Source organism: Cohnella phaseoli, from assembly GCF_003386235.1.
GTDB lineage: Bacteria > Bacillota > Bacilli > Paenibacillales > Paenibacillaceae > Cohnella > Cohnella phaseoli.
Genome location: NZ_QRDZ01000001.1, coordinates 461,374 through 511,148 on the forward strand (window position 1 = coordinate 461,374; position 49,775 = coordinate 511,148).

Annotated in this window: 46 protein-coding genes and 2 pseudogenes (1 of these 48 running past the window's edge); 40 read left to right on the top strand and 8 right to left on the bottom strand. The window is 53.3% G+C overall.

The window, feature by feature from the left end:
• From spoIIIAD to spo0A, 22 genes are all read left to right on the top strand, one after another.
• Window positions 1-26, top strand: the end of a protein-coding gene (gene spoIIIAD, locus DFP98_RS02005) for a stage III sporulation protein AD (protein WP_094050917.1). It extends 364 nt beyond the left edge of the window; only the last 26 of its 390 coding nucleotides appear in the window; the start codon falls outside the window, past its left edge; its stop codon occupies window positions 24-26.
• A gap of 67 nt (window positions 27-93) precedes the next feature.
• Window positions 94-1,278 (top strand): stage III sporulation protein AE, encoded by a 1,185-nt coding sequence (gene spoIIIAE, locus DFP98_RS02010; RefSeq protein ID WP_425455505.1) that lies wholly within the window; start codon window positions 94-96, stop codon window positions 1,276-1,278.
• Between the two features lie 27 nt (window positions 1,279-1,305).
• Window positions 1,306-2,037 carry a stage III sporulation protein AF gene (locus DFP98_RS02015; RefSeq protein ID WP_246016380.1) on the top strand — a complete coding sequence of 244 codons (732 nt, stop codon included), beginning with the start codon at window positions 1,306-1,308 and terminating at the stop codon, window positions 2,035-2,037.
• Between the two features lie 13 nt (window positions 2,038-2,050).
• Window positions 2,051-2,701, top strand: coding sequence for a stage III sporulation protein AG (gene spoIIIAG, locus DFP98_RS02020; RefSeq protein ID WP_116058872.1), 651 nt, complete (start codon window positions 2,051-2,053; stop codon window positions 2,699-2,701).
• Window positions 2,702-2,749: 48 nt separating this feature from the next.
• A complete protein-coding gene (locus DFP98_RS02025; RefSeq protein ID WP_116058873.1) occupies window positions 2,750-3,394 on the top strand; it encodes a SpoIIIAH-like family protein in 645 nt (214 codons plus the stop codon).
• 253 nt (window positions 3,395-3,647) lie between these two features.
• Entirely contained in the window at window positions 3,648-4,142 is a 495-nt protein-coding gene (gene accB / locus DFP98_RS02030) for an acetyl-CoA carboxylase biotin carboxyl carrier protein (RefSeq protein WP_116058874.1), read from the top strand.
• Between the two features lie 19 nt (window positions 4,143-4,161).
• Window positions 4,162-5,517 carry an acetyl-CoA carboxylase biotin carboxylase subunit gene (accC, locus tag DFP98_RS02035; RefSeq protein WP_116058875.1) on the top strand — a complete coding sequence of 452 codons (1,356 nt, stop codon included), beginning with the start codon at window positions 4,162-4,164 and terminating at the stop codon, window positions 5,515-5,517.
• Window positions 5,518-5,663: 146 nt separating this feature from the next.
• Complete coding sequence (locus DFP98_RS02040; RefSeq protein ID WP_116058876.1) at window positions 5,664-6,071, top strand: Asp23/Gls24 family envelope stress response protein; 408 nt, start codon at window positions 5,664-5,666, stop codon at window positions 6,069-6,071.
• Window positions 6,072-6,232: 161 nt separating this feature from the next.
• The gene (amaP, locus tag DFP98_RS02045) at window positions 6,233-6,796 is read left to right on the top strand and encodes an alkaline shock response membrane anchor protein AmaP (RefSeq protein ID WP_116058877.1); all 564 of its coding nucleotides are present in this window, start codon (window positions 6,233-6,235) and stop codon (window positions 6,794-6,796) included.
• A gap of 15 nt (window positions 6,797-6,811) precedes the next feature.
• The gene (locus DFP98_RS02050; RefSeq protein WP_116058878.1) at window positions 6,812-7,042 is read left to right on the top strand and encodes a DUF2273 domain-containing protein; all 231 of its coding nucleotides are present in this window, start codon (window positions 6,812-6,814) and stop codon (window positions 7,040-7,042) included.
• Between the two features lie 88 nt (window positions 7,043-7,130).
• Window positions 7,131-7,592 (top strand): transcription antitermination factor NusB, encoded by a 462-nt coding sequence (gene nusB, locus DFP98_RS02055; protein WP_116058879.1) that lies wholly within the window; start codon window positions 7,131-7,133, stop codon window positions 7,590-7,592.
• A complete protein-coding gene (gene folD, locus DFP98_RS02060) occupies window positions 7,589-8,440 on the top strand; it encodes a bifunctional methylenetetrahydrofolate dehydrogenase/methenyltetrahydrofolate cyclohydrolase FolD (protein WP_116058880.1) in 852 nt (283 codons plus the stop codon). Before nusB ends, folD begins: the two co-directional genes overlap by 4 nt.
• A 10-nt stretch (window positions 8,441-8,450) precedes the next feature.
• On the top strand, window positions 8,451-9,818 hold the full coding sequence (gene xseA / locus DFP98_RS02065) for an exodeoxyribonuclease VII large subunit (protein ID WP_116058881.1): 1,368 nt from the start codon (window positions 8,451-8,453) through the stop codon (window positions 9,816-9,818).
• Complete coding sequence (gene xseB / locus DFP98_RS02070) at window positions 9,811-10,095, top strand: exodeoxyribonuclease VII small subunit (RefSeq protein WP_116058882.1); 285 nt, start codon at window positions 9,811-9,813, stop codon at window positions 10,093-10,095. Before xseA ends, xseB begins: the two co-directional genes overlap by 8 nt.
• 53 nt (window positions 10,096-10,148) lie before the next feature.
• Entirely contained in the window at window positions 10,149-11,060 is a 912-nt protein-coding gene (locus DFP98_RS02075) for a polyprenyl synthetase family protein (RefSeq protein WP_116058883.1), read from the top strand.
• A 153-nt stretch (window positions 11,061-11,213) separates the two neighbouring features.
• Entirely contained in the window at window positions 11,214-13,109 is a 1,896-nt protein-coding gene (dxs, locus tag DFP98_RS02080) for a 1-deoxy-D-xylulose-5-phosphate synthase (protein WP_116058884.1), read from the top strand.
• Window positions 13,109-13,993, top strand: a complete 885-nt coding sequence (locus tag DFP98_RS02085; RefSeq protein ID WP_116058885.1) for a TlyA family RNA methyltransferase — start codon at window positions 13,109-13,111, stop codon at window positions 13,991-13,993. The genes dxs and DFP98_RS02085 overlap by 1 nt, the downstream gene beginning before the upstream one ends.
• A 191-nt stretch (window positions 13,994-14,184) precedes the next feature.
• Entirely contained in the window at window positions 14,185-14,652 is a 468-nt protein-coding gene (locus tag DFP98_RS02090) for a hypothetical protein (RefSeq protein WP_116058886.1), read from the top strand.
• Window positions 14,649-15,098: a transcriptional regulator AhrC/ArgR gene (gene ahrC, locus DFP98_RS02095; protein WP_116058887.1), complete on the top strand. Its 450-nt coding sequence runs from the start codon at window positions 14,649-14,651 to the stop codon at window positions 15,096-15,098. Before DFP98_RS02090 ends, ahrC begins: the two co-directional genes overlap by 4 nt.
• Window positions 15,099-15,311: 213 nt before the next feature.
• Window positions 15,312-16,997: a DNA repair protein RecN gene (recN, locus tag DFP98_RS02100; protein ID WP_116058888.1), complete on the top strand. Its 1,686-nt coding sequence runs from the start codon at window positions 15,312-15,314 to the stop codon at window positions 16,995-16,997.
• Window positions 16,998-17,126: 129 nt separating this feature from the next.
• Window positions 17,127-18,458: a SpoIVB peptidase gene (gene spoIVB / locus DFP98_RS02105; RefSeq protein ID WP_371822843.1), complete on the top strand. Its 1,332-nt coding sequence runs from the start codon at window positions 17,127-17,129 to the stop codon at window positions 18,456-18,458.
• 241 nt (window positions 18,459-18,699) lie between these two features.
• Entirely contained in the window at window positions 18,700-19,515 is an 816-nt protein-coding gene (spo0A, locus tag DFP98_RS02110) for a sporulation transcription factor Spo0A (protein WP_116058889.1), read from the top strand.
• 137 nt (window positions 19,516-19,652) lie between these two features.
• Here the strand turns inward: spo0A and yicI are convergent, their stop codons facing one another.
• Window positions 19,653-21,980, bottom strand: a complete 2,328-nt coding sequence (yicI, locus tag DFP98_RS02115) for an alpha-xylosidase (RefSeq protein ID WP_116058890.1) — start codon at window positions 21,978-21,980, stop codon at window positions 19,653-19,655.
• A gap of 212 nt (window positions 21,981-22,192) precedes the next feature.
• Between yicI and DFP98_RS02120 the strand changes: the two genes are divergently transcribed.
• Window positions 22,193-22,978, top strand: coding sequence for an AraC family transcriptional regulator (locus tag DFP98_RS02120; RefSeq protein ID WP_181917430.1), 786 nt, complete (start codon window positions 22,193-22,195; stop codon window positions 22,976-22,978).
• 68 nt (window positions 22,979-23,046) lie between these two features.
• Entirely contained in the window at window positions 23,047-24,207 is a 1,161-nt protein-coding gene (locus DFP98_RS02125; protein ID WP_116058892.1) for a peptidylprolyl isomerase, read from the top strand.
• A 71-nt stretch (window positions 24,208-24,278) separates the two neighbouring features.
• Here the strand turns inward: DFP98_RS02125 and DFP98_RS02130 are convergent, their stop codons facing one another.
• Together DFP98_RS02130 and DFP98_RS02135 are read right to left on the bottom strand one after the other, a co-directional pair.
• On the bottom strand, window positions 24,279-24,629 hold the full coding sequence (locus DFP98_RS02130; protein WP_116058893.1) for a DUF2627 domain-containing protein: 351 nt from the start codon (window positions 24,627-24,629) through the stop codon (window positions 24,279-24,281).
• A 397-nt stretch (window positions 24,630-25,026) separates the two neighbouring features.
• Entirely contained in the window at window positions 25,027-25,956 is a 930-nt protein-coding gene (locus DFP98_RS02135) for a transposase (protein WP_116058894.1), read from the bottom strand.
• A gap of 455 nt (window positions 25,957-26,411) precedes the next feature.
• On the opposite strand from DFP98_RS02135, the gene lpdA reads away from it, so the two are divergent.
• The 5 genes from lpdA (at window position 26,412) to lipB (ending at window position 32,416) form a co-directional block, all read left to right on the top strand.
• Complete coding sequence (gene lpdA, locus DFP98_RS02140) at window positions 26,412-27,845, top strand: dihydrolipoyl dehydrogenase (RefSeq protein WP_116058895.1); 1,434 nt, start codon at window positions 26,412-26,414, stop codon at window positions 27,843-27,845.
• 191 nt (window positions 27,846-28,036) lie between these two features.
• Window positions 28,037-29,062 (top strand): thiamine pyrophosphate-dependent dehydrogenase E1 component subunit alpha, encoded by a 1,026-nt coding sequence (locus tag DFP98_RS02145; protein ID WP_116058896.1) that lies wholly within the window; start codon window positions 28,037-28,039, stop codon window positions 29,060-29,062.
• 2 nt (window positions 29,063-29,064) lie between these two features.
• Window positions 29,065-30,051, top strand: coding sequence for an alpha-ketoacid dehydrogenase subunit beta (locus DFP98_RS02150; RefSeq protein ID WP_116058897.1), 987 nt, complete (start codon window positions 29,065-29,067; stop codon window positions 30,049-30,051).
• 36 nt (window positions 30,052-30,087) lie between these two features.
• A complete protein-coding gene (locus DFP98_RS02155) occupies window positions 30,088-31,551 on the top strand; it encodes a dihydrolipoamide acetyltransferase family protein (protein ID WP_116058898.1) in 1,464 nt (487 codons plus the stop codon).
• A gap of 163 nt (window positions 31,552-31,714) precedes the next feature.
• Window positions 31,715-32,416: a lipoyl(octanoyl) transferase LipB gene (lipB, locus tag DFP98_RS02160; RefSeq protein ID WP_116058899.1), complete on the top strand. Its 702-nt coding sequence runs from the start codon at window positions 31,715-31,717 to the stop codon at window positions 32,414-32,416.
• Here the strand turns inward: lipB and prli42 are convergent.
• A complete protein-coding gene (prli42, locus tag DFP98_RS40170) occupies window positions 32,379-32,471 on the bottom strand; it encodes a stressosome-associated protein Prli42 (RefSeq protein ID WP_116058900.1) in 93 nt (30 codons plus the stop codon). The two genes, lipB and prli42, sit on opposite strands and share 38 nt — an antisense overlap.
• 77 nt (window positions 32,472-32,548) lie before the next feature.
• Here prli42 and DFP98_RS02170 point away from each other — a divergent pair, with 77 nt between their 5' ends.
• A complete protein-coding gene (locus DFP98_RS02170) occupies window positions 32,549-33,679 on the top strand; it encodes a M20/M25/M40 family metallo-hydrolase (RefSeq protein WP_116058901.1) in 1,131 nt (376 codons plus the stop codon).
• Window positions 33,680-33,816: 137 nt separating this feature from the next.
• Here DFP98_RS02170 and mciZ read toward each other — a convergent pair.
• Window positions 33,817-33,900 (bottom strand): annotated as a pseudogene (gene mciZ, locus DFP98_RS40175) (Z-ring formation inhibitor MciZ); the annotation flags it as partial.
• A 117-nt stretch (window positions 33,901-34,017) separates the two neighbouring features.
• On the opposite strand from mciZ, the gene DFP98_RS02180 reads away from it, so the two are divergent.
• From DFP98_RS02180 to fur, 4 genes are all read left to right on the top strand, one after another.
• Window positions 34,018-34,587: an NUDIX domain-containing protein gene (locus tag DFP98_RS02180; RefSeq protein WP_116058902.1), complete on the top strand. Its 570-nt coding sequence runs from the start codon at window positions 34,018-34,020 to the stop codon at window positions 34,585-34,587.
• Between the two features lie 3 nt (window positions 34,588-34,590).
• On the top strand, window positions 34,591-35,799 hold the full coding sequence (locus tag DFP98_RS02185) for an endonuclease Q family protein (RefSeq protein ID WP_181917431.1): 1,209 nt from the start codon (window positions 34,591-34,593) through the stop codon (window positions 35,797-35,799).
• A gap of 69 nt (window positions 35,800-35,868) precedes the next feature.
• Window positions 35,869-36,489 carry a stage II sporulation protein M gene (gene spoIIM / locus DFP98_RS02190; RefSeq protein ID WP_116058903.1) on the top strand — a complete coding sequence of 207 codons (621 nt, stop codon included), beginning with the start codon at window positions 35,869-35,871 and terminating at the stop codon, window positions 36,487-36,489.
• 73 nt (window positions 36,490-36,562) lie between these two features.
• Window positions 36,563-37,018, top strand: a complete 456-nt coding sequence (fur, locus tag DFP98_RS02195; protein ID WP_116058904.1) for a ferric iron uptake transcriptional regulator — start codon at window positions 36,563-36,565, stop codon at window positions 37,016-37,018.
• A gap of 67 nt (window positions 37,019-37,085) precedes the next feature.
• Here the strand turns inward: fur and DFP98_RS02200 are convergent, their stop codons facing one another.
• From DFP98_RS02200 to DFP98_RS02210, 3 genes are all read right to left on the bottom strand, one after another.
• Entirely contained in the window at window positions 37,086-37,562 is a 477-nt protein-coding gene (locus tag DFP98_RS02200) for a glutathione peroxidase (protein WP_116058905.1), read from the bottom strand.
• 29 nt (window positions 37,563-37,591) lie between these two features.
• Entirely contained in the window at window positions 37,592-38,701 is a 1,110-nt protein-coding gene (locus DFP98_RS02205; RefSeq protein WP_181917432.1) for a response regulator, read from the bottom strand.
• 80 nt (window positions 38,702-38,781) lie between these two features.
• The gene (locus DFP98_RS02210) at window positions 38,782-39,900 is read right to left on the bottom strand and encodes a S8 family peptidase (protein WP_116058907.1); all 1,119 of its coding nucleotides are present in this window, start codon (window positions 39,898-39,900) and stop codon (window positions 38,782-38,784) included.
• Window positions 39,901-40,067: 167 nt separating this feature from the next.
• On the opposite strand from DFP98_RS02210, the gene ald reads away from it, so the two are divergent.
• From ald to DFP98_RS02235, 6 genes and pseudogenes are all read left to right on the top strand, one after another.
• A complete protein-coding gene (ald, locus tag DFP98_RS02215; protein ID WP_116058908.1) occupies window positions 40,068-41,183 on the top strand; it encodes an alanine dehydrogenase in 1,116 nt (371 codons plus the stop codon).
• A 65-nt stretch (window positions 41,184-41,248) separates the two neighbouring features.
• Complete coding sequence (locus tag DFP98_RS02220) at window positions 41,249-41,482, top strand: DUF4227 family protein (RefSeq protein WP_116058909.1); 234 nt, start codon at window positions 41,249-41,251, stop codon at window positions 41,480-41,482.
• A 107-nt stretch (window positions 41,483-41,589) separates the two neighbouring features.
• Window positions 41,590-42,420 (top strand): annotated as a pseudogene (locus DFP98_RS39625) (tyrosine-type recombinase/integrase); the annotation flags it as partial.
• Between the two features lie 114 nt (window positions 42,421-42,534).
• Window positions 42,535-43,710: a phosphopentomutase gene (locus DFP98_RS39630; RefSeq protein ID WP_246016382.1), complete on the top strand. Its 1,176-nt coding sequence runs from the start codon at window positions 42,535-42,537 to the stop codon at window positions 43,708-43,710.
• A 29-nt stretch (window positions 43,711-43,739) separates the two neighbouring features.
• Window positions 43,740-44,564 (top strand): purine-nucleoside phosphorylase, encoded by an 825-nt coding sequence (locus DFP98_RS02230; protein WP_116058911.1) that lies wholly within the window; start codon window positions 43,740-43,742, stop codon window positions 44,562-44,564.
• Window positions 44,565-45,135: 571 nt separating this feature from the next.
• Entirely contained in the window at window positions 45,136-49,638 is a 4,503-nt protein-coding gene (locus DFP98_RS02235; RefSeq protein WP_220377041.1) for a SpaA isopeptide-forming pilin-related protein, read from the top strand.
• Window positions 49,639-49,775: the final 137 nt, after the last annotated feature.

Below are 49,775 nucleotides of genomic sequence, written 5' to 3' on the forward strand. Positions count from 1 at the left end.
CGGTGCTGAATCTGCTGCCGGCTTGACGGACGCGAAGACGGGAGGAACGGGATGAGGCGAACGGGGAACGCATTCGGGCTGTTGCTGCTGGCATTGTTCGCCTTCCTGTTCGCGGATGCTTCGGTCGCGCTGGCCAATCCGGTCGGGGAAGGGGCGCGGTCGTCGATTGAAGGGCAGGAACGCCTGTCCGATGATCTGGCCCGCAAGCAGAGCGAGGAGCTTGAGCTGGGGCGCATCCAGCAATACTGGAGCAACCTGAAGTCGGAATACGGCGGGTACTTTCCCGAGGGCAAGCTGCCCGAGCTGCGCCAGTTGATGTTTCCCGACGGGGAGAGCTGGAACATCGGTCAGGTGCTGTCTGGTATGGCGAAGTTTTTCCTGCATGAGGTGCTGTACAGCGGCAAGCTGCTCGTCACGATCGTGTTGCTGACCATCTTCACGATGCTGCTGGAAACGATGCAGAGCGCGTTCGAGCGGGGCTCGGTCAGTAAAGTCGCTTACGGCATCGCTTATCTCGTCGTCATCATCCTGGCGGTGAACAGCTTTCGCACGGCGACCGCTTACGCGGCGGACGCAATCGGCAGCATGGTGCAGTTTATGCTGGCGATGGTGCCGCTCCTGCTGACGCTGCTGGCTGGAACGGGAGGAGTGACGTCGGTTGCGGTCCTTCATCCGCTCATCGTGTTCATGATCCATACGATCGGAACGCTCGTCCATTTGGTCGTGTTTCCGCTGCTGTTCTTTTCCGCGGTGCTGCATCTGGTCAGCGCTATGACCGAAAGGTACAAAGCGACGCAACTGGCCAACCTGCTACGCAACGTCGGCATCGGCTTGCTGGGCATTATGTTGACCGTTTTCCTCGGCGTGCTGTCCGTGCAAGGGGCGACGGGAGCGGTGACGGACGGGGTGGCGCTGCGGACGGCGAAGTTCGTTACCGGCAATTTCGTGCCGGTCGTCGGTAAAATGTTCTCAGACGCGACGGATACGGTCCTATCCGCCAGTCTGCTCGTCAAAAACGCGGTCGGTTTGGCCGGGGTTATCGTCCTGATCTTCTTGTGCGCCTTTCCGGCCTTGAAAATATTGACGCTCGCGCTGATCTACAACGTGGCGGGGGCGGTCATGCAGCCGCTGGGAGATACGCCGATCGTGCACTGCCTGCAGACGATCGGCAAGACGCTGATCTACGTCTTCGCCGCCCTTGCCTCGGTCGGGCTAATGTTTTTCTTGGCGGTGACAATCATTCTGACGGCGGGCAATGCCGCCCTTATGATTCGATGAAGGGGAGGCGATCGCCGGTTGGACATCATGAACGGATTGTCGGTCTGGCTAAGACAGGTGATCGCGGTTCTTCTGCTCGCCTCGCTCATCGATCTGCTGCTGCCGAACAAGACGATGCAGCGTTATGTACGACTGGTTGCCGGGCTGTTTATTTTACTCACGGTGGCGTCGCCGATTATTCAGTGGGTCAAGGGGGATTTCGGAAGTCAGTTGGCTCAGGGGCTACAGTCGGTCGAGCAGTCTCCCGAAGGGGCGGGCAGGCAGCTGGCGATGATTAAGGCCGATGGCGCGAAGCTGCGCGACCGCAAAGCGGCGCAGGCGGCCGAACTGACGGCGGCGAGGCTGGAATCCGAAATCGGAAAAGAAGTAGAGCAGGCCGAAGGCCGCTCGGTTCGACGCGTGAGCGTCGGTCTGGAAAAGGTGTCGGACGGCTCGCTGGCGGTGGTGCAAGTGATGATCGAACTTGAGCCGGAAGCCGCCGGTCGGCCGAGCGGCAGAAGCGGCGGCGCGCATGCGGAGGAGATCCGGGAAGTGGAAGCGGTGGCCGATGTCGAAATCGAGGTCGGGGTTGGGGGCGAGAAGGCCTCTACAGAAGAAGGCGATCGGGCGGTTATCGCCAATGAAGCCGGTGCGGAGCAGGAACTCGACAAGGGCGTCCGGACAAAAGTAATCGCGCTCGTAGCGAACCGCTTCGGTATCGCTCCGGGGATCGTCGAAGTCAAGCTGCCGGACGAAGAGCGAGCCGTTAGGCGAGATTAGGGAGAGATGTGTCATGGCGAATTGGCTGGAGCGGCTCGAATCTTACATCGGCGGGGGGGCAGGGGGACAGCGCAGGGTAAAAGCGTTTCGCTGGCTCGTGCTAATCGGCTTGCTCGGCGCGGCGCTGCTGCTCGCGGCTTCTCTGTTCAACGTCAAGACGATCGATCCTTCCAAGTCTCCGGACTTCTCGCCGCCCCGAGATCAGGATCCGCAGCAAGAGGTGTTTCTTGGAGGCGGTGAAGACAAAGGCGTCTCGACATTCGCCGATATCGAATCGGAATTCGAAAGCCGGCTTAAGGGGATGTTGGAGAAAATCGTCGGAGTCGGAACCGTCGACGTTCTCGTTACCGTCGACTCTACGGAAGAGACGGTCGTGCAGTTGAACGAGAAGCAGATGCAGACCATTACGGACGAGACGGATCGCAATGGAGCCAAGCGGCACATCACCGACATTTCCAAGGACGGTCAGGTCGTGCTGTACGAAGTTTCTTCGGGCACGCAGTCTCCGATCGTCGTCAAAAAGATCAAGCCGAGAATTCGCGGGGTGATGATCGTCGCCAAAGGCGCGGAGAGCGCCGCCGTCAAGAAGCTGATCGCGGAAGCCGTATCGGGAGGGCTCGACGTACCGATTCATCGCATCTCCGTCGTGCCCCGCAAGACGTAGGGAGTCCATAAAAGATTTAACATCTAACATACCGGGAGGAATAGAACAATGAACAACAAACGCCAAACGATCTGGCTCGTATCCATGCTTAGTTTAATGGTCATCTTATCCGCTTATTATTTGTTCAGCGAGGACGCTCCGTCGACGAACAAAGCCGCCGGAGGGGCGAATCAGGCGATCGAGGAGGCCGGCAAGGTGTCGGCGACCAATCCCGACGGCGTTACCGTTCAGCAGGTCGATCGAATGACCGACGAGCTGCCGGACGCCGAGACGGGGGCGACGGGAACGGGCGAGCAGATGTCGCCGGAGGATCAGGAAGTGCTTAAAGGAATCGCCAATGCGGCGGGCAACGATCGTCTGGAGCAGATTGCCTACGACAGAATGAACAAAGTGAGCAAGCGGTCGGAAGAGCTGAGCGCGACGATTGGCAATGCGAAAGCGACCCAGGAGGAAGCGACGGCCGCGGCCGAAGAGCTGGATCGTCTGGAAGATCTCGACTTACGGATTACAAGCTTGCAGGAGAAGCTGCTCCAGGAGTTCGACAACGCGGTCGTGGACGAGGTCGATTCGAAGTTTAAGGTTATTGTGCTTAGCGACAAGCTCGAAAAGAAACAGGCGATCGGCATCATCGACCTGGCGACCAAAGAGCTTAACGTTGGCCCCGAACGGGTCAGCGTCCAGTACGTGGATTGATCGGGAATCGGAGCGGCTAGTGCAATAAACGGAGGCGAGGCTGCCTCGGAAGCGGATCTCGCGATCCGTCTCCGGGCAGCCTTCTTTGCGCTTGCAGGTTAGAGCTAATCTTCGGGAGAATACCGAACGAGCCTTATAACCCTTTCCATTTCGAGCGTTTATGGTATAATAATCCCGTTGTGGGTTCGAACAAGCCTTCTCTTCGAACATGCTTTCTTCAGACGGGTGAATCCCGAATCAAGGAGTGACCGAGATGTTTAAGTTGAGCGAAATTAAAGAATTGATCAAATTGGTGGACCAGACGAGCGTGCACGAATTGGAAATCGAAAACGAGGGCGCGCGGCTGTCGATCCGCAAGCCGGGCCGCACCGAGGTTGTCAATGTGCAAGCGCCTTCCTTCCCTACTACATATCTTCCCGCGGCTCCGGTCGCGCACGCTTCGCCCGTAGGGGCTCACGCTGTGCCGGCAGAAGAGGCGAAAGCCGCTCCTGCAGCCGATACTTCCCATCTGAACCGGATCGTCTCGCCGATGGTCGGAACGTTTTATCGTTCGCCGTCTCCGGACGCAGCGCCGTTCGTCAACATCGGCGATCGTGTAACGGATAAGACGGTTGTGTGCATCCTGGAAGCGATGAAGCTGATGAATCCTCTGGAGGCGGAAGTTAAAGGAGAAATCGTGGACATTCTCGTGGAGAACGGACAGCTCGTCGAGTTCGGCCAACCGCTATTCCTAGTCAAGCCGGAATAATCCCGAGGAGGACTTCGCTTTGAAATTCAATAAAATATTGATCGCCAACCGAGGCGAGATCGCGGTCCGGATTATTCGCGCATGCCGCGAGCTGGGCATTACGGCTGTTGCGGTGTACTCCGAAGCCGACAGGGAATCGCTGCACGTGCGCCTGGCCGACGAAGCTTATTGCATCGGGCCGACCGCATCGAAGGACAGTTACCTGAATTTGACCAATATTATGAGCGTCGCCACTCTGACCGATTGCGATGCGATTCACCCCGGCTACGGCTTTCTTTCGGAAAACGCCGATTTCGCGGAAATCTGCGAATCGTGCAATATAACGTTTATCGGACCTTCGTCCGAAGCGATCAGCCGGATGGGCGACAAATCCGTCGCCAAGCAGACGATGAAAGAGGCGGACGTTCCCGTTATCCCGGGTTCCGACGGCCTGCTTGAAGATCTCGACGACGCAGTGCGCGTCGCTCGCGAGATCGGCTATCCGGTCATCATCAAGGCGACGGCCGGTGGCGGCGGACGCGGTATTCGCATCGCGGAAAACGAGGAGATGCTGATCCGGGAAATTACGACCGCTCAGCAGGAAGCGGAGAAGGCGTTCGGCAATGCCGGCGTTTATCTGGAGAAATTTTTGACTGGAATGAAGCATGTCGAGATTCAGATCATCGCCGACAAGCATGGCAATGTGGCGCATCTCGGCGAGCGGGACTGCTCAGTGCAGCGCCGTCGCCAGAAGCTGGTCGAGGAAGCGCCTTGCCCGATTATGACGCCGGAGCTCCGCGAGCGCATGGGCCAAGCGTCGGTTCGCGCCGCCCGCGCCGTGAACTATTCCGGCGCCGGCACGATCGAATATTTACTTGGACCGGACGGCAGCTTCTACTTTATGGAGATGAATACCCGCATTCAGGTCGAGCACCCGGTAACCGAGATGATTACCGGAATTGATCTGATCAAGGAAATGGTCTTCATCGCTCAGGGCGAACCGCTTTCCTTCAAGCAAGAGGACGTCAAGTTTGATGGATGGGCGATCGAATGCCGCATTAACGCGGAGGATCCGGAGCGCAACTTCATGCCTTCCGCCGGACGCGTCGGCTTCTATTTGCCTCCAGGAGGTCCGGGGGTGCGGGTGGACAGCGCGGCTTATCCGCAGTATGTCATTTCGCCGCATTACGATTCCATGGTGGCCAAGCTGATTGTCTGGGCGCCGACTCGCGAGGAAGCGATTGCCAGAGCCCGTCGGGCGCTTAGCGAATTTATCGTGGAAGGCGTCAAGACGACGATTCCGTTCCACATGAAGCTGATGAACCATCCGATTTTCAATAAAGGCACGTTCGATATCAAGTTTCTCGAGGAGCACGACGTCGGTCTCGAAGGCTGACGCCGGCGTCGTTTGCCGGTTTGGGGAACAAAAAAAATCGGCCAAGCGTTTGTCATAATAATCCGGGAATGCTATATTTATAAGTAGTGAAGGCGGACGCTCGGACTTACGCGAATAGGTCCGGGATATGGAGGTGGAACTGCGAAATGGAAATGTTAGCACCGGATTTCGAGAGAACGGATCTCGGTACGATCGAGATCGCCCCGGAGGTCATCGAGGTGATCGCCGGCCTGGCAACCGTCGAGGTGGACGGGGTCGCCGGGATGAGCGGGGGCCTGTCGTCCGGCATCGCCGAATTGCTCGGACGCAAGAACCTGTCCAAGGGAGTCAAGGTAGAGGTAGGCCAGAGAGAAGCAGCCGTTGATGTTTCGATTATCGTGCATTACGGTCGCAAAATTCCGGAAATTTCAACCGAGATTCAACGCAACGTCAAGCGCTCGATCGAATCGATGACGGGATTAAACGTCGTGGAAGTCAACGTACATATTCATGACGTTCACTTCAAGACGAGTGAGAAACCCGAAGAAGAAGAATCCCATACACGCGTACGATAATGACGTGCCATACCCGGTTTCCGCAGCGTCGGCAATAGCTTCGGTCTGCGGATGACCGCCCTCTGACGAGAGTTTCCCGTAGGAGACTCTCGTAGAGGCCTTTTTCGCGATCATAAGCGCATCATCGTACCTGGAAACAGGGAACAGGGAGGGCTCATTCGTTGATTAAAGTGTTGGACAGGCTGCTTCTGTTGCTATACAGCTTAGTAATTGCAATTGCCTCGATCGTGGCGATTGTAGCTGCGAGCGGAGGTTTCTCCGTAGAGTGGCTGCAGGAGGTTGTTTCTGATTTTACGGGCGACGTGCGCGTCGTGCAGGCTTCGGTAATCGGAGTATCGATCGTGCTGCTGCTCGTCAGCGTTCGATTCTTGTTCGTCTCCCTGCGTAGAGACGGCAATTCCGCTCCTTCGATTAACCAGCGAACGGAGCACGGAGATATTCGCATCTCGGTTGAGACGGTCGAGAATCTCGCGCTGAAGGCTGCATCCCGCACGCGGGGCATCAAAGATTTGCGCGCTCGAGTCAGAGTATCCGAGGCCGGCCTCGGTATTCTCATCCGGGCGTTCGTAGACGGTGAAAGCTCCATTCCGACATTGTCGGAGGAAATGCAGCGAGCGGTCGCGCAGCAGGTGGAGGAAGCGACGGGCATTCCGGTAGCCGAGGTTTCGGTGTTTATCGCGAATGTGACCCAAGCGCCCGCCACTTTTAAGAGCCGCGTGGAATAGGAGGGCGGACCGCCTATGTGGAAAGCTTGGTTGGAAGCCTACGGCGGCAGAATCGCAGGAGTTGCGGCGGGTCTCTTATTCGGCGTCATCTACTTGATCAGCGGATTTTGGGATATGCTGTTTTGCGCATTGCTCATTGGCATAGGTTATTGGATTGGCAAACAGAAGGACGAACGGCGCGGTCCGATCTTTCCGCTGGAAAGATTGACGGACTGGGTGTCTGACCGTTGGCCCTGGTCGCGATAATCCCTGCGAATGCATGGGATTTTTTGCGTGTTTATGGAAAAAATGCAAAGAAACGGGCAACGACGACACGAAACATTCGGGAGGACTCATGAAGCGCAGACTGGCAAGAGAAATTGTGGTGCAGAGCTTGTACCAGATCGAAATGAACGGGGTTACGGGGCTTGAGGCCGTCAATACGGTAATGGACGAGGCTCGTCAAGATAACGAGGTCGGCGCCGACGTGGCGGAGCTGGCGAGCATCGACGCTTTTACAAGAGAATTGGTGCAGGGCGTGCTGGACAAGCAGCAGGAGATCGATCAGCACCTTGTCGTCTATTTGACGGGATGGCAGGTAGATCGGCTATCGCGGGTTGATCGGCAAGTATTGCGTTTGGCCGTTTATGAGATGTTGTATCGGCAGGACGTGCCCCCCAAAGTTGTCATTAACGAAGCGATCGAGCTGGCCAAGCATTTCGGCCGGGACGAGAACGGCAAGTTCGTGAACGGCGTTTTGGGCCGGATGATGAAAGAGAGAGAAGAGAACCAACCCGAGGAGAGTGACCGGAAGTGAGCGCACAACTGATCGAAGGCAAAAAAATATCCGATTTTATCCGCGAAGAGATTAAGCTTGAAGCGGATCGATTGAAGAGCGAAGGCGTAACTCCGGGCCTTGTCGTCATCTTGGTAGGCGAAGATCCGGCTTCGCAGGTTTACGTTCGCAACAAGGCGAAAGCATGCGAGCAGCTTGGCTATTATTCCGAGGTCGTTCGTCTGCCAGCCGAGACGAGCCAGCAACAACTGCTGAGCCTGATCGACCGATACAATAGCGACGACAAAGTAAATGGCATTCTGGTGCAGCTCCCGCTGCCTAAGCATATCGAAGAGAAGGCGATCATCGACGCGATTGCGGTGGAGAAGGATGTCGACGGCTTTCATCCGGAGAGCGTCGGCAATCTGATGATCGGGGACGACACGTTGCTGCCGTGTACGCCGGCCGGCGTCATCGAACTGCTCAAGCGGACCGGCAACGATCCTGCGGGCAAGCATGCCGTCGTCATCGGACGCAGCAACATCGTCGGCAAGCCGGTCGCGATGCTGCTGCTTCGCGAGCATGCGACGGTGACGATCTGTCACTCGCGCACGCCGAATTTGCCGGAAATCGCCAAGCAAGCCGACATTCTGGTTGCCGCCGTCGGCGTGCCGAAGCTGGTGAAGAAGGAATGGGTCAAACCGGGCGCGGTCGTCATAGATGTAGGCGTTAACCGTCTTCCGGACGGCAAGCTGTGCGGCGATGTCGATTTCGACGACGTCGTGGATACGGCGGGGTGGATTACGCCGGTACCGGGCGGAGTCGGACCGATGACGATTACGATGCTGATGGCCAACACGCTGAAGGCGGCCAAGCGTTCCCGCGGTTAGGGCGCAGACGATGAGAGGAGAACCGGCGCGCGCGTTGACGATTCGCGAGCTTACCCGGCTCATCAAGGGTAAGCTGGAAGGCGACCCGGGCCTTCAGGATATATGGCTGAGGGGCGAGATTTCGAATTTTACGCTGCATTCGAGCGGACATATGTATTTCACGCTGAAGGACGATGCCTCCAGATTAAAATGCATCATGTTCGCTTCCTACAATCAACGTTTGCCTTTTGTCCCGAAGAACGGAACAAAAGTATTGGCGCGGGGAGGCGTCTCGGTATACGAGAGGGACGGCCAATACCAGTTTTACGCGACGGCGATGCAGCCCGACGGAATCGGCAGCCTGTATCTCGCCTTCGAGCAGCTTAAGCGCAAGCTTGAGGAGGAGGGGCTGTTCCGTCCGGAGACGAAGCGGGCGTTGCCGCTTTATCCGCGCACGGTCGGGGTAATTACCTCGCCGACGGGAGCCGCCGTTAGAGATATTCTGATTACGCTTGAACGGCGCAACCCTGGCGTGCATGTCCTGCTCTACCCTGTATCCGTGCAAGGCACAGGCGCAGCTCCCTCTATCGTTAAAGCGATCCGCGAGATGAACGAGCTAGGCGCGATTGACGTGCTGATCGTCGGACGAGGCGGAGGCTCGCTCGAAGAGCTGTGGGCGTTTAACGAGGAGCCGGTCGCTCGGGCGATTCGGGCTTCCGCGATTCCGATCATCTCTGCCGTCGGGCACGAGACGGATTTTACGATTGCGGATTTCGTCTCAGATATGCGCGCCGCTACGCCGACGGCCGCTGCCGAAATCGCCGTCCGGCATATCGGGGAGCTGAGGCAGGAGCTGACGTATCTGGAGCGGAGAATGGCCGGTGCGCTGGGACGCGGCCTGGCCAAGGCGAAGGAGCGGTGGCAGCATGCGGCGCGCTCGCCGTATTTTACGCAGCCTAAGCGCAGCTTATTGGCGCAGGCCGAGCGACTGGACCGGCTTAAGGAGACGCTTCGCTACCGGATCGGCGCCGAGCAAAGCCGAGCGCAGGAGCGGGCGACGAGGCTGGTCGGCAGACTGCAGGCGGTTAACCCGCAGCAGCAGGTTATCCACGCCCGGCAGCGCGCGACGGCGGCCGCCAAAAGGCTGGAGCTGGCAATGGGTGCGATCATGCGCGAACGGACAAGCCGTTTCGGTTCGATCGTTAAACAGCTCGATGCGCTGAGTCCGCTCAAGGTTATGGCTCGCGGCTATAGCTTGGCTTACGACGAGCAGGAGAAGAAGCTGATTCGTTCGATCGACGAAGTTCAGCCGGGAGATCTCCTTCATCTTCGGCTTACGGACGGCAAGCTGGTCTGTCAAATATGGGGGATTCACGGGGAGGAACAAGCGAATGGCTAACAACCGCACTGGAAAAGCCGAGGCGGCTGCCGCAGAGGAGAACGGAGTCACGGAGGTGTCGTTCGAGCTGGCGATGGAGAAGCTCGAGACGATCGTCGCGAAGCTGGAGAGCGGCGACGTGCCGCTGGAGACGGCGATCGAGCTGTTCCAGGAAGGGATGACGCTGTCGCGACTGTGCGGGCAGAAGCTGGAGCAGGTGGAGCGCCGCATCGAGATGCTGGTGGAAGGCGATGGCGGATTGCAGCGCAAACCGTTCTCCGCCGGGAAGGAAGAGTAATTTTCCCGCGTTATTCGGCATACATAGGTTTTGAAGAGCAGAGGGGTAATAACGTGAAGACTTCGGTAGCATTGCACACTTATTTGCAAGAGCAGCGGGCGCGAGTGGAAGCAGCGCTGCAGAACGTTTTTCCGGTGGATTGGGCGATTCCTGAGCGGCTGCGGGAAGCGATGGATTATTCCTTGCTGGCCGGAGGCAAGCGGCTGCGTCCGATTTTGGCGCTCGCTGCAGCCGAGGCGGTAACAGGCAAGGAGGAGACGTCGGACAGGGCGCTCGCTTTCGCCTGCGCGGTCGAGATGATCCATACCTATTCGCTTGTACACGATGATTTGCCTGCCATGGACAATGACGACTATCGCCGAGGCAGACCGACGAATCACAAAGTGTTTGGCGATGCGATGGCGATTCTCGCCGGCGACGGTCTGCTAACGCATGCCTTCCACGTCGCTTCGCGGGCAACCGATGACGGCGTACCGGCGGAACGCGCGCTTGCCGTCATTCGGGAGCTGAGCTGTTACGCAGGCTTGCCTGGCATGGTCGGCGGGCAAGTATCCGATATGCTCGGAGAGCAGGGAATCACTTCGCTGGAGCAACTGGAGCATATTCATCTGCACAAAACGAGCGATTTGATCGCCTTTTCGCTGCGAGCCGGCGGCCATGCGGCGGAGGCGGACGAGCGACAGGTCGAGGCGCTGGGACGTTTCGGGCGCAACATCGGTCTGGCATTCCAAATCCAGGACGATATTCTCGACTTGACGGGCTCGGCGGATAAGCTGGGCAAGCCGGTTAAGAGCGACGAGCGTCAGCACAAGGTGACCTATCCTTATTTGCTAGGGCTCGACGAGAGCCGCAGACGCGTCTCGGAGCTGACGCGCGAAGCGACCGATGCCTTGCTGCAGGTCGGGCTAGCGAAGCCGGAGCGCCTGCTCGAGATCGCGGATTATTTGCTGAATCGGGATCACTAAGCAATTGCGTACTCGGAGGCCCCGCAAGGGAAGGGCGGCGCGTTAGGCGACGGTTGTCCCTTTGCGGGGCTTTTTGGCGCTGAATTTGGGCATTGAATCGGGGATATGGTATAATAGGTCTAATATTGATGTGGGGAAAGCGGGGAACATGACTTGCTGCTCGAGCAAATCGACAGTCCGGATGACCTGAAGAAACTAACGCTGTCCGAGCTTCCTCAACTGGCGGAAGATATTCGACATTTTCTTATTCGGAAACTGAGCGTGACCGGGGGGCATTTGGCGCCTAATCTCGGCGTAGTGGAGCTGACGCTTGCGCTCCATTACCACTACAACAGCCCGAAGGATAAATTTATTTTTGATGTAGGTCACCAGGCGTACGTACACAAAATGCTAACGGGACGGCAGGATCGTTTCGACACTTTGCGTCAGAAGGATGGCCTCTGCGGCTTTGTAAAGCGCAACGAAAGCGAACACGACGTATGGGAAGCCGGCCATAGCAGCACCTCTTTGTCCGCAGCGATGGGGATGGCTTTGGCGCGCGATTTGAAGGGCGAGTCGAACCGTGTGATCGCCATCATTGGCGACGGCGCGCTTACCGGAGGGATGGCGCTTGAAGCGCTCAACCATATCGGGCATGAGAAGCGCAAGCTGATGGTCGTGCTCAACGATAACGAGATGTCTATCGCACCCAATGTCGGAGCGATTCACAACTATTTGGGCAAGGTCAGAACGGAGAAAATTTACCGCAAGACGAAGGACGAGTTGGACTGGTTGCTGCGCAAAGTTCCGGCGATCGGCGGCAAGCTGGCTCGTACGGCAGATCGCGTTAAGGACAGCTTGAAGTATTTGATTGCGCCTGAAGGCGTCCTGTTCGAGGAATTCGGCTTGAAGTATTTTGGCCCAGTAGACGGTCATGACATAAACAAACTGATGGAGACGTTTAAGCAAGCCGATCAAGTCGATGGACCTGTGTTGGTGCACGTCTTGACGACAAAAGGAAAGGGCTACTCCCCGGCCGAAGCCGATTCTCATAAATGGCACGGCGTATCCGGAGCCTACAAGATCGAGTCCGGACAAGTGGTTAAGCCCGTTGGCCCTCCGATGTATACGGAGGTGTTCGGCAACGCCCTGATCGAGCTTGCGGAGCAGGATTCCCGTATCGTCGCCGTTACTCCTGCAATGCCGGGCGGCTCGGGCTTGCTGAAGTTTGCGGAGAGATTTCCGAATCGGATGTACGATGTCGGCATCGCGGAGCAGCATGCTGGGACGATGTCCGCCGCGTTGGCTATGGAAGGCATGAAGCCTGTATTCGCAGTGTATTCGACGTTTTTGCAGCGTGCGTACGATCAGGTCGTTCACGATATTTGCCGGCAAAACCTGAACGTTATTTTCGCGATCGACCGAGCGGGCTTCGTCGGAGCCGACGGCGAGACGCATCAAGGCGTATACGATATCGCCTTCCTGAGACATATACCGAATATGGTCGTCATGATGCCCAAGGATGAGAATGAGCTTAGAAACATGCTTCGTACGGCTGTCGATTACAACGGCGGCCCGATAGCGGTGCGGTATCCCCGTATCGAAGGCGTCGGAGTCGCTTACGACGAGCGGATGACGCCGATCGAGATCGGCACGTGGGAGACGGTTCGCGAAGGCGACTATGCTGCCGTGCTGGCGATTGGGCCGATGGTTCAGGTTGCCGAGGAAGCGGCCGACCTGCTGAAGCGAGAAGGCATCAATGTGCGTGTCGTGAATGCCAGATTCGTCAAGCCGCTGGACAGTCAAATGCTGCTGTCGCTAGCGAAGGAAAGGCTGCCGATCATGGTCGTCGAAGAAGGCTCCGTTCAAGGCGGTCTGGGCAGTGCGATCTTGGAGTTTTACGCTTTGCAAGGCGTGCAGCCCGCATCCGTTCATCTCGCCGGCGTTCCCGACGTGTTCGTGGAACATGCGACGGTGAAGGAACAGCGCGAGGAAGTCGGTCTATCGGCCGAGCACATCGCTCAGCGTCTTGCCTCGCTCTCCGTGCGCAAACGGCAAAGGGCCACCTGATGGAGAAGACGCAGGCGACTAAAGAGCGGCTTGATCTGCTCCTGCTGGAGCAGGGCTATTTCGAAAGCCGCGAGAAGGCAAAAGCCGCCATTATGGCCGGTCTGGTGCTTGTCGGGACAGAGCGCGTCGACAAGGCGGGAACGAAGATTCCTCGCGATGCGGCGATAACGGTCAAAGGCTCCGTACATCCGTACGTAAGCCGCGGGGGCTTGAAGCTGGAAAAGGCGATTAAACATTTCGGCCTTAACCTGCAGGATGCGGTTATGCTGGATATCGGCGCATCCACGGGCGGTTTCACGGACTGCGCCCTACAGAATGGAGCTGCGCGGGTATATGCGGTAGACGTAGGCTATAATCAGCTCGACTGGTCCTTGCGGCAGGACTCGCGGGTACAGGTGTTGGAACGGACGAATTTTCGGCATATGACGGGAGATCAGCTCGACGGTCCGTTGCCGCTGTTTGCGACGATTGACGTTTCGTTTATTTCCCTTAGGCTGATATTGCCGGTGCTGGCCGAACTGCTGCAAAAAAACGGACACACCGTTGCGCTGATCAAGCCGCAGTTCGAAGCGGGGCGGGAGCATGTGGGCAAGTCGGGCGTCATTCGCGACCCGGCCGTTCATACGCAAGTGCTTCGAGACGTTTTGAACGCGGCAGCCGACATCGGTTTTGAGCTGCAGGGACTGACGTATTCCCCGATAACCGGGGGCGAAGGGAACATTGAGTTTCTCGCCTATTGGCGTCTCGGCTCCACGGTTGCCCCGAATTCAGCCGAGTCGGATGCTTCGACCGTTTCGGCTGCGGCGGATGATAAACGGTATGAAGAACTAATTGCGAATACGGTAGAAGAGGCAAATCGGGCGTTTCGCCGCAATCCTTCATAAAACAAGATCCTTCGCCCGGAGCACCCGGAGCTGCCGAACAACGGTCCGAGCATTTTGCCGCGGGCTGGCGCGCATCTCCGGGTTTTTCCTTGATATTGGAGGAAAATGGCTTCCGATCGCGAAAAGATAATGCAACGGATACAACTAGTCCAGGCAGCGCGGCTCTCCGTAACGGAAGTCGGGAGGCGGTTATGGATAGCGTCGGAGATTGGGTGATCATGCTTGTCGCTGCCATCGTTATGGGATGGTGGATCGTTAGAAGATTGGATCGCTGGCTTCACGAGCCTCCGGATGCTCGCTTGCGCAAGCTTGCGACCAAAGGGGGCGTCGAAGAGGATGAATACGTCCTCTTGCTGAAGGAGCACGGTTTTCAAGTGCTGTCCGGCAAGCACCGTATTCCGCTTGGAGTGGCCGTGGACAACGGGTCGGTTATGCCGACCCGCCTATATTTTGATTATTTGGCCGAGAAAGACAACAAGTATTACCTGGTGAAGCTCGACCGGCCAAGGCAGCCGATGGAATGGACGGCCAGCGCGCTGCGTGAAAGACTGCTCGTGTATGCGCTGCTGTTTCCGGATTGCCACGGCATTGTTATCGTGCTTCCGCAGGGGCGTCAAATCAAAACAGTGCGATTTAAAGTGGAGGCTGGCGAGAAATGAAAGGACAACGTCAACGCAAAATCCGTGAGTTGATCGGTTCTAGAGAGATCGAAACCCAAGAGGAACTCGTGGAAGCGCTAAGCTTGGAAGGAATGCAGGTAACCCAAGCGACGGTGTCGCGCGACATTAAGGAAATGCAGCTGATTAAAGTCCCGCTGGAGGACGGCCGATACAAATATTCGATGCCGCAAGACCAACGCTACAATCCGGCGCAGAAGCTGAAGCGAGCGCTGCTCGATCATTATTTGGGAGCGGAGTCCGCCGAAAATCTCGTCGTGCTGAAGTGCTTGCCGGGAACGGCGGGAACGATTTCTGCACTGATTGACGGTATGGATTGGCCGGAAATTATCGGTACGATCGGCGGAGACGACACGACGCTGATTATCACCAAAACGAAAAGCCATGGCGAAGACGTGTTAGAGCGAATTAACGATATGATGAAGTGACCAATAACACGCATTCATCTCCGACTTGATTAATACGGAGATGGATGCGTGTTAGATTATCTTGAATGTTCTTGTTTTGTCTGGTCTTCTTTCCGGATATGTGCTATGATTTGGATGAGTAATGAGAACGTATGATCGCAATGAGGTCGCGAGCCCCCTGTTTCAAACGAGGCAATGGGGGATTGAGACTGTCGAGTCCAAAGGGGGCTTATTATGCTGCGAGAATTAACCATCCACAATTTGGCCGTTATTGAGAATGTATCTGCTTCTTTTCATGACGGCTTTCATGTGCTTACCGGAGAGACCGGAGCAGGGAAATCGATCGTGATCGACGCTTTGACATTGGCGGCGGGAGGCCGAGGCTCTGCAGAAATGATTCGCCATGGCTGCGATAAGGCGGATATCGAAGCGGTATTCGATCTGCCCTCAGATCATCCCGTGTGGGAGACGCTCGGTCGTTTGGGCATCGAGGCCAACCGGGAAGAAACGCTGCTCATTCGCCGTGAGTTGCTGTCTCATGGCAAGTCCACGGCAAGAATCAACGGTCAAAGCGTTACATTGACGATGCTGAAAGAAGCTGGCGAGCACCTCGTCAACATTCACGGTCAGCATGAGCATCAGTCGCTTCTCAAGACAGAGAAGCATCTGGAGTGGCTTGACCTGTTTGCGGGAGAGGAGATCCGCGAGGAGAAGGCGGCTTATCGTCAATTGTATCAACAATATATTGGTGTGTGCAGAGAAAGGCGCGAGCTTGAGGAAAGATCCCGACAAGGCATGCAGATGGTCGATTTATACAGATTTCAGCTGGAGGAAATCTCCGCAGCCAGGTTAAAACCGGGCGAGGATGAATCCCTTGCCGACGAACGGCGCAAACTAGCTCATGCGGAGAAGCTTGCTGAATCGGCAACGGAGGCCTACGATCTGCTTTACGGAACTAAAGGGCTAGTGGCTCTTTCTCGTTCATTGAGCCGGTTGCAGGATATCGTGAAGTTCGATTCCGGAGTGCTCCAACCGTTGCTGGAGCAGCTTCAGAGCGCTTATTACAGCGCGGAGGACGCAGCTTTTCAGCTTCGCGATTATAAGGAAAGCATCGAATTCAATCCTGAGCGCTTAGCGAAGATTGAGCAGAGGCTGGACGTTATTCATGGGTTAAAAAGGAAATATGGCGAGACGATTGAGGATATTTTGAACTATCGGGCGAAAATCCAGGCCGAAGCCGATCAGCTTGACAATAGCGAAGAATTGCTCGAGAAGCTGACCGAGCGGGAAGCACAGCTGGCGGCCGAACTGTATGAGCGCGCGGAGAAGCTGTCGCTGGCGCGCCGAAACGCCGCGAGAGTGCTTGCCAAGCAGATCGAGCAGGAATTGGCGGAGTTGCAGATGGAACGTTCCGTATTCGAAGTGAAGCTTGGCGCAACGGAGCTGTCGGCCACGGGAACGGATACCGCGGAGTTCATCCTGTCGACGAATCCTGGCGAGCCGCCCAAACCGCTAGCTAAGATTGCATCTGGCGGCGAAATGTCGCGCGTGATGCTGGCGCTCAAGGCGATTTTCGCTCGAATCGATGAAATTCCCGTACTCGTTTTTGACGAAGTGGATACTGGAGTCAGCGGAAGAGCTGCGCAAGCCATTGCAGAGAAGCTCAGCTTGCTGTCGAGTCACTGTCAGGTGTTTGCGATCACTCATCTGCCGCAGGTGGCATGTATGGCCGATCGCCAATATGAAATCCGCAAGCAAGTGAACGAACAATCGCGGACGCGAACATCGGTGACGCAGCTGTCGCCGGAGCAAAGGATTGAAGAACTGGCGCGGATGCTTGGCGGAGTGGAAGTTACGGAAAAAACCCGTCATCATGCACAAGAAATGCTTAGTCTGGCTGATATCCGAAAAAACGCGTAACGACGCGAAAAATCAATTGGCAAGGAAGCTTTTTGAGAACATAAAAGAAGCAAGCCACGGTTACCTTATAGGTACGTTATCGGCGACATACCAGAGAAGCCGATTCAGACTGTAAGGGAGCGTGAGATCTTGTACCAGCAGCACTTCAGGAAACGCCGCCGTATCGGTCTTGTCGTCGTTTTCATGTTGATCATTGCTGTCTGCTCGGCGCCGTTTCAGCATTTCGCGGAATTTCCGAGCCGTGTCAGACTTTTTCAAGGACAGTCGGTCTCGCTGCATTATGCCATTCCCGTTCATGCGCAGATCAGCTTGAACCCGAAAGTCGTCGCTGTGAATGGCAGCGAGCATGCATCGGTTCAAGTCGATCTCAGACAGCCTTTATCCATTCAACCGAAGTCCAGCGGCGTCACTCAGTTGCAAATGAAGCTGTTCGGCAAAATTCCTTTTAAGACGGTACGGCTTCAAGTGATTCCCGATTTGCGGGTTATTCCCGGAGGGCAAACGATCGGCGTCAAAGTAAAATCGGCAGGGATTATGGTCGTTGGGCACCATCTGGTCAGTACTAACGATAATTCCCGAGTATCCCCTGGGGAAGCGGCCAAGCTAAGATTGGGCGATCTGATCGTCGAAATCAACGGACAGCCGTGCAACGACATTTCCAAAATTGCGGCATATTCGGAAGAAGCCGGTCGCAGCGGCGAATCATTGAAGCTCCTCGTCCAGAGAGGCAAAGAGCGGTTTAGAACATCGATTACTCCAGCGTACGATGAAGAGGACAAAGCTTGGCGCCTCGGATTGTACATTCGGGATTCGGCTGCGGGCGTCGGGACGTTGACATTCTACGCACCGGATCAAGGAGTATATGGCGCGCTTGGTCATGTCATTACCGATATGGATACGCAAACCCCAATCGTCGTCGGCAGTGGTGAAATTTTGCAGTCAAGCGTCTCATCAATTAACAAAAGCCAAAGCGGCGAACCCGGGGAGAAGAGGGCGCATTTCCTGAAGGAAGGACGCACATTGGGCAGCGTGGAGCGCAATACCCCATTCGGCATTTTCGGCAAAATGAAACAACTGCCAGAGCATTCCTATAATCCAGAACCGATTTCGGTCGCCTTCGCGGAAGAAGTAAAGGAAGGGCCTGCGCAAATCTTAACCGTCGTGGATAAGCAAAAGGTCGAAAAATTCGATATTCAAATCGTTCATGTGTCCAAGCAATCGTCCCCGGCAACGAAGGGAATGGTCATCAAAATAACCGACCCTAAGTTGCTGGAGAGAACTGGCGGTATCGTGCAAGGGATGAGCGGTAGCCCGATTATTCAAAACGGAAAGCTGGTCGGTGCGGTTACTCACGTATTCGTCAACGATCCTTCCTCCGGCTATGGTTGCTTTATCGAATGGATGCTGCAGGATGCGGGAATTATGCTGAATCCCGAACAAACGATGTCTAAGGCGGTTTGACGCCTTAGATTTTGTTTTATGTGCTAAATCCGAACGTTTGTCGAAAATGTACGAAACGAATCATGATTTGACGTGTTGTGGCGCAAATTATTAATTATATTCGATTTCAAATAATAAATAAAGAAAAATTTTTTAATCGAGAAGGAATCTGCCGAGGTCGTGTCGAAAACGGATTATTAGAGAAACGGTGAGCGTTTTTCGACATTCTATATTCTCGCATGGAGAAAGGGAGGACCAGACATTGCCACGTATTGAAGTGTTCTTAGCAGACGACAACCGAGAATTTACGAATTTGTTATCAGAGTACATCCAGGAGCAGGATGATATGACGGTCATCGGTGTGGCGTACAACGGAGAAGAGGTCATCCGTCAGCTGGAAGAAACACGAAGAGTACCGGATGTCATGATCCTTGATATCATTATGCCGCATCTGGACGGACTTGGCGTTCTGGAGAAGCTGCGGGATATGAATTTATCTCCTATGCCCAAGATCATTATGCTCACGGCTTTCGGACAAGAGAACATTACCCAGCGTGCGGTGCAGCTTGGCGCTTCTTACTACATACTTAAACCGTTCGACATGGATGTTCTGGCAAATCGGATTCGCCAACTCGCAGGCAATCCTTCAATTTCATCAATGACGACCTCGTCGCTGCAAAGCAGCGTCATGACGCGCTCCAATGTGGTACAAATGGGCAAGCCGAAGAACCTTGATGCCAACATTACGAGTATCATTCATGAAATCGGCGTTCCCGCGCATATTAAAGGCTATCAATATTTGCGCGAAGCGATCACGATGGTGTACAACAACATTGAAATTCTTGGCGCGATTACGAAAACGCTGTACCCAGCCATCGCCGAGAAATTCAAAACGACGCCGTCCCGCGTCGAACGCGCCATCCGTCATGCGATCGAAGTCGCTTGGACTCGCGGCAACATCGACAGCATCAGCCATCTGTTTGGTTATACGATTAATATCGCGAAATCCAAACCAACGAACTCGGAATTCATCGCGATGGTCGCCGACAAGCTGCGGATCGAGCATAAGGTGAGCTAATAAAGCTGCTGCTAAAAAACACCGCCTCATAAACGGTTTTTCTAACCGTCAAAATGAGAGCGGTGTTTCTTTTGTGATTAATGCAGCAGCATCTCTACGAGCTTGTCCATCTGATCACATTCAGCAGGTTTGGAATTTTACGAAAGCACAATTCGAAGGAACGATACGGACTCACTTGGCATGATTCGAATGCCTTGCTCTATTGACTCCTGAAGTCCTCCTTCAACGGAGTCGACTGCGGAAATTCCTCGTAAGACGAGACTCCAGTTTTTTGCCGTCCCCTTCGTTGTAATCTCAATTTGATTTTTTCGGCGGCTGGCCATGACAGAGAAGCAGGTCTCCCCAAGCAAATTGGGTATGACGGCAGAGGCTGTCTCTCCGTCTTGAAGCGCAAACAGATGTAACGTTACGCTATCCGTATAATCATAGTCCGGATGTGTATCTTCATTTCCAAGCGGAATTAGACTATTTTCGCTCGCATATAGAGGGAGACTAAAATAGTCGTAGATTTCGTTCCTCCAGCTGCCGCCCTGAACCTGTTCCCCACTCAGAAAATGAGTCCACGTTCCTCTCGGGAGATAGTAAACGGCTTCTCCTTCCGGGTTCAAGATCGGTGCGATAAGTAAATTGTTCCCCAACATGTACTGGCGGTCAAGGTAATCGCAGGCCGGATCATCTCCAAAATCGAGCACCATCGCCCTCATAAGAGGAACGCCGCTGGAGGAGGTCGATACCGACTGACCGAACAGGTATGGCATCAGCCGCAGCTTCAGCTTCGTAAAGAAACGAAGTACGTTAACGGCTTCTTCGTCATAAATCCACGGTACGCGATACGAGGTGCTTCCGTGCAGTCGGCTGTGGCTGGACAAAAGCCCGAACTGTACCCAGCGTTTGTACAAATCCGGAGGCGAGCTGTGTTCGAAACCGCCAATATCGTGGCTCCAGTAGCCGAAACCGGACAGCCCAAGCGACAAGCCACCGCGCAGGCTTTCGGCCATCGATTCGTAAGTTGCTTCGCAATCTCCGCCCCAATGCACGGGAAAGCGTTGCCCACCCGCCGTCGCCGACCGAGCAAACAGGACTGCTTCTCCTTTACCGCGTTTTTCTTCGAGCAATTCAAAAACGGTTTGATTATAGATCTGAGTGTAGTAGTTGTGCATTTGGTGTGGATCGGAGCCATCGTAGTAGACGACATCAGTGGGTATACGCTCGCCGAAATCCGTTTTGAAGCTATCAACGCCCATATCGAGCAGTGCCCGGAGCTTCGCTTTGTACCAGTGGGATGCCGCTGGATTCGTAAAGTCAACAATACCCATGCCGTATTGCCATAGATCCCACTGCCATACGCTTCCGTCGGGACGTTTCAACAAGTAGCCGTTGGCCATGCCTTCGTCAAACAATGGGGAGCGCTGCGCGATGTAAGGATTGATCCAGACGCAAATGTGCAGTCCGCGGGCCTTAAGCCGTTGCAGCATTCCGGCCGGATCGGGAAAAACACGCTCGTCCCATTCGAAATTGCACCACTCATATTCCTTCATCCAGAAGCAGTCGAAATGGAAGACGGCAAGCGGCAGATCTCGACTTTCCATGCCTTTGACAAAACTAGTCACTGTGGCTTCATCATAGTTGGTCGTGAACGAAGTCGAAAGCCACAAACCATACGACCAGGCAGGCGGGAGCGCAGGTTTGCCTGTCAGCGAAGTATAGTTGCCAAGTACATCTTTAAGCGTATCCCCGCCGATCAGATAATACTCAAGCTGTTCTCCCGGCACGCTGAATTGGGCTTTAGATACGGTCTCCGAGCCGATCTCGAACGAGACGAGCTCGGGATGATTGACGAATACTCCGTAGCCACGATTCGTTACATAGAAAGGAATATTTTTGTAGGCTTGCTCGGATGAGGTTCCTCCGTCTTCGTTCCAGATGTCAACTGTCTGGCCGTTTTTTACGAATGGCGTAAATCTTTCACCCAGCCCGTATACCGTTTCGCCAACGCCCAAGGAAAGCTGCTCGCGGAAGTAATGAATCCCATCGTCGGCTTTTACATAAGCGGTGGAACGTGCCCCGCTTCCCGTTAGCCTTCTGTTTCGGAAAGTGTACGTGATTTGGACGGGATGACGCTTAGTTACGGTCACAGTCGTATCCCCGCTCGTCAGTCTGATGAAGCTTTCGTTATTTTCAATGTTTACCGTCGCATTGCCTGTGTACTGAAGATCGAAGGTAGAGGGGCTTTGACGGACTTTTCCTTTATGATGGTAAAACTTCACGCGGATGACGTTAGGTATCGGCGAAGAGAACTCCATCGTCATCAGCGGTTCGTTTAACGTATTGCCGCGATGCTCGAGCGGTCTGTGAGTGGCGTAAGCGGTAATCGAGTCTTTTCCGATTTTTACGTCATGAATTTCATAAGGGCTGAACAGGCGATAGCCTTGCTTAGTCATCCAATAGCCGTCCGTAAACTTCATTATTTCATCTCCTTGAATGATTAATGAATTCTCTTGATAACAGTTTAATGATATGATGAACAAAATTCTTGCATTTATATGCTGTAAAATAACAATATTATGATAATTGGAGGTGAGGTATGGATTTGAGGCTGCTCAAAGAGGATCGGAGGCATGGGACCCCTCAATTTCCGTTCGCCGTTTATGCTATGGATTGCCAAGCAGGTGTAGTTTTGGACAATCATTGGCACGATGAGGTCGAGTTTCTGTGCGTGGTTGAGGGGGAAGCGACATTCCAGATTGGCATGGCAGATTATGAGCTTAAAGCGGGTGAGGCTATATTCGTACCGGGCGGAGAGGTTCATGGCGGCTTCTCAAGCGATGGCTCGGCATGCTCGTATAGAGCTATGGTATTTCATCTTGATTGGCTTGGGGATGGTCGGGATAACATCTCCTCCCTGTTTATCGAACCGTTAAAAAACGGAGAAGCGGAAATTCCGCTTTACTATGACGGATCGACAATGTGGGGAAGACGGGTTTTGGTCCGGCTGGCCCGAATGCTTCGTATATACGAGTCGGAAGCTTTGGCGAGAGAACTGCGAATTAAAGCCGAACTTTATTCCTTAATAGGCGATTTGATCGAAAACGGACAGTGGCGGCATGCGGTTTCCAATAGCTCGATGAGTTCGTACACGATAGCTCGCTTGAAGGCTGCCGTTACTTACATGGAAAAGAATTTTTCCCAGCCCTTGACCGTGCCTGATCTAGCTGAAGTTGCGGGCATGAGTGTCGGTCATTTTAGCCGAGTATTTAAGACGGTTATGCGAAAGTCGCCCATGGATTACTTAAATCGCTATCGGATAAAGCAAGCCGCACAATTGCTGCAAAATACGGATTGGTCCATTGCGGATGTGGCGATGGAGACAGGTTTGACGAATTTCAGCTATTTCAGCAAAAAATTTAGCGGAATTCATGCGTGCACCCCTTCGCAATTTCGCAAAAAATTTAGGAGCCTTTAAGGTTTATTTATGAAAATCTGGTATAGTGAATGAATGGCTGTCCATAACAAAGAGGGGGAAATGTTGAAATGAGCGACAACAACGAGAAAAACTTACAAGATAATGAACAACAACCGACGAACGAAGCGATCGAGAAAGAACTAGAGGAAACGGTCGAGCCCAAATCTTCGCTTGATCTCGGCAAAGCGGACCCGGGAATCGTAACAAGTGCAGTGCCTGCGGCGGCAGGCGCTGCAGCACCTGCTCGCAGCTCCTCTGCTGTGATTGTACCTTGGGTAATTGCTGTCATTGCCATAGCTGCGCTTGTATTTGTACTGATTCGGAATACATCGGGAGGAACAAGCAACGAAGCAATCGGTCAACTTGACGGCTATACGATTAATAAGACGGACTTTTACGATGAGATGAAAGACAGAGTGGGAGAAGATCAGATTTCGGCTTTAGTCGACGAAATCGCACAGACCAAAATCATTGAGCTGGAATCCGAGAAAGCCGGAATTAAGATTAATGATGAAGATATGAAGAACGAGATTGAGAACTTTAAGAAGGCATACGGCTTTGAGACCGACGAGGATATGTCCGCTGCGTTGACGCAGGCCGGGTTCACGTTGGAGGATTTCAAGGAGAAGCAAATTATGCCGACTCTGAAAATTAAGCTGTTGTTCGAGAACAAGCACCCGGTAACCGAAGAAGAGCTTAAGACTTATTTCGAAGATAAAAAGGATTCCACGTTTGCGACAACGCCAAAAGAAATTAAGGCGTCGCACATTTTGGTGAACACAAAGGAAGAGGCCGAAGCTGTGCTGGCCGAACTGAAGGGCGGCAAAGATTTTGCCAGTTTGGCGAAGGAAAAGTCGCAAGATCCAGGTTCCAAGGCAGAGGGAGGAGATCTCGGATTTTTCGGTCGCGGCGTTATGAATCAACGATTCGAGACCGCTGCATTTGCTCTTGCTAAAGGTGAGACGAGTGAAGTCGTGGAGGCGGACAACGGGTTCCACATCATCAAGATCACCGATATTAAAGAGGCTGTCGTTCCCGAGTATGATACAGTGAAAGCTGATGTCAAAAAAGCTTATTACGAAGAGAAAATGGGCACGGAAGCAACCACTTGGCTAGAAACGTTGAAGAAAGATCGGAATTATAAAAACCTAGTCGCGAAGGAACCAGAAGCCGCTTCGCCGACCGCTTCGACAACGGCAAGTCCTGAAGCTTCTCCGTCGGCCCAGTAAGCGAAGATGCTGAAAATAATTAAGGCTCTGTCACCTTGATAGGAGACAGAGCCTTATTTGCACGTCATGAGCTATGACTGATCGGAAATATGGTTTTCCTTAGCACTGTTGTCCTCGGTTTGCGGCGGCTTTGGTTGACGGGGCGGGCGAGGCGTTTTCGGACGGAAACGCGATGACAAGTAATTATGTTTGCGGTCCCGAAAGAAAATCCAACCTCCAATAAAGCCTATGCCCAGCAGAAAAAGAATGGCTCCGCCGATGAACATCCCCCAAGCGAAGTCCGGAGAGGTAACGTTTATATCGCCGATTTTCACGAAGTAGTCGTATATCGCATCTTTCATGAGCAAAAAGCCGTAAGCGGCCGCAATACCGGGAATAACAAGCAGTAGTATAGCTATGAGCCGCTGAATAAGCAGTTTCATAGGATGATGAAGTCCTCCTTCCCATCTCCTAATCATACCTACTTTTCAGGCAAATGTCTATGAATGCGCCTCCATTTCTCGATATCCCGTTCAGTCAGTATTAGTATCCCTATTGAATGTGTCGGATTTTCTCTTCTTTTCTCGGTATCCCCTCCGGTCAGTTGTGAAGTCGCCCTCATGAAATGCATTAGATTTTCACATCTTTTGTCGGTATCCCGGTGGCTCAGGTAAGGGATCCTCCGACATTTACTGAAGAGGGTATCCCCTTAAGTCAGTAGTTAGTTCTCCCGTACATATGAAGGCACTTGGTTATCCCCTTCGATCAGTAAAGATTGCTCTGTCTGGGACTCCCTTCTGTAATAATTAAGGGGATGACTGGAATAGAAACATGCCTATGCTATGCAAGTTTGATGGAATGTTGTCGAGGAGTACGAGTTAATCGGTTAGAACGGGAGCGGCTATCTGATTTGGTGAGCTCGTTGTAGGTTATTCTGGAAGAATTAATACAATCTGCGAGAAGCTGAACATAGAGGGTGGAGCGGCTGCGGTTGTAGTAGTAACAAAATTGATCAAGGTACGCTTGTAAATGCTTAGGACCAATTCCGAGAAATGTTCTGCCGATCCACCATGTCACATTGTACCCCATCCAAGCCAACTCTTTGTTCATATTACGGCCGTACCTTCGGGTCACAATTGTATTTTCTGCATCATCAGGGTGGATATGCTCGCGAATAAACGGAGCCGTATCAGGACAATCGTACTTATCCTTTAACGAAGCTTTTGATTGAAGCTTAATCACAATCGGACCAAGAGTGCCGTTACCGTCATCTGAAGCACCGACAAGCAATGGCTGTTCTTGCTTATGCCAATCGAAAGAGGGAGTTAGGCGCTTGCTGTATATAGAATCCGAAACGCGAACAATCCCTGACAATAATCGGGTTGATTCTCTTGAAGTCATCGCATGACGGATTTTGTGGCAAATGAGCCAGGCCGTTTTGTAAGTGACATGGATAGCCTCGGAGAGTTGCCTAGCGTTAATGCAGCGGGGTTGGGCATGCAGAAAAATCGCCTGAAACCAACGATGAATAGGCGTGCGGCTTCCCTCCATAATGGTACCGGCAATCAAGGAAGATTGCGCATGGCAGGAACGGCATTCGTAGAGTGGAATACGCCTAGTGGAAATGAGATAAAAATGAGAATGGCTGCAACGTGGGCAGCGAAAGCCGTCGGGCCACTTGAGCTCGAACAGGATGGGGAAACAATCTGCTTCGTTCTTAAAAACGGAACAAAACTTTTGAAACTTATCTGCCGCCGCTTTAAGACTCATACAAAACTTCCTCCCTCAATGGATGGAACGGACGTTCCCTTTACTTCATTTTACCAAACATACGTTCTTATTTAAAGCTTTTTTCTGTGTTTCAACTAAATTTTCAGAGCTACTTTGATCGACTAACTGACTCAAAGGGATACCGACAAAAGGAGATGAAGGGTTCGATTTCTGAAATGAGCGGAGAAGATCGGGAGGTTATCAGTTTACGGCCAATTTACGGTCAAAAATTTAAAGACTGAGAAACTGACAGAAAGGGATACCGGAAAATGAGCAGAAAATGAGAGAGAGGCGAGACGAGAGAGGAGCGGAGCGGGGAGCAGAGCAGAGGAACTGACGGAAGGGGATACCGGAAAAAGAACAAGGACGATGGAGGACGAAGAAGGATCCCACTTTGTTCAGCTCGCAAAAAAAAGGTACAATGGGAAAGTGAGTTTACATACGGAGGGGAAACTATGCCAATCGAAGTCGATGTCGCTGTATTGGGCGGAGGGCCGGGAGGCTATACGGCAGCGGTGAAGGCGGCGCAAGCCGGGCTTAGCGTCGTTGTAATTGAGAAGGACAAACTGGGCGGGACTTGTCTGCACAGGGGATGCATCCCAAGCAAAGCTTTGCTAAGAAGTGCGGAGGTATACGCAACGATCGGGGATTCAGCTTCATACGGTATTCGATTGCCGGAGGGAGCTGCTTCGGTAGATTGGGGAGCGGTGTTAAAACGAAAGGACAGTATCGTAGAGCAGCTCTACAAAGGGCTTCAGGCACTCATGAAGCAGCATAAAATCGAGGTTATTCAAGGCGGCGGTCGCATTATTGGCCCTTCGATTTTTTCGCCTAGAAGCGGGGCGATTGCGGTAGAACTAGCGGACGGGGAAGCGGAGACAATTGTACCCAAGAACGTCGTAATTGCGACGGGATCGCGTCCGCGCAAGCTGGAAGGCCTGAGCTATGACGGCGAGTTCATCGCGACTAGTGACGAGGCGTTAGGATGGACGAGCCGCCCATCTTCCGTTCTGATCGTCGGAGGCGGGGTGATTGGCGTCGAATGGGCGTCGATGCTCAGCGATTTCGGCACGCAGGTTGCGATTGTCGAAGCCGCGGAACGAATACTGCCCTCGGAGGACAAAGATATTGGCGCAGAAATAGCAAAGGCACTCAGAAAAAGAGGCGTTGTCATTCATACTGGAGCTTCTCTGCAGACTGATAGCTGCATCACGTCGGACAAAGGTGTCGAGATACGTGCAATGACTGGAGGCGGAGACACGCTGACGCTGAGTGCGGATCGGATGCTCGTGTCTGTAGGCAGGATTGGCAACGTGGAAGCGTTAGGACTGGAAAATACAGATGTTAAGACGGAGAAGGGTTTTGTTAAAGTAAATCCCGCGACGCTTCAAACGGGGGAATCTCATATTTACGCGATCGGAGATTGTATAGGCGGCGTTCAGTTGGCGCATGCAGCTATGCACGAAGCGACGATGGCGATCGAGCATTTGACCGGGAGCAAGCCGTCGAGGGCCGCGGATCGGGATATTCCGCGCTGCGTCTACTCGCGGCCGGAGGCGGCGGCCATCGGCTGGACGGAAGAGAACGCCAAGGCGGAAGGCTACCAGGTGCGCACGGCAAAGCTGCCTTTGCGCATACTGGGCAAAGTGCTTGTGCACGGTGAAAGCGATGGCTTCGCCAAAGTGGTCGCGGATGCGGCAACGGGAGATCTGCTCGGCGTTCACTTGGTAGGAGTGCATGCAACGGAGCTGATTGCCGAAGCTGCGCTAGCGAAGCTGGTGGATGCGATTCCTTGGGAAATCGGTCGGACGATTCACCCCCATCCGACGCTCTCGGAAGTAATGCAGGAAACGATGCTGGCGCTGGAAGGCGCAGCGGGACACGCTTGATCCGATCGGCATCAGCAGGCTCAACCCGGAGGATTGCCATCCTTCCAGCGCCGAGGAGCGGTTCCCTAAAGGAATTTGCTTGGCGCGTCGGGTTGGGCGTTTCTTTTTGCTTGCGAGGGGAGTATAATAGGACTTAACCCCAAGTATTAAGACCAGGTTATAAAACTAAACCAAAGCAGGAGGACGCGCCCATGATGCATACAGGTTCCGTCCAGCGAGCGCTTCGTCATACCGAGCTTGGCCTTACGGACGAACGCGCAGTCGACATGTACAAGATGATGATGTTGGCCCGCCGCTTCGATGAACGCGGGCAGTTGCTGCAACGCGCCGGCAAAGTCAATTTTCATATTTCGGGAATTACCCAAGAGCCTTCTCAGGTCGCAATGGGATTTGCGATGGATCGGGAGCGTGATTGGTTTCTTCCGTATTACCGAGATTACGGGTTCGTGCTCTCGATCGGCATGACGGTTAAGGAGTTGATGCTGTCGCTGTATGCCAAAGGAGAAGACCCGAATAGCGCGGGGCGGCAGATGCCCGGGCATTTTGGCAGCAAACGACTGCGCATTGTAACGGGATCCAGCCCGGTAACGACGCAGGTGCCTCATGCGGCAGGATTCGCCCTCGCGGCCAAGATGCGGAAAGAGCCTTCCGCAGCTATCGTCACGTTCGGCGACGGCTCTAGCAACCAGGGCGATTTTCACGAGGGTTGCAATTTTGCCGGAGTTCATCAGCTTCCGGTCATTTTCGTATGCGAGAACAATCAGTATGCGATATCAATGTCGCTTGAAAAGCAAACTCGGGGACGCATATGCGATCGGGCGCTTGGTTACGGATTTCCAGGAGTACGAGTAGACGGCAACGATCCGCTGGAAGTATATCGCGTGTTCAAGGAAGCCCGCGAGCGCGCAGTGTCCGGCGAAGGACCGACTTTAATCGAGATTATGACTTATCGTGTAACGGCGCATTCGACTTCGGACAACGACATGGCCTACCGTACCAAGGAAGAAGTGGACGAGCAAAAGGCCAAGGACGGGATGCCGGTATATAAGCAATATTTAGTGGATGCCGGATTGTGGTCGGAGGAGAAGGAAGCGACTCTGCAAGCAGAAATCCGCGCGACGATCGACGAAGCTAACGAGTATGCGGAGAAGGCTCCGTTCCAACCCGTAGAGGACGCATTCCGCTACGTATACGCCGAGGAGAACGGGGAGGGTTAAATATGCCGGTTATCGAATATATCGAAGCGATCAGACTCGCGATGAAGGAAGAAATGGAACGAGACAACGACGTATTCGTTCTGGGAGAGGACGTTGGCCTTAAAGGCGGGGTGTTCGGAACGACTAAAGGGCTGCAGCAGCAGTTTGGCGAGCTTCGGGCACTGGACGCGCCCCTTGCGGAATCTGCAATCGCCGGCGTCGCGATCGGCGCGGCCATGGCCGGAATGAAACCGATCGCCGAAATGCAGTATTCGGATTTTATGTTCCCCGCGACCAATCAGATTATTAGCGAAGCTGCTAAAATCCGTTACCGCTCCAACAACGATTGGGATTGTCCCGTCGTGATTCGCGCACCGATCGGGGGAGGCGTGTTCGGAGGGCTGTACCATTCGCAGTGCCCGGAGTCGGTCTTCTTCGGAACGCCCGGACTCAAGATCGTCGCTCCGGCCACAGCGTACGATGCGAAAGGGTTGCTGAAGGCGGCGATTCGGGATCCGGACCCGGTTATTTTCTTCGAAAACAAGAAGTGCTATCGATTGATCTCCGACGAAGTGCCGGAGGAAGATTATGTCGTCCCGATCGGTAAATCCAAGGTGATGCGCGAAGGAACCGATCTTACGGTTATTGGCTACAGCATGCCTTTGCATTTTGCGATGCAAGCGGCGGAAGAGCTGTCTAAGGAGCATGGCATCGAAGCTCACATTCTGGATTTACGTACGATTCAGCCGTTGGACCGTGAAGGCATTCTCGAAGCGGCAGCTAAAACAGGCAAGGTGCTGATCGTTCACGAGGACAATAAAACAGGTGGCGTGGGAGCCGAGGTCGGAACGATAATCGCCGAGGAACTGCTCTACGAGCTTGACGCCCCGATTCGTCGATTGTGTGCCCCGGACGTGCCGGCGATGCCGATCAACCCTCCGGGAGAGAAGCACTATCTGCTGAACAAGGAGAAGCTGAAGAAGGCGATGCTGGAGCTAGCGCGCTACTAGGCCTATCGCCGGATTTGGAGAGGGGAACTGTATCATATGGCTAAAAAGATAGTGGAAATTACGATGCCCCAGCTTGCGGAGTCTCTCGTATCTGCGACGGTGGACCATTGGCTCAAGCAGCCGGGAGATATGCTGGATATGTACGAGCCGATTTGCGAACTTATTACCGATAAAGTCAATGCCGAGCTTCCTTCTACGGTTAGGGGCAAGCTTGTTAAGCATCTGATCGGCGCGGGCGAGACGGTGGAAGTCGGCGCGGCGATCTGCCTTGTGGAAGTGGAAGCCGATGCGGAGGCTGATACCGAGCCGTCTGCGGGAGCACAGGAGTCTGTTTCTCCTGCCGCGCCGGCTGGGGGCTTGGGGACAACTGATACGGGTTCAGGAACCCTCGGGTCTTCTGGGACAAGGGGGGGCGAACCGGCCTCGCGCCCAGCTGCGGCCATTGCACCCGCTTCTGGGATTGACGCCAACGCCCCGATGCGCCATCGCTATTCCCCGGCTGTTCAGCGGCTGGCGGCGGAACATGCCATCGATCTGAATCGAGTTAGCGGAACCGGAGAGGGCGGACGTATTACTCGTAAAGACGTTCAGGTGGCCATCGCTTCGGGGAACGCGTCGATCGGGACAGCCTCGGCGGTTAACCCGGCAACTGCAGCGACCGCTCCAATTGCGTCCTCGGCTCCAAGCGACTCGTCGCTAGCTCCGATGGATCCGAAAATTCCGGTGCGCTCCACAGGAATCCATTTGTCCGAATCTCCGCGCATTCCGTCAATCGAAATCGAAGGTCAAGAAGTACCTGGCCGCGGCGAATATTTTATCGATGTAACGCCCGTCCGCAATACGATCGCGACTAGAATGCGCCAGAGCGTTAGCGAAATCCCGCATGGCTGGATGATGATCGAGGTCGACGTGACCAATCTCGTCTTGCTGCGCAACAAGCTCAAGGACGATTTCCGCAATCGCGAGGGCATCAACTTGACCTATATGCCATTTATGATCAAGGCGGTCGTCAACGCGATCAAGGATTACCCGATCATGAATTCGGTGTGGGCGGTCGATAAGATTATCGTGAAACGCGATATCAACATCTCTCTGTCTGTCGGAACGGAGGATTCGGTCGTTACGCCGGTCATTCGCCATGCGGATCAGAAAAACATATCCGGTCTCGCCCACGAAATTGACGATCTCGCAAGACGCACGCGGGAGAAAAAGCTCAAACTGGATGACGTTAACGGCGGCACTTTCACGGTGAACAATACGGGCTCTTTCGGCTCGATTCTGACCCAGCCGATCATCAACTATCCTCAAGCCGCGATCATCACGTTCGAATCGATCGTCAAACGCCCCGTCGTTATTAACGACATGATCGGCGTTCGTTCGATGGTAAATCTGTGTCTGTCGCTCGACCATCGGATTTTGGACGGAGTCATCTGCGGACGGTTCCTGCAGCGGGTGAAGGAAAATTTGGAAGGCTATAATTTGGACACGAAGGTGTATTAGGTTCAGCGAACTAAATTCATTGAACCTGGTACAGCGGACTTGCCCGGCTCAGTCGCGTTTCGAGCGCGACGCGCCGGGTTTTCTTGATCGCATAGATAAGCTACAATAGGGAAGTAACTCGCATAGGGATTCAAGCAGAAGTTCGAGCAGGAGGGTTCAAGGCATGAAGGAACTGAACGTCGAATGGTTGTCCAGGCGGAAATACGGCGAAGCTTGGGAGCTGCAGAAGCAGCTCGTGAAGGAGATCGAGCGCCAGGAACGGAACGATTTCTTGCTGCTCCTTGAGCATTCGCCGACCTATACGATCGGCTCGGATCGCCATCCCGAGCATCTGCTGTACGGAAGCGAGGAGTTGGCTCGTCGCGGCATCGAAGTGTACGAGATCGATCGCGGCGGCGATATTACGTATCACGGTCCGGGTCAGCTTGTTGGTTATCCGTTGCTTTATTTGGATGCCGAAGGGCTTGATCTTCATCAGTACTTAAGAAATCTCGAGGAAGCGATTATCAAGCTGCTAGCTGAATTCGGCATTCAAGGCGGCAGGAAGCCGGAATATACCGGGGTATGGGTAGGCGATCGGAAAATCGCCGCAATCGGGGTCAAGTTCAACAAGGCCCGGACAAGGCGAGGCTTCGTGACGAGCCACGGCTTTGCGCTTAACGTAAAGAAAAACGTGGAAGAAGACGGCTTCCAAGGCATCATTCCGTGCGGCATTACGGAATACGGGGTGACGTCTCTGGAAACGTTAACCGGTATCGAGCTGCAGGTGGACGAAATCGGAAGGCGCATCGTTCCATGCTTCGCAGAAGTGTTCGGTTACGCTTCCGTTACTGCAGAAGAGATACTCCCATCAGTAAAGTCGTAGCGACCAACGCAAACAAAGTAACGTAAATGACGATCTTAAACAAACGCTTGTTCATAAGCGGCTCCACATCCTTTCAGGCTTAGGTTTGCTCATATTTACATTGTAACGAATACGACCTCAGGAGGGAAGATCATGGTTCAGAAAGATAGATTAATCGCCGAGTTTATGGAACTGGTGCAGATCGACAGCGAGACAAAACATGAGACTGAGATTAGCAAAGTCCTTAAGGTCAAATTCGAGGAGTTTGGTCTGGAGGTGACGGAGGACGATGTGGCCGATAAAATCGGTCATGGAGCGGGAAATTTATTCGCTTGGCTCGCACCGTCGGCTGGGCATGAGTCCGTTCCGACCATTCTGTTCACTTCGCATATGGATACCGTCTCGCCCGGAAATGGAATTAAGCCGCGGCTGGATGACGACGGATATATTCGCAGCGACGGCACGACGATTCTTGGAGCGGATGACAAGGCGGGGCTTGCGGCAATGTTTGAAGCGCTGCGCGTAATTCGCGAGCAACAACTGCCGCATGGGGGCGTTCAATTCGTCATCACGACGGGCGAGGAATCCGGCTTGATCGGTTCCCGCGCAATGGACGGCTCCAGGCTGCGGGCCAAGTTCGGCTATGCGCTCGACTCCAATGGCGAGATCGGAGCGATCGCGGTGTCGGCTCCGACCAATTCCCGCCAGTTTATTACGATTAGAGGGAAAGCTGCTCACGCTGGCGTAAATCCGGAGGACGGCATCAGCGCCATTCAGGTGGCCTCCAAAGCGGTATCCCGCATGAAGCTTGGCCGCATCGATAGCGAGACAACGGCCAATATCGGACGCTTCGAGGGCGGAGGCGAGGTAAATATCGTTGTGGATACGATAAAAATTTACGCGGAAGCCCGCAGCCAAGTTCAGGAGAAGATGGAGGCGCAGGTCGAATCGATGCGCGAAGCGGTCGCCAGCGCTGCGCATGAATGCGGAGCCGAGTTTAATTTCGAAACGCTGACGATCTACCCGGCTTATTATCATGATGACAGCACGGAGGTCGTTCAAGTTGCGAAAGCGGCGATCGAGGCGATCGGACTGACTCCCCGCACGTTCTCATCCGGAGGCGGAAGCGACGCGAATATGTTTAATGGGAACGGCGTGCCGACCGTTAATCTGGCTGTCGGTTATGAGCACATCCATACGACGAAGGAGCAAATTAAAGCGGACGATCTCGCGAAAGCGGCCGAACTGGTGCTGTCGATCGTAGGCGAGACGCTGAAGCGGTAAGCGCAGCAAGGCAGTGCTTGGACCGTTTAAGGTCGGGGCGCTGCCTTTGGTTATTTCCTCGCGGGGAGATCGGCGTCAGGCCGCATCGTTTGCTGAGCCTCTAGCAGCGAGACAAGCGGCGTGCGCGCTCCGCGAAGCTTCTGCTCCTGACGCAGCGCATGGCGAATTTCCCAAGCTTTGCCGACGAATTGCAGACGTTGCGGCGTTATATATTTTTTCAGCATGGTACAAGCCTCCTCGTATCGAATGCGTTGCTCGTTCCGTCTACCGTAAGGGGACGAGCCTTCTATACGTTGAGGGTATGCGCGTAAAAACGAGATTAGACTGGGGGATGCGAAATGAGCGCAAATAAAGACATTGCCTCTCACCCGTTCTATGAACGGACTTTGGAAAGCAAGCCGATTTTTGAAGGTAGAATCATATCTTTGCAGGTCGATACAGTAAGTCTTCCAAACGGCGAAACGGCGACGAGGGAGATTGTGCGTCATCCCGGGGCCGTTGCGGTTGTGGCGCTGCTGGATGGCAAAATGCTCGTCGTAGAACAATTCCGCAAGCCGCTGGAAAAGGTGCAGGTCGAAATTCCGGCGGGCAAGCTGGACGCGGGGGAGGAGCCGGAAGCGGCGGCGCTTCGCGAGCTGGAAGAGGAGACGGGGTATCGCGCGCGCAGTATACGTCATCTGCATTCGTTCTCGACATCTCCCGGCTTTGCCGAGGAGGTCGTGCACCTTTATGTAACGGACGATCTTGAGCCGGGACAAGCGCATCTCGACGATGAGGAGTTTTTGACCTGCGAGGCGATTACGCTGGAGCAGGCGCAAGCGTATATTGCAGAAGGACGCATTTGCGATGCCAAAACGCTGCTGGCCGTCTATGCTTGGCGCATGTACGCGCTGACGGGGGCGTTCTAGCCGATGAGCGCTTCGCAAGCGGCTTCGGAGGCTCTGCTGTCCCCTTGCTTCGCCGATCTCCATGTTCATATCGGCCGAACACAGGACGGGCAGCATGTGAAAATTAGCGGTAGCCGGAATCTGACCTTCCGCCAAATCGCCGAGGAAGCGTCCGACCGCAAAGGCATCGAGCTAGTCGGCATTATCGATTGTCATTCGCCGCCTGTACAGAAGGATATTCTGGAATGCTTGCATTCGGGAGAAATGGAGGAAGTTCCCGGCGGAGGGATCCGATATCGGAATACGACGCTGTTGCTGGGCGCAGAGATGGAAGTTAAGGAAGAAGGCGGGGGCCCGTTCCATCTGCTCGGCTTTTTGCCGAATTTGCAGGCGATGCAGGAGTGGACCGAATGGATGACGCCCCGTGTCGCTAACATTCGGCTGAGCACGCAGCGAATCCGCGTTACGGCAGCAGAGCTGCAGGCGGAGCTGGTCGCTCGGGGCGGGCTGCTCATCCCGGCACATATTTTCACGCCGCACAGAGGCCTCCTCGGCTGCTCCGCCGATCGTCTGGCGGACCGGCTCGATCCTGACGGCATTGCAGCCGTCGAGCTTGGCCTCAGCGCGGATTCGGATATGGCCGGACGATTGTCCGAGCTCGATCGCTATCCGTTCCTGACCAACTCCGATGCGCATTCTCCCGGCATGATCGGAAGGGAGTGCAACGAGCTGATGCTGCTAACCCCTTCTTTCGCGGAGTTTGCCAAAGCGCTTAAGGGCGAGGAAGGCCGGCGTATTCTGGCCAACTACGGACTGCATCCCGAATTGGGTAAATATCACGAAACCTCATGCACGGCTTGCAGTCGTACGATCCCCGAGACGGGCGAGGACGTTGAGGATTGCCCTTATTGCGGAAGCAAGCGGCTGACTCGGGGCGTGTCCGGGCGCATTCGCCGATTGGCAGATCGCGAGCAGCCGATCCACCCGGAAGGAAGGCCTCCTTATCGTCCGCAGGTTCCGCTGTCTTTTTTCCCGGGCGTCGGTCCGGCTAAGCGCGAGAGGCTGTTTGCGGAAGTCGGCACGGAAATGGAAGTGCTCCACCGCGTTTCTTCAGATGCGATCGCCGCCGTAACCGGAGAGAGAATCGCCGAGATGATCGTCCGGGCAAGGGGAGGCGGGCTAGCGTTTACATCGGGGAGCGGAGGAAGCTACGGAACGATTCGGCAATCATAATCGGTACTTGTCCATCATACAATGAGGCACGGGATATGCCGCTAAAGATGGACAAGGGGGGTGGCCGCCGTGAACTTCCGCTTATGGAATTTGTCGGCTCGCGACAATTTAAATCTATACGTGTTTTTGGGTGTGCTTGTTCTGGTCGGGACGATCTTCGGGGCGATGCTCGTCTATGCGCTCACCTTGGATCAGCAGCAGGAGCTGGCCGATGCAATCGGCGTGTACTTAGTCAAAATCGACAGCAGCGGCAGCGTTTCGCCCGTATCGACGTTTCGGGAGAGCTTCCTGCTTTACGGAAAATGGATGCTGCTGATTTGGTTTCTCGGGCTGTCTGTCATCGGTCTTCCGCTTGTATTCCTGCTTGATTTCCTGAAAGGCGTCCTGATCGGTTTTGCAGCGGCCGTGCTTGCACAGCAGTTTGCCTGGAATGGCGTGCTGTTTTTCCTGCTCGCGACCGGTCCGCGCAATGCTTTAGTCGTGCCCGCTCTTATGATCGCAAGCCTGTCATCGGCAAGATTCGCGTATTTCGTCGTGCGTGAGCGGCTGTTCCGCCGCAAAGGGCAATTGCTGCCTCCATTTCTGGCGCATACGGCGGTTGCGGCGGCGATGTTGCTCGTATTGTGCGTCGCATCGCTGTACGAGGCGTTCGTGTCTCCCGACTGGCTAGCCCGTATCGTTCCTTTTTGACGCGGAAGTTTGACTAAATGAACAAGCTCATCCTATAATGGAAGGAAGTGCACCAGCGACCGGAGGGGAAACCATGGAAGCCCGCATTGAAAAAATAAAACAACAGTTGCAGTCCCATGGCTACAAACTGACTCCGCAACGGGAAGCGACGGTTCGCGTCCTTCTCGAGAACGAAGAAGATCATCTTAGCGCGGAGGACGTCTTTATGCTCGTCAAGGACAAAGCTCCTGAAATCGGTCTTGCGACCGTCTACAGGACGCTTGAACTTCTGAGCGAGATGCACGTCGTGGAGAAAATGAACTTCGGCGACGGGGTAGCCCGATACGATCTTCGTACAGACAGCAACAAGCACCACCACCACCATCTCATTTGCGTGAAATGCGGGTCCATGTCGGAAATTATGGAAGATTGGCTGGGGCCGCTCGAGGAACGACTGGAGAAGGAATACCGTTTTACCGTGCTGGATCACCGTTTGGATTTTCAAGGCGTCTGCGCCAAGTGCCAAGCGAGCGAAGGCGGCGGAGAGTAAATACTTACAACAAAAAGAGAGGCCTCCGACTTTTGTCGAGAGCGCCTCTTTTGCATTTTTACAGACGTTACAGAAGCTTGCGAATGTGCGCTTCGATTCGTTCAGGCGTAACGGTTGGCGCAAACCGCTTGACGACTTTGCCGCTGCGGTCAATTAGAAACTTGGTGAAATTCCATTTGATGCGTTTGGATCCGAGGAAGCCCGGCGCAGCTTTGGTGAGGTGACTGTACAGCGGATGTATGGAGGCTCCTTTTACATCGATCTTGGCATACAAAGGAAAGGTCACGCCGTGATTGAGCTGGCAGTGCCGGGTGAGCGCATCCCCATCGAGAGGCTCCTGTTCGGCGAATTGGTTGCTGGGAAAGCCTACGACGGACAATCCTTGTTTGGCATAAGTCTCGTGCAGCTTCTGAAGGCCCGCGAATTGCGGCGCGAAGCCGCACTTGCTTGCCGTATTCACGACCAGTATCACTTTGCCCTTGTGCTCGGTTAGCGTGGTTTCTTCTCCTTTGCCTGTTGTGACAGGGATGTCGTATATAGACATTTGGAAGCCTCCTGACGAATTGAACGTTATTAACGGAAGGTCGCGTCCGCCCATTGGCGAACGGCGACCGACGGGGAGATGGCATACTCCTCGTGAAGCATTGAGCAGAGCTGATCGTATTTCAGCTTGGACATATCCAAATCTCCGTTATCTGAGTGAAACTGCATGATCAGAAAATAAAGCTCCTCGGAGAAAGGAAATCTCTGCTCCATCAACTCGTAAATTTCGAGCGTTTCTTTGCGGCAATCCGAAGCCCGCCACATCTCGCTGACCGAGAGGGCATGCTTGTACCAAATATCGCGAAGTCTTTTACGCTCGTTCTCGGCCCACACATAGTCGGTTTCGGACAGGTAGTCGCCCTCGTAGCTCCGAAGCCAAGCAATATGCTGCGCGGCCGTCTCGGGATTGAGCTCGGGAAGAGACAACCGCCCGTTCTCCCATTCTTGAACGTCATACCGATTGTTGCCCAAATCCAGATAATAGTCGCTTCCGCTGTTGGTGAGACGTATCGTAAGGCCGGCGGCTTCAATGGATTTGCGAATCTGGTATACGGTCGTGTACAGCTGCGTGAACGCCTTCTTGTACTCCGTATCCGGCCAGAGCAGGTCCAGCAAAATATCTTTGCGAACCGGCTGATTGCGCTTGTACACCATGTAGGCGAACAGCTCTTGCGCGCGGACGGTGCGCCAGGAGAACGGCTCGGCTTTGCCGTATTCGATCCTAAGTCTTGTGAAGCAGCTGATTGTGGCGACTGGAGGCTCGGTGCTGGCGGGACGAATGGAAGCCCTTAATTTTAAACGATTAATCGTATGCAGGAGCCTGTCGGCATTAATCGGCTTCAAAACGTAGTCCAAAGCGGCAAGCTCGAACGCCTTGATCGCGTATTCATGGTGAGCGGTTACGAATACGATCTCGATGTCATCGTTAATTTTATGAATCTGTTCAGCGGCTTCCAGGCCCGAAATTTCCGGCATGTCAATATCGAGAAAAGCGACATCTGGACGCAGTTCGCCAACTCGCTGCAGGGCCGCCGCCGCGTTCTGGAACTTACCCACGATCTCGATGTCGCCTATTTTCTCCAGCTGTCGTTCCAGATCTTTTAGCGCTAATCCTTCATCGTCTACTAGAATTGCTTTCATAGGGCATGTTTTGTCTCCTTGATTGGAATGCAAAGGCAATAATTCATATATCGGCATTTCCCGGCGCGAAAATAAGACAATTAGCGAGCTGCCGGTTCGATTTGCAAAAGTCCGCTTCCCACCGCGTTTTTGCCTCCCGGAATTCGCAGAGCCGTCGCTTTCAGTCTGCGGGCAATTTCAGTCGCGGTCAACTTAGGACGAACGCCTCTGAGTAGAGCGGCGGCTCCAGTTACGTGAGGCGCCGACATGGAGGTCCCGGATTCCCTCCGGTAGGTGCCGTTCAACCAAGTGGACAAAATGCTGACTCCAGGAGCGGCCAAATCGATTCCTTTCCCCCGACTAGAGAAGCTGGCCACACGATTGGCGCGTGTGGTGGCGGCAACGGCGATCGTTTCCGGATAGCGGGCCGGAGCGTCGATCTGCGGCAGAGCGGTGCCGCTGTTGCCGGCGGAAGCAACGATGACGGCGCCGCGGCGTTTGGCTTGCCGAATCGCGTTTCTGAGCAGAGTACTGTCGCCGGCAAGGCCGAAGCTCATATTCAAAATGCGAATGCCCCTTGCCAAACACCATTCAATTCCTTCAATGATATCGGAAATAAAACCGGAACCGTTCGCGTCAAGTACTTTAACGGCATATAGCTCGACTTTGGGAGCCACTCCGTAAATTTTTCTTCTACCGGTTGCCGCCGCTATTCCAGCGACGTGGGTGCCATGGCCGTTGTCGTCGGCGTAAGATTTACCGGTTATTGTATTCACGCCGCCGGCGATAGCGAGATCGGGATGGCGGGCGATTCCGGTGTCGAGGATCGCGACTTTGATCGAAGCGCCCGAGTGCGATGCAGGCCAAGCCGGCGGAGCCTTGACACGGTTGACGTTCCAGGGGATACGGCTCTTGACGATGGCCGATATGCGCGATAGGTTAGCATTGACCAATCCATGGGCCTTTACTCTGCGATCCCGCTCAATGAGAGAAATGCGGGGATGCTTTTGCAGCGATGCCCAGTCAGCGCTTTTGCTGCCGTGGCAGCAAATCATCCGCATGGAGTCGACTTGCTTGAGCGGTCGAATGCCTGCCGCGGTAAGCTGCTTAAGGCAGGCATGATAGTCCTGTATCCGGCGGAATACGATATTCCTTCGTTCCGTGCGGGACGTAGGCTTGCGTTTTACCGTCAGACTGAGCTGCTTTACCAATGGGTTCATCGGATGTTCTTTCCTCCTGATCGGATCATAACCGAGCTCATGACCGTATTCTGTAGTAGGGTATGGGAGTTCCGAGCATGAGGTGCAAGGAGGCGCGCACACATATTTTCGCAGGCCGGGGAGAAAGAATAAGGGAAGGACGAGTCTGTATACCGGGAGGAACGAGCATGATCGTTGGATTGCCCAAAGAGATCAAGAAGCAGGAGTATCGCGTTGCGCTTACGCCTGCCGGTTGCGAGATGATCGTAAAGCAGGGACACGGTGTCGTTGTGGAGCGGCAAGCAGGCGAAGGAAGCGGCTTTGCCGACGCCGAATACTTGGACGCCGGCGCCGGCCTGGTTGAAAGCGCGCAGGAGGTATGGTCGACTGCGGATTTAATCGTGAAGGTGAAGGAGCCGCTTTCCGAGGAATTTGCTTTTTTTCGCGAAGGACAAATTTTGTTCACTTATTTGCATTTGGCTGCAGCGCCGGACTTGGCCCAAGCGCTTGTGAATCGACGGGTGACGGCTATCGCCTACGAGACGATTCAAGCGCCAAACGGAAGCCTTCCGCTGCTTACGCCGATGAGCGAAGTGGCTGGAAGAATGGCGGTTCAGGAAGGCGCAAAATATTTGGAGGCTTTCCAGGGCGGTAGAGGCGTACTGCTCGGCGGCGTTCCGGGCGTGCCCCCTGCGGAAGTCATCATCATTGGAGGAGGCATCGTGGGGACGAATGCGGCCAAGATGGCGCTCGGTCTTGGAGCCGATGTCGTCGTTCTCGAGAAAAGCGCGGATCGGATGCGTTATCTCGACGATGTGTTCCAAGGGCGACTACGCACGCTCACGAGCAATTCCTACAATATCGCCAATGCGGTGCGCAAAGCGGATCTTCTGATCGGAGCCGTGCTAGTCCCGGGAGCAAGAGCGCCCCGACTAGTGACCGAGGAAATGGTAAAAACGATGAAAAAGGGTGCAGTTATCGTCGATGTCGCCGTCGATCAAGGCGGTTCAATCGCTACAATCGACCGCGCCACCACACACGAAAACCCGACCTACGAGAAACACGGAGTTATTCATTATGCAGTCGCGAATATGCCGGGAGCAGTGCCTCGCACTTCGACGCTTGCGCTGACGAACGTGACGATTGATTATATTTTACAGTTGGCTGATAAAGGCTTTGAGGTTTCGGTGCAAAACAATCCGATGCTCGCGCTTGGCGTGAACGCCTGCCGAGGGGCGATTACTCATCCGCAGGTGGCCGAAGCTGTAAGTTTGCCTTATGCGAAACTGGAAAGCTTATGGTGAATGGAATGAATGCACCCCCTCCTTCATACGGTTGAGTATGGGCAAGGACAAGGAGGGGAAGAAGGATGAAGGGTCCGATGGAGAGATGGTGGGAGCGATTGCAGTTTACGCTCCTTTTTCTTGCGCTTGCGGTTGTCGTTCATGGTTTCTTCGGGTGGTTTCACGACTGGCTTGAACCTAAAGATCCTTATAGGACGCCAGAAGGAAAAGCGTTCAAAGTATTTATGACGGGAGAAGGAAACGATCCGGACGCCTCGCCCGGCGACCGTCTGCGATTGTTTTATTGGATGGGGGAGTAGTTTACGGAAGGAAATCGACCGACTCGCGTTGAATGTATCTATGTACAATTTTATTTTTGAAATCGGGATGTAACGGATAAGGTTTGAAGCAGGGAAAGGAAACCGGTATGGAATTGAGAAATTTGCTGAGTGCTTATCTCTTGTATTTGAGGGAGGAACGAGGCGTTTCCGATGGAACGGCGCAAAGCTATTCGAGCGATCTATCCGACTTTCTGGATAGTCTGGACAAGCGCGGCGTCAACCATGAGACCCAACTAAGACCTTTGCACCTGACCGCCTACACAAATGAGATGCGAGCACAAGGGAAATCGGCGGCGACGATTGCCCGGCGAATTTCCGCGCTTCGCTCATTTTGCAAATATCTCGTGCTCCGACGCGTCGTTGACGTGGATCTGACCATTCAGCTTGAAGCGCCAAGGATGAACAAGAAAGCGCCGAAGCCAATTCGCTCCGAGGAGCTGGACAAGCTGCTGTCTCTGCCCGATACGGAGCAGCCGACAGGGATTCGAGACAGAGCGATGCTGGAGCTGATGTATGCGACCGGGCTGAGGGTATCGGAGCTTGCGTCGTTGAATGCAGATCAGGTTAATCCGGAGATGGGATTTTTGCTATGCATAGGCGCGGACGGCCGGGAAAGAATGGTGCCGATCGGGGCAGGCGGAAGCTACTGGGTGTCGAGGTACGTACAGGAAATGAGTCCGGTTGCGCCGCAAGAGGATAAGTCGGGGGCTGCTTTATTTGTGAATCGGCAGGGGCAGCGGTTAACTCGGCAGGGAATCTGGAAAATATTGAAGAAATACGCTGGGCAATTGGGGATGGACGCGACCCCGCAGGCGCTGCGTCGCTCTTTCGCGTCTCATTTGCTGGCGAACGGAGCCGATCTGAGATCGGTGCAGGAGATGCTGGGAGTTTCCAGCGCCGCTTCGCTGCAAGCTTATTTGCCCGCAGCGAAACCGAGACTCACCGAGGTGTACGAGCGCAATCATCCCCGTGCGGGAGTGAAGCCGAAACCTGAATACGACAATTATGGCTTGCGAAAAGAGGAATCAGGCATGGCTTATAAACGGATTACAGTTATCGTACTGGACAGCGTAGGTATCGGGGAGTTGTCTGATGCCGGACAATACGGAGATTTGGGAGCTCATACGCTAGGCCACATTATCGAAAGATCGCCGGGACTTGAGCTGCCTAATATGCGCAAGCTGGGGCTTGGCAACATTGCGCCGCTGGGAGAGTGGCAGCCGGAGGCTGCGCCTAGCGGATACTATGGCAAGATGGCTGAGGTTTCGGTCGGCAAGGATACGATGACGGGACATTGGGAGCTGGCGGGACTGCGCATTGACAAGCCTTTCCGCACGTTTCCGGACGGCTTTCCCGTCGCTCTGATCCGACAATTCGAGGACGAGACGGGGAGATCGGTCATCGGCAACAAGCCCGCATCGGGAACGGAGATTCTCGATGAACTGGGCGCGGAGCAAATGAGAAGCGGCGCATGGATCGTCTACACATCCGCGGATAGCGTCTTCCAACTGGCTGCGCACGAGGACGTCATTCCGCTTGAAGAGCTGTACAACGCTTGTCGGGTAGCGCGCCGCCTAACGATGAAGGATGAGTTCTCGGTCGGCAGAGTCATTGCCAGACCTTACTTAGGCGAGCCGGGAGCGTTCAAGCGAACCTCCAATCGGCATGACTACGCGGTGAAGCCGCCTTATCCGACGGTGCTGAACGCGCTGAAGGCCGGAGGCGTGGAGGTCGTGTCCGTCGGTAAAATCAACGATATTTTCAGCGGCGAAGGCATTGCCCGAACGACGTCTACGAAGAGCAACGCCCATGGAATCGAGGTCACGATTCGGGAACTGCAGCGGGATTTCGGCGGTTTCCTCTTCACCAATCTGGTCGATTTCGATTCGCTGTACGGTCATCGTCGCGACCCGGAAGGCTACGGACGAGCGCTTGAGGAGTTTGACCGTTCGCTTCCGGACATTATGGCCGCAATGAAGGAAGACGATTTGCTGCTGATTACCGCCGACCACGGCAACGATCCGGTCCATGCGGGAACGGATCATACCCGTGAATACGTGCCTCTGCTGGCCTGGAGTCCGAGCTTCGCCGAAGCGGGACGGCTGGAGGATCGCGCCACGTTCGCCGATGTCGCGGCTACGGTGGCGGATAATTTCGGAATCGACTTCAAAACGCACGGCACCAGCTTTCTCGCGCTGCTGAAATAAACCGATGGAATAGAGGAGAGGTTAATCCTATGCAAGCCATAACACAAACGATGATCGAAGAAGCGGCTGCGTTTATTCGCAGAACGACGGACATTCAACCGGAAATCGGTTTAATTTTGGGCTCCGGCCTTGGAGTGCTTGGAGACGAACTGGAGGATGCGGTTACGATTCCGTACGAGGATATTCCTCATTTTCCAGTTTCGACAGTAGAAGGGCATGCGGGAGAGCTTTTGATCGGCAAGCTGCAGGGCTGCAACGTCATGCTGATGCGCGGCCGTTTCCATATGTATGAAGGCTATGAGCCCGAACGTACGGCATTGCCGGTGCGGGTCATGAAGGCTCTAGGAGTCGGAAAGCTGTTGGTGACGAATGCGGCGGGAGGCATTAATCTGGACTTCGCGGCCGGTAACTTGATGCTCATTGCCGATCATATCAATCTGACGGGTAAAAATCCGCTAATCGGCCCGAACGACAACGCGCTTGGCGTGCGGTTCCCCGATATGTCGGAGGCATACAGCAAAAGGTTGCGCAGCATCGCTAAGGAGACCGCGAAGGATCTTGGCTTTGAGCTTAAAGAAGGCGTGTACGTCGGCCTGCTCGGCCCGAACTACGAGACGCCAGCCGAAATCCGCATGCTGCGGACGCTTGGCGCCGATGCGGTGGGCATGTCTACTGTATCCGAAGTAATTGTCGCCCGGCACTCGGGCATCGAGGTGCTCGGCATTTCATGCATCAGCAATGCCGCCGCAGGGATACTGGATCAGCCGCTCTCGCATGAGGAAGTCATGGAGACGACCGAACGGGTAAAAGAACAGTTTCTGTCTCTCGTGCTGACGGTTCTTCCGAAAATGTAGCAGCGGTAAACGCAAAGAAGGAGCCTACCCTCGGGGTGGCTCCTTCTTCTGTTATAAAGTTGCAAAATTATTTGAGAATATGCCTCTTCAGAACGTGGATATCATGATCGTGCTGTGTAGACTTGTCCATGAGATAAAGGATAGAGTCGTTGAAATGAGGGTGTCCCGCTTCTACCTTTTCCATGCGTCCGTTTATTTGGGTCATTTCTTGCTTAATTCCGCTTATAACCTGCTTCATTTCAGCCATATCTCTGCGCATCTCATGCTGTTCGCTCAGAACCTTTCCCCACCATGCCGATCAGTTGCCCCATCATATCCTCCAGCCTGGCCAGACGCTCTTCGGACATTTTGTAGACCCCTCTCCACTATAGCTTGTTTACTAAATTTAGCAAACGTGTGTTCGGATGTCAAGATTCGAGGTTTTTCCGAGAACTTTTTCAGAAGTTGTTCAGGCGACATTGCTAATATTCAGCTATGTGCTTTTTTTGCATGCGGAAAACGGAGAATATTCGATAAACATCGGGGAAGGTCCGCATGTAATTGCAATGCTTACATAGAGAGGATGGATAATGTGAGAGCTAGTAGAGTAAGAGTAAGCAAGAACCGAGCTCGACAAGCCAAACAAAAGCTGACGATATTTGTCGCGCTCGCGTTGGTTTTGCAGTTGGTGACGCAGTTGTTTGTGGCTCCTTCTTCGCAGGCTGCGGGAGGAATTATTGCAGAGAACTTAATAACAAGTGCCGTGGTTTATGATCAGAAGCCGGAATTTGACGAGAATACCGGTTCTATTACTCCGAAAGGAAGCCCAATACAGGACGCAAATCCGCAATATAGTGAACAACTCTCTGTTGCGATTATTCTGGGTTGGGAATTGCCTGACGGACATGGCTACAGCGATGGGGATACGTATACTTTTAAGTTGCCGGATATTTTCAAAGTGCCTGCATCAATTCATGGCACTTTAACGAACAATATCGGCGATTATGTTGTACAGCCAAACGGTGATGTAACATTTACGTTTGGAACGCAAGGAGAGTCTATCAATAACGGACAGGGCGCAGATGGTCAATTTTACGTTTGGCTCGGGTTTGAAGAATCCAAAATTAAAGATGGACTTGATCAGACGATTGATTTCACTAATGTCGGGAAAGGCACAATTGATTTCACTTTCAAAAACATAGCGGACGATAAGCTAAAGAAAACGGGCCAAGCTAAAAAGAATGGCTCCGCAAATAAGTTTAATTCCGACGAAATTGAATGGACTGTCGACTTTAATCAAGGCGAGCAGTTGATAACGGGGGCTGAATTATCAGATACGCTTGCGGGACTCGCGCTTAAGGGAGATATCGAGGTTTACGAACTGCAGATTCAAGCTGATGGAACTGTTAAGCAGGGGCCTTTGTATAATACTTATACTACTGGTTTTCCTGTTTCACTGGGAGATATCGATAAAGCGTATCGCGCTATCTATACAACAACGATCACTCCTCCAACCACAGAACCGTTTAAAAATGTACCTTATAAGAACAAGGCTGTGTTGACTGGAGACGGAGGTTACAGCAAGCAAGATGAATACACCGTGACCGTTGATTTTAACGAGCCACTTAATAAAGTTCTGGTCAATTACGACACTGAAAATCAAGAGATGACTTGGAAGATCCGGTACAACTATAACCTCCAAACAATCCCTCAAGCCTATACCAAGCTTGAAGATCGTTTTGATACATCAAAACACATTTTTGTACCCGGATCAGTTAAAGTATATGATGTCCCGATTGATGGGAATGGGAATCCTGGAGCTCCATCGGTAACGTCTAGCGTGTATTCGGCGACAGAGGTAGCGGGCGGAGTAGATTTTCAGTTTGGCGCCGATGTTACGACAGCCTACGATATCGAATATAAAACAAAAGCCAAAAACCGAATCTACGGAGATACACCGGTAACAAACGAGGTTACGATGCACGGAGGTTTAACTAAAACGGCTCAAGGAACATTTACGGAGCAAATTTTCGTAAAGCGAGTCGATAGTTCAAACTTTAATAGCAAAAGGATCACTTGGGAATTGATCATCAATCATGATAAGCATCCGATGAGCAACATTTTAATTGACGATAAATATATCGGCAATCATATGACCTTGCTGCCAACTACTGTTAAAGTCGATGGGATTGATATAGGCTCCAGTCCTACATTTGAGTTAGTGACGAACGATAACGGAAATGGTTTTATTCTCAAAACGAGGGCCGGCGTAACGATTAACGAAGAACACAAGATCATCTTTACGACCGAGTTCGATCCGACCGGAAATAAACTTCCTGTGGATGGGGCCTACAAGAATACGGCGACAATGACTTACACTGATACGACTACTAAGGTAATCACTAAGTGGGATCAAGTTGAGCTTGAACACTATACGACGGATAACGGATTCAAAAAAGGCGAGTACAACGCCAGAACAAAAATGATCACGTGGACGATTGACGTTAACTACAATTTGGACGATGTTAATGAAGCGATCATTAAGGACCATTATTCTGCTGATAAAGGCCATATCACGTACAACTCAAATCCGGACTCCTTTAAGGTTTATAAACTGGAATTGCTCCCGGGTAGCAACCTTGTTTCACAGAAGGAAGAAAATAAATACCAGTTGTCCGATGGCCAACTGGTATGGGATGCAGACGGTCAGGGCTTCACATTGAATTTGGGCAATATCGGCGCAAACGCTTATCGGATCATCTATGAAACATACATTGGTGGGCCTTACACGATCGATGGCGTGTATGCGAACAAAGCAACGCTGCAAGATGGCAATAATCCGCCCATCTTCGATCAAGGGGTCGCAGTCACGCCAGCGAATGGCGGGGAATTAGTACGCAAGTCCGGACGTCAGGATGGAACTAAAGACAAGGCGGATTGGACAGTTCATATCAATCCAAGCCAGTCGTATATCGCGCCGGGTTCGATCGTAGAGGACACGCTTTCAGAAGATCAAATTTTGTTGCCTGATACAATCAAACTGTATGAAGTTCAACTTCCTACAAACAACTCAGGAACACTTCCAACTACTGGAACTGAATTGGATCCTTCCGAGTATATTATTGAACCGTTATCAGGAAACCATTTCAAAATAACGTTCAAGAATGCAGTTGATACTGTTTACTTATTGAAATATAGCACCTATATCAATGCCAATAATGGTGACAGAATCACAAACGAGCTGCAATATGCAGGTAAGACTGTTGTTGGCAAGGGAACAGACAGTCAAAATGGTGTTAAAGTCGTATTTGCCGATGCTGGCGGCGGTAGCAATGTTAGAGAGAAGATTAAAATTATCAAACATGACGATCAAGGACAACCTCTTTCAGGTGCAGTGTTCCAACTGCTAAATGAAGCTGGAACAATCGTGCTAGAAACATTGACTACGGATTCGAACGGCGAAGCAGTTACTGCCAATAAGTACAAATACAAAGCAGGCAGCGGTATTTCTTACAGACTTAAAGAGGTATCTGCACCTAGCGGCTATTTGATTGATCCTGCTTATGGCGCAACAAACGGGGAAATAATCAAGTTCAAAGACAAAGCAGATGAATTTGTAGTTGAGAACGAAAAGATTCGTCAAGGCTTTGAATTGACCAAGCAAGATTCGTCCAATGCATCGAAGGTGCTCAAAGATGCTGTATTCGAATTGCGCAAGGCAAGCAACGATGAAGTTGTAGCAACTTTGACAACTGATGTTAATGGAAAAATTGCGTATGGGAACTTGCAGTCCGGGCACTATAAATTGGTAGAAATTACGGCTCCAGAATTCTATGAGTTGAATTATATTCCGATTCCGTTCGAGATTGTTGAGAATCAGACGAAATTCCTTGAGCTCACGGCTTTGAATGTTCTCGGCTCAGGTGGTGAGTTGGTTGTCATCAAGGTAAATGCAGCCGATCACACCACACGGTTGGAGGGAGTGGTTTTCGAACTGCGTGATGCCCAAAACAACGTTGTTGGTACAGAAACGACCGATGTTAACGGGGTCGTCAAGTTCTCCAACTTGGATTATGGAATGTATACGCTGGTAGAAATCAAAGCGGATGGATTTGTTATTGAAACACCAGAAACTCCAGTATCTATTAAAAACCAGACAACGACGGTTACCATCGAGAATAAAGAAAAGATTCGTTCGGTTAGATTAATAAAATATGATACAAACCGTAACTACGTTCTCCAAGGTGCGGAGTTCGAGCTATGGACCGCTACTCTGGATACGGACCTCCAAGGAAACGTTATTTACGAATTGGTGACAGGCATTGATCCAGTTAAGCTGATAACAGATGTGAATGGTCAATTACTCCTGGAGGATCTGCTTCCGAACAAGTATCGCCTCATCGAGAAGCGGTCGCCATCGGGCTACTATCTGAACGCTGATCCGGTAGAGTTCGAGATTACAGAGAATCAAACTGCGGTTGAACTAGTAGAAAAAACAAACGAGAGAATTCCAAGCTCCGGAGGAGGAGGCTGGACGCCTGGTCCAGGCCCAACGGAAACGCCTAAGCCGACGGAGGAGCCGAAACCTACAGAGACGCCAGGACCAACAGAGACTCCACAGCCTACAGAAACACCTGAGCCTACTCCGACTCCGGGGCCTACAGAGACTCCGAAGCCGACTAGCCCAGGGGACAAAGTAAAAGAGGAAACAACTGTAGACAAGCCTGTTAAAGGCGAAGTCGAGGTCCCTGAGAAGGGCAAGGTCAAAGTCGGCGAAGAACCGAAGCACGGCACGGTGACGATCACGCCGGATGGTAAATGGAAGTATACGCCAGACAAAGGTTACAAAGGCAAAGACTCCTTCACCATCATCGTGACCGATCCGGAAGGCAATGAACAGGAAATTCTCGTCGAGATCGACGTGGATGATATTCCACTCGGCGGGATAGAGGCGGGAGGAAAAACTCCGGGGAAACAATTGCCGAAAACCGGTGAAGACAGCCCACTTCCTCTGCAGCTTGCCGGCATTGCGCTAATCGCTGCAGGCATCCTTTTCCTCAACCGCAATCGCATTTTCCGTACCAAAAACCAATAAAGAGAGAATAGAGAGACTAAAAAGATAATAAAAAACAATAGACTCCACAGCCCCCTAATTCAGTTGGAGTCCTCCACCACGAAAATGTACACTTAGTACATGAGGAGGATGAGCGCAGTGGGAAAAATGTCTGAACA

Bases quoted from the DNA above. Each gene is read 5' to 3' on its own strand.
- DFP98_RS02170 (WP_116058901.1), top strand. From the start codon at position 32,549: ATGGTTCAGAAAGATAGATTAATCGCCGAGTTTATGGAACTGGTGCAG.
- DFP98_RS02145 (WP_116058896.1), top strand. From the start codon at position 28,037: ATGATGCATACAGGTTCCGTCCAGCGAGCGCTTCGTCATACCGAGCTT.
- DFP98_RS02200 (WP_116058905.1), bottom strand. From the start codon at position 37,562: ATGTCTATATACGACATCCCTGTCACAACAGGCAAAGGAGAAGAAACC.
- DFP98_RS02015 (WP_246016380.1), top strand. From the start codon at position 1,306: ATGAACGGATTGTCGGTCTGGCTAAGACAGGTGATCGCGGTTCTTCTG.
- xseB (WP_116058882.1), top strand. From the start codon at position 9,811: ATGGCTAACAACCGCACTGGAAAAGCCGAGGCGGCTGCCGCAGAGGAG.
- fur (WP_116058904.1), top strand. From the start codon at position 36,563: ATGGAAGCCCGCATTGAAAAAATAAAACAACAGTTGCAGTCCCATGGC.
- yicI (WP_116058890.1), bottom strand. From the start codon at position 21,980: ATGAAGTTTACGGACGGCTATTGGATGACTAAGCAAGGCTATCGCCTG.
- DFP98_RS02025 (WP_116058873.1), top strand. From the start codon at position 2,750: ATGAACAACAAACGCCAAACGATCTGGCTCGTATCCATGCTTAGTTTA.
- lpdA (WP_116058895.1), top strand. From the start codon at position 26,412: ATGCCAATCGAAGTCGATGTCGCTGTATTGGGCGGAGGGCCGGGAGGC.
- DFP98_RS02050 (WP_116058878.1), top strand. From the start codon at position 6,812: ATGTGGAAAGCTTGGTTGGAAGCCTACGGCGGCAGAATCGCAGGAGTT.
- lipB (WP_116058899.1), top strand. From the start codon at position 31,715: ATGAAGGAACTGAACGTCGAATGGTTGTCCAGGCGGAAATACGGCGAA.
- spoIIIAG (WP_116058872.1), top strand. From the start codon at position 2,051: ATGGCGAATTGGCTGGAGCGGCTCGAATCTTACATCGGCGGGGGGGCA.
- nusB (WP_116058879.1), top strand. From the start codon at position 7,131: ATGAAGCGCAGACTGGCAAGAGAAATTGTGGTGCAGAGCTTGTACCAG.
- DFP98_RS02130 (WP_116058893.1), bottom strand. From the start codon at position 24,629: ATGAAACTGCTTATTCAGCGGCTCATAGCTATACTACTGCTTGTTATT.
- accB (WP_116058874.1), top strand. From the start codon at position 3,648: ATGTTTAAGTTGAGCGAAATTAAAGAATTGATCAAATTGGTGGACCAG.
- prli42 (WP_116058900.1), bottom strand. From the start codon at position 32,471: ATGAACAAGCGTTTGTTTAAGATCGTCATTTACGTTACTTTGTTTGCG.
- DFP98_RS02125 (WP_116058892.1), top strand. From the start codon at position 23,047: ATGAGCGACAACAACGAGAAAAACTTACAAGATAATGAACAACAACCG.
- DFP98_RS02205 (WP_181917432.1), bottom strand. From the start codon at position 38,701: ATGAAAGCAATTCTAGTAGACGATGAAGGATTAGCGCTAAAAGATCTG.
- ald (WP_116058908.1), top strand. From the start codon at position 40,068: ATGATCGTTGGATTGCCCAAAGAGATCAAGAAGCAGGAGTATCGCGTT.
- DFP98_RS02220 (WP_116058909.1), top strand. From the start codon at position 41,249: ATGAAGGGTCCGATGGAGAGATGGTGGGAGCGATTGCAGTTTACGCTC.
- DFP98_RS02180 (WP_116058902.1), top strand. From the start codon at position 34,018: ATGAGCGCAAATAAAGACATTGCCTCTCACCCGTTCTATGAACGGACT.
- DFP98_RS02135 (WP_116058894.1), bottom strand. From the start codon at position 25,956: ATGAGTCTTAAAGCGGCGGCAGATAAGTTTCAAAAGTTTTGTTCCGTT.
- ahrC (WP_116058887.1), top strand. From the start codon at position 14,649: ATGAAAGGACAACGTCAACGCAAAATCCGTGAGTTGATCGGTTCTAGA.
- xseA (WP_116058881.1), top strand. From the start codon at position 8,451: ATGAGAGGAGAACCGGCGCGCGCGTTGACGATTCGCGAGCTTACCCGG.
- DFP98_RS39630 (WP_246016382.1), top strand. From the start codon at position 42,535: ATGGCTTATAAACGGATTACAGTTATCGTACTGGACAGCGTAGGTATC.
- DFP98_RS02155 (WP_116058898.1), top strand. From the start codon at position 30,088: ATGGCTAAAAAGATAGTGGAAATTACGATGCCCCAGCTTGCGGAGTCT.
- DFP98_RS02040 (WP_116058876.1), top strand. From the start codon at position 5,664: ATGGAAATGTTAGCACCGGATTTCGAGAGAACGGATCTCGGTACGATC.
- DFP98_RS02185 (WP_181917431.1), top strand. From the start codon at position 34,591: ATGAGCGCTTCGCAAGCGGCTTCGGAGGCTCTGCTGTCCCCTTGCTTC.
- DFP98_RS02150 (WP_116058897.1), top strand. From the start codon at position 29,065: ATGCCGGTTATCGAATATATCGAAGCGATCAGACTCGCGATGAAGGAA.
- DFP98_RS02210 (WP_116058907.1), bottom strand. From the start codon at position 39,900: ATGAACCCATTGGTAAAGCAGCTCAGTCTGACGGTAAAACGCAAGCCT.
- DFP98_RS02085 (WP_116058885.1), top strand. From the start codon at position 13,109: ATGGAGAAGACGCAGGCGACTAAAGAGCGGCTTGATCTGCTCCTGCTG.
- DFP98_RS02090 (WP_116058886.1), top strand. From the start codon at position 14,185: ATGGATAGCGTCGGAGATTGGGTGATCATGCTTGTCGCTGCCATCGTT.
- DFP98_RS02230 (WP_116058911.1), top strand. From the start codon at position 43,740: ATGCAAGCCATAACACAAACGATGATCGAAGAAGCGGCTGCGTTTATT.
- recN (WP_116058888.1), top strand. From the start codon at position 15,312: ATGCTGCGAGAATTAACCATCCACAATTTGGCCGTTATTGAGAATGTA.